This is a genomic window from Mycobacterium barrassiae, assembly GCF_025822765.1.
Taxonomy (GTDB): Bacteria; Actinomycetota; Actinomycetes; order Mycobacteriales; family Mycobacteriaceae; genus Mycobacterium; species Mycobacterium barrassiae.
In genome coordinates this window covers 57,231-107,098 of sequence record NZ_JACKUK010000020.1, presented here as the reverse complement: position 1 = coordinate 107,098, position 49,868 = coordinate 57,231, and the positions used below count along the sequence as shown (strand labels likewise).

45 protein-coding genes and 1 rRNA gene (1 of these 46 only partly in view) are annotated in these 49,868 nt (G+C 66.5%); 15 read left to right on the top strand and 31 right to left on the bottom strand.

Annotated elements, in window-relative coordinates; genetic code table 11:
* The 3 genes from H7J93_RS10190 to H7J93_RS10180 all read right to left on the bottom strand — a co-directional run.
* Positions 1 to 111, bottom strand: a 16S ribosomal RNA gene (locus tag H7J93_RS10190); the annotation flags it as partial.
* Positions 112 to 599: 488 nt separating this feature from the next.
* Positions 600 to 1,862, bottom strand: coding sequence for a tyrosine--tRNA ligase (gene tyrS, locus H7J93_RS10185; protein ID WP_267306178.1), 1,263 nt, complete (start codon positions 1,860 to 1,862; stop codon positions 600 to 602).
* A 38-nt stretch (positions 1,863 to 1,900) separates the two neighbouring features.
* Positions 1,901 to 2,512 (bottom strand): DNA-3-methyladenine glycosylase, encoded by a 612-nt coding sequence (locus tag H7J93_RS10180; RefSeq protein ID WP_267306169.1) that lies wholly within the window; start codon positions 2,510 to 2,512, stop codon positions 1,901 to 1,903.
* 82 nt (positions 2,513 to 2,594) lie between these two features.
* Between H7J93_RS10180 and H7J93_RS10175 the strand changes: the two genes are divergently transcribed.
* The 3 genes from H7J93_RS10175 to H7J93_RS10165 are packed head-to-tail and all read left to right on the top strand — an operon-like array spanning position 2,595 to position 4,740.
* The gene (locus H7J93_RS10175; RefSeq protein ID WP_267306168.1) at positions 2,595 to 3,368 is read left to right on the top strand and encodes an ABC transporter ATP-binding protein; all 774 of its coding nucleotides are present in this window, start codon (positions 2,595 to 2,597) and stop codon (positions 3,366 to 3,368) included.
* Positions 3,293 to 4,120: an ABC transporter permease gene (locus tag H7J93_RS10170; RefSeq protein WP_267306167.1), complete on the top strand. Its 828-nt coding sequence runs from the start codon at positions 3,293 to 3,295 to the stop codon at positions 4,118 to 4,120. Before H7J93_RS10175 ends, H7J93_RS10170 begins: the two co-directional genes overlap by 76 nt.
* Positions 4,121 to 4,125: 5 nt before the next feature.
* Positions 4,126 to 4,740 carry a TetR/AcrR family transcriptional regulator gene (locus H7J93_RS10165; RefSeq protein WP_267306166.1) on the top strand — a complete coding sequence of 205 codons (615 nt, stop codon included), beginning with the start codon at positions 4,126 to 4,128 and terminating at the stop codon, positions 4,738 to 4,740.
* Here H7J93_RS10165 and H7J93_RS10160 read toward each other — a convergent pair.
* The 3 genes from H7J93_RS10160 to H7J93_RS10150 form a co-directional block, all read right to left on the bottom strand.
* Complete coding sequence (locus tag H7J93_RS10160; RefSeq protein ID WP_267306165.1) at positions 4,723 to 4,938, bottom strand: Trm112 family protein; 216 nt, start codon at positions 4,936 to 4,938, stop codon at positions 4,723 to 4,725. The two genes, H7J93_RS10165 and H7J93_RS10160, sit on opposite strands and share 18 nt — an antisense overlap.
* 9 nt (positions 4,939 to 4,947) lie before the next feature.
* The gene (locus tag H7J93_RS10155; protein ID WP_267306164.1) at positions 4,948 to 5,550 is read right to left on the bottom strand and encodes a hypothetical protein; all 603 of its coding nucleotides are present in this window, start codon (positions 5,548 to 5,550) and stop codon (positions 4,948 to 4,950) included.
* Between the two features lie 101 nt (positions 5,551 to 5,651).
* Positions 5,652 to 8,615 carry an acyl-CoA synthetase gene (locus H7J93_RS10150; protein ID WP_267306163.1) on the bottom strand — a complete coding sequence of 988 codons (2,964 nt, stop codon included), beginning with the start codon at positions 8,613 to 8,615 and terminating at the stop codon, positions 5,652 to 5,654.
* Between the two features lie 142 nt (positions 8,616 to 8,757).
* Here H7J93_RS10150 and H7J93_RS10145 point away from each other — a divergent pair, with 142 nt between their 5' ends.
* The gene (locus tag H7J93_RS10145; protein WP_267306162.1) at positions 8,758 to 10,506 is read left to right on the top strand and encodes an ABC-F family ATP-binding cassette domain-containing protein; all 1,749 of its coding nucleotides are present in this window, start codon (positions 8,758 to 8,760) and stop codon (positions 10,504 to 10,506) included.
* 56 nt (positions 10,507 to 10,562) lie between these two features.
* Here H7J93_RS10145 and argH read toward each other — a convergent pair whose 3' ends face one another.
* The 12 genes from argH to H7J93_RS10085 all read right to left on the bottom strand — a co-directional run bounded on the left by argH (position 10,563) and on the right by H7J93_RS10085 (position 24,000).
* Complete coding sequence (gene argH, locus H7J93_RS10140; protein ID WP_267306161.1) at positions 10,563 to 11,975, bottom strand: argininosuccinate lyase; 1,413 nt, start codon at positions 11,973 to 11,975, stop codon at positions 10,563 to 10,565.
* A gap of 79 nt (positions 11,976 to 12,054) precedes the next feature.
* Positions 12,055 to 13,254, bottom strand: a complete 1,200-nt coding sequence (locus H7J93_RS10135; protein WP_267306160.1) for an argininosuccinate synthase — start codon at positions 13,252 to 13,254, stop codon at positions 12,055 to 12,057.
* Positions 13,255 to 13,749, bottom strand: a complete 495-nt coding sequence (locus tag H7J93_RS10130; protein ID WP_267306159.1) for an arginine repressor — start codon at positions 13,747 to 13,749, stop codon at positions 13,255 to 13,257.
* Positions 13,746 to 14,669 carry an ornithine carbamoyltransferase gene (gene argF / locus H7J93_RS10125; protein WP_267306158.1) on the bottom strand — a complete coding sequence of 308 codons (924 nt, stop codon included), beginning with the start codon at positions 14,667 to 14,669 and terminating at the stop codon, positions 13,746 to 13,748. Before argF ends, H7J93_RS10130 begins: the two co-directional genes overlap by 4 nt.
* The gene (locus H7J93_RS10120; protein WP_267306157.1) at positions 14,666 to 15,838 is read right to left on the bottom strand and encodes an acetylornithine transaminase; all 1,173 of its coding nucleotides are present in this window, start codon (positions 15,836 to 15,838) and stop codon (positions 14,666 to 14,668) included. The genes argF and H7J93_RS10120 overlap by 4 nt, the downstream gene beginning before the upstream one ends.
* On the bottom strand, positions 15,835 to 16,707 hold the full coding sequence (gene argB, locus H7J93_RS10115; protein WP_267306156.1) for an acetylglutamate kinase: 873 nt from the start codon (positions 16,705 to 16,707) through the stop codon (positions 15,835 to 15,837). The genes H7J93_RS10120 and argB overlap by 4 nt, the downstream gene beginning before the upstream one ends.
* Positions 16,704 to 17,927 carry a bifunctional glutamate N-acetyltransferase/amino-acid acetyltransferase ArgJ gene (argJ, locus tag H7J93_RS10110; protein WP_267306155.1) on the bottom strand — a complete coding sequence of 408 codons (1,224 nt, stop codon included), beginning with the start codon at positions 17,925 to 17,927 and terminating at the stop codon, positions 16,704 to 16,706. The genes argB and argJ overlap by 4 nt, the downstream gene beginning before the upstream one ends.
* On the bottom strand, positions 17,924 to 18,973 hold the full coding sequence (gene argC / locus H7J93_RS10105) for an N-acetyl-gamma-glutamyl-phosphate reductase (RefSeq protein WP_267306154.1): 1,050 nt from the start codon (positions 18,971 to 18,973) through the stop codon (positions 17,924 to 17,926). Before argC ends, argJ begins: the two co-directional genes overlap by 4 nt.
* A gap of 111 nt (positions 18,974 to 19,084) precedes the next feature.
* On the bottom strand, positions 19,085 to 19,453 hold the full coding sequence (locus H7J93_RS10100) for a SpoIIAA family protein (protein ID WP_267306153.1): 369 nt from the start codon (positions 19,451 to 19,453) through the stop codon (positions 19,085 to 19,087).
* Positions 19,454 to 19,556: 103 nt separating this feature from the next.
* Positions 19,557 to 22,043, bottom strand: coding sequence for a phenylalanine--tRNA ligase subunit beta (gene pheT / locus H7J93_RS10095; protein ID WP_267306152.1), 2,487 nt, complete (start codon positions 22,041 to 22,043; stop codon positions 19,557 to 19,559).
* Positions 22,043 to 23,086, bottom strand: a complete 1,044-nt coding sequence (gene pheS, locus H7J93_RS10090; RefSeq protein ID WP_267306151.1) for a phenylalanine--tRNA ligase subunit alpha — start codon at positions 23,084 to 23,086, stop codon at positions 22,043 to 22,045. The genes pheT and pheS overlap by 1 nt, the downstream gene beginning before the upstream one ends.
* A 41-nt stretch (positions 23,087 to 23,127) precedes the next feature.
* Positions 23,128 to 24,000: an adenylate/guanylate cyclase domain-containing protein gene (locus H7J93_RS10085; protein WP_267306150.1), complete on the bottom strand. Its 873-nt coding sequence runs from the start codon at positions 23,998 to 24,000 to the stop codon at positions 23,128 to 23,130.
* A 198-nt stretch (positions 24,001 to 24,198) separates the two neighbouring features.
* Between H7J93_RS10085 and H7J93_RS10080 the strand changes: the two genes are divergently transcribed.
* Both H7J93_RS10080 and H7J93_RS10075 read left to right on the top strand, forming a co-directional pair.
* A complete protein-coding gene (locus H7J93_RS10080) occupies positions 24,199 to 25,251 on the top strand; it encodes an oxygenase MpaB family protein (protein WP_267306149.1) in 1,053 nt (350 codons plus the stop codon).
* 5 nt (positions 25,252 to 25,256) lie between these two features.
* Positions 25,257 to 26,498 carry an acyl-CoA dehydrogenase family protein gene (locus H7J93_RS10075; protein WP_267306148.1) on the top strand — a complete coding sequence of 414 codons (1,242 nt, stop codon included), beginning with the start codon at positions 25,257 to 25,259 and terminating at the stop codon, positions 26,496 to 26,498.
* An 84-nt stretch (positions 26,499 to 26,582) separates the two neighbouring features.
* Here H7J93_RS10075 and H7J93_RS10070 read toward each other — a convergent pair whose 3' ends face one another.
* Genes H7J93_RS10070 through infC form a run of 4 tightly spaced genes read right to left on the bottom strand, consistent with a single transcriptional unit; the run spans position 26,583 to position 28,586 of the window.
* The gene (locus H7J93_RS10070; RefSeq protein ID WP_267306147.1) at positions 26,583 to 27,323 is read right to left on the bottom strand and encodes a TrmH family RNA methyltransferase; all 741 of its coding nucleotides are present in this window, start codon (positions 27,321 to 27,323) and stop codon (positions 26,583 to 26,585) included.
* A 23-nt stretch (positions 27,324 to 27,346) separates the two neighbouring features.
* Positions 27,347 to 27,736: a 50S ribosomal protein L20 gene (gene rplT / locus H7J93_RS10065; protein WP_083152839.1), complete on the bottom strand. Its 390-nt coding sequence runs from the start codon at positions 27,734 to 27,736 to the stop codon at positions 27,347 to 27,349.
* A gap of 43 nt (positions 27,737 to 27,779) precedes the next feature.
* Positions 27,780 to 27,974, bottom strand: coding sequence for a 50S ribosomal protein L35 (rpmI, locus tag H7J93_RS10060; protein WP_267306146.1), 195 nt, complete (start codon positions 27,972 to 27,974; stop codon positions 27,780 to 27,782).
* 6 nt (positions 27,975 to 27,980) lie between these two features.
* A complete protein-coding gene (gene infC / locus H7J93_RS10055; protein ID WP_267306177.1) occupies positions 27,981 to 28,586 on the bottom strand; it encodes a translation initiation factor IF-3 in 606 nt (201 codons plus the stop codon).
* Positions 28,587 to 28,809: 223 nt separating this feature from the next.
* Here infC and H7J93_RS10050 point away from each other — a divergent pair, with 223 nt between their 5' ends.
* Genes H7J93_RS10050 through H7J93_RS10040 form a run of 3 tightly spaced genes read left to right on the top strand, consistent with a single transcriptional unit; the run spans position 28,810 to position 33,956 of the window.
* Positions 28,810 to 29,172 (top strand): DUF1844 domain-containing protein, encoded by a 363-nt coding sequence (locus H7J93_RS10050; RefSeq protein WP_267306145.1) that lies wholly within the window; start codon positions 28,810 to 28,812, stop codon positions 29,170 to 29,172.
* Between the two features lie 45 nt (positions 29,173 to 29,217).
* A complete protein-coding gene (gene lysX, locus H7J93_RS10045; protein WP_267306144.1) occupies positions 29,218 to 32,550 on the top strand; it encodes a bifunctional lysylphosphatidylglycerol synthetase/lysine--tRNA ligase LysX in 3,333 nt (1,110 codons plus the stop codon).
* A 56-nt stretch (positions 32,551 to 32,606) separates the two neighbouring features.
* Complete coding sequence (locus H7J93_RS10040; RefSeq protein ID WP_267306143.1) at positions 32,607 to 33,956, top strand: alpha/beta hydrolase; 1,350 nt, start codon at positions 32,607 to 32,609, stop codon at positions 33,954 to 33,956.
* Positions 33,957 to 33,965: 9 nt separating this feature from the next.
* On the opposite strand, the gene H7J93_RS10035 is transcribed toward H7J93_RS10040, so the two are convergent.
* Complete coding sequence (locus tag H7J93_RS10035; protein WP_276021747.1) at positions 33,966 to 34,970, bottom strand: hypothetical protein; 1,005 nt, start codon at positions 34,968 to 34,970, stop codon at positions 33,966 to 33,968.
* A 124-nt stretch (positions 34,971 to 35,094) separates the two neighbouring features.
* On the opposite strand from H7J93_RS10035, the gene H7J93_RS10030 reads away from it, so the two are divergent.
* Complete coding sequence (locus H7J93_RS10030) at positions 35,095 to 35,403, top strand: hypothetical protein (RefSeq protein ID WP_267306142.1); 309 nt, start codon at positions 35,095 to 35,097, stop codon at positions 35,401 to 35,403.
* Here the strand turns inward: H7J93_RS10030 and H7J93_RS10025 are convergent.
* Positions 35,397 to 36,485 (bottom strand): hypothetical protein, encoded by a 1,089-nt coding sequence (locus tag H7J93_RS10025; RefSeq protein WP_267306141.1) that lies wholly within the window; start codon positions 36,483 to 36,485, stop codon positions 35,397 to 35,399. The two genes, H7J93_RS10030 and H7J93_RS10025, sit on opposite strands and share 7 nt — an antisense overlap.
* The gene (locus H7J93_RS10020) at positions 36,482 to 37,789 is read right to left on the bottom strand and encodes a hypothetical protein (protein WP_267306140.1); all 1,308 of its coding nucleotides are present in this window, start codon (positions 37,787 to 37,789) and stop codon (positions 36,482 to 36,484) included. The genes H7J93_RS10025 and H7J93_RS10020 overlap by 4 nt, the downstream gene beginning before the upstream one ends.
* A 72-nt stretch (positions 37,790 to 37,861) precedes the next feature.
* Here H7J93_RS10020 and H7J93_RS10015 point away from each other — a divergent pair, with 72 nt between their 5' ends.
* Positions 37,862 to 38,326 carry a hypothetical protein gene (locus tag H7J93_RS10015; RefSeq protein WP_267306139.1) on the top strand — a complete coding sequence of 155 codons (465 nt, stop codon included), beginning with the start codon at positions 37,862 to 37,864 and terminating at the stop codon, positions 38,324 to 38,326.
* On the opposite strand, the gene H7J93_RS10010 is transcribed toward H7J93_RS10015, so the two are convergent.
* The 3 genes from H7J93_RS10010 to H7J93_RS10000 form a co-directional block, all read right to left on the bottom strand.
* Complete coding sequence (locus H7J93_RS10010; RefSeq protein WP_267306138.1) at positions 38,327 to 39,556, bottom strand: CHAT domain-containing protein; 1,230 nt, start codon at positions 39,554 to 39,556, stop codon at positions 38,327 to 38,329.
* Entirely contained in the window at positions 39,538 to 41,160 is a 1,623-nt protein-coding gene (locus H7J93_RS10005; RefSeq protein ID WP_267306137.1) for a hypothetical protein, read from the bottom strand. The genes H7J93_RS10010 and H7J93_RS10005 overlap by 19 nt, the downstream gene beginning before the upstream one ends.
* A gap of 62 nt (positions 41,161 to 41,222) precedes the next feature.
* Positions 41,223 to 41,708, bottom strand: a complete 486-nt coding sequence (locus H7J93_RS10000) for a lipoprotein LpqH (protein ID WP_267306136.1) — start codon at positions 41,706 to 41,708, stop codon at positions 41,223 to 41,225.
* Positions 41,709 to 41,825: 117 nt separating this feature from the next.
* On the opposite strand from H7J93_RS10000, the gene H7J93_RS09995 reads away from it, so the two are divergent.
* Positions 41,826 to 43,151, top strand: a complete 1,326-nt coding sequence (locus H7J93_RS09995) for a winged helix DNA-binding domain-containing protein (protein ID WP_267306135.1) — start codon at positions 41,826 to 41,828, stop codon at positions 43,149 to 43,151.
* Between the two features lie 213 nt (positions 43,152 to 43,364).
* On the opposite strand, the gene uvrA is transcribed toward H7J93_RS09995, so the two are convergent.
* Positions 43,365 to 46,268 (bottom strand): excinuclease ABC subunit UvrA, encoded by a 2,904-nt coding sequence (gene uvrA / locus H7J93_RS09990; RefSeq protein WP_267306134.1) that lies wholly within the window; start codon positions 46,266 to 46,268, stop codon positions 43,365 to 43,367.
* Between the two features lie 110 nt (positions 46,269 to 46,378).
* Between uvrA and H7J93_RS09985 the strand changes: the two genes are divergently transcribed.
* Entirely contained in the window at positions 46,379 to 47,050 is a 672-nt protein-coding gene (locus tag H7J93_RS09985) for an MBL fold metallo-hydrolase (protein ID WP_267306133.1), read from the top strand.
* Between the two features lie 151 nt (positions 47,051 to 47,201).
* Here H7J93_RS09985 and H7J93_RS09980 read toward each other — a convergent pair whose 3' ends face one another.
* Together H7J93_RS09980 and H7J93_RS09975 are read right to left on the bottom strand one after the other, a co-directional pair.
* Positions 47,202 to 47,861 carry an RES family NAD+ phosphorylase gene (locus H7J93_RS09980; protein WP_267306132.1) on the bottom strand — a complete coding sequence of 220 codons (660 nt, stop codon included), beginning with the start codon at positions 47,859 to 47,861 and terminating at the stop codon, positions 47,202 to 47,204.
* Positions 47,858 to 48,253 carry an XRE family transcriptional regulator gene (locus tag H7J93_RS09975; RefSeq protein WP_267306131.1) on the bottom strand — a complete coding sequence of 132 codons (396 nt, stop codon included), beginning with the start codon at positions 48,251 to 48,253 and terminating at the stop codon, positions 47,858 to 47,860. The genes H7J93_RS09980 and H7J93_RS09975 overlap by 4 nt, the downstream gene beginning before the upstream one ends.
* A 344-nt stretch (positions 48,254 to 48,597) precedes the next feature.
* On the opposite strand from H7J93_RS09975, the gene H7J93_RS09970 reads away from it, so the two are divergent.
* Positions 48,598 to 49,482: a fructose bisphosphate aldolase gene (locus tag H7J93_RS09970; RefSeq protein WP_267306130.1), complete on the top strand. Its 885-nt coding sequence runs from the start codon at positions 48,598 to 48,600 to the stop codon at positions 49,480 to 49,482.
* Positions 49,470 to 49,868, top strand: partial view of an apolipoprotein N-acyltransferase gene (lnt, locus tag H7J93_RS09965; protein ID WP_267306175.1) — the beginning only. 1,053 nt of this gene lie beyond the right edge of the window; the window shows 399 of its 1,452 coding nt (coding positions 1-399); its start codon is at positions 49,470 to 49,472; its stop codon lies off the right edge, out of view. Before H7J93_RS09970 ends, lnt begins: the two co-directional genes overlap by 13 nt.

Genomic DNA, 49,868 nt, shown 5'->3' with positions numbered 1-49,868 from the left:
TACTCACCCGTTCGCCACTCGAGTACCCCCGAAAGGGCCTTTCCGTTCGACTTGCATGTGTTAAGCACGCCGCCAGCGTTCGTCCTGAGCCAGGATCAAACTCTCCAAACAAAAACAACCCAACAAACGTCAGGTGAATCCACAATCAGAGAAAATCTGACCAAGCAAGACACCAAAAACTGGCATCACAAAAAATCCACCCCTAAACGGGAAAAAAGAGGCGGACAAAAAACAACAAACAAAAACCACCAAACACACTATTGAGTTCTCAAACAACACACCCGCTCGGCCGCGCAACCAACCCGCGGCCTTTAAGCCACGGGCTCGTAGTGCGGACAATCAGAAACCCAACCGAAGTTGGGGCTTCCCTCTGGGAGCCGCCGCGCTCGTCGGGCTTGGCCCGTGTCGCAGCGACTCCGATAAGTTACGTGAGGGATAACTCTGAGTCAAATGGGCTGATGGGGCGTGTCTTTCGATCCGCGTCCATCGTGCGCACAGCAGTGCGTCGACTCGTTGTTCATGGGGTTCAACGCGCCTCCGGGACACTTTGTTCCCGAGAAGCGACACCAACTTTGGTCGGGCCTCGATGACCCGACGAACTAGCCAACGCGGTGGACGCCGGCGATATTCCGCTTGCCCCGACGCAGCACCAGCCAGCGACCGTGCAGGAAGTCCGACGGCTGCGGCACCCACTCCTCGCTCTCGATGCGGACATTGTTGACGTAAGCCCCGCCCTCGCCGATCGTGCGGCGGGCCGCTCCCTTACTCGCCGACAAACCACTGGCCACCAGCAGGTCAGCGATCGAATCGGGTTGTCCGGGCTGTAGCTCGGCGACCGACGCCTCCTGCAGCGCGGCGGCCAACGTCGGCTCATCCAACCGGGTGAGTTCACCGCGACCGAACAGTGCCTGACTGGCGTGCTCGACCGACTCCGTCGCCGCCTCGCCGTGCACCAGATTCGTCAGCTCCCGGGCCAGCCGGCGCTGACCGGCGCGCTCGTGTGGTCGTTCCGCAGTCGCCTGCTCCAGCTCCGCCAATTCATCCGGCGAAAGGTAGGTGAACCACCGCAGGTAGCGGACCACGTCGGCGTCGGCAGTGTTCACGAAGTACTGGTACCAGGCGTAGGGACTCGTCATCTCCGGGTCGAGCCACAGGCTGCCGCCACCGGTCGACTTCCCGAACTTCTGCCCTTCGGAGTCGGTGACCAGCGGGGTGGTCAGGGCGTGCACGGTGGCTCCGGTCTTCTGCCGGACGAGCCGGACTCCGGCGATGATGTTGCCCCACTGATCGGACCCGCCGATCTGCAGTGCGCATCCATAGCGCTGATGGAGCTCCACGAAATCGTTGGCCTGCAAGAGCATGTAGCTGAATTCGGTGTAGGAGATGCCTTCGCCCTCCAGGCGGCGGCGCACGGTGTCCCGGTCGAGCATCACATTCACCGAGAAGTGCTTTCCGACGTCGCGAAGGAACTCGATCGCATTCATCTGCGCGGTCCACGTGAGGTTGTTCTCCACCACGGCGCCGGTCGGCGAGTCATTGAATTCGACGAAGCGCTCCAGCTGGCCCCGGATGCGATCGGCCCACTGCGCGACTGTGTCAGCGCTGTTCAGCGTGCGCTCGCCGACGTCGCGCGGGTCGCCGATCATGCCCGTCGCACCACCGGCCAGGACGATCGGACGGTGTCCGGCCTGCTGAAACCGCCGCAGCGTCAGCAGCGGGATGAGATGTCCCGCGTGCAGGCTCGGCGCCGTCGGATCGAAACCCGAATAGACGGTCGTGGGCCCGGCGGCCAGCACCGCTGCCAGTGCGTCGCGATCGGTGGACTGCGCGATCAGTCCGCGCCACTCCAGCTCATCGAGGATGGATGCGCCCGTAGAAGTCACGCACCGATCTTCCCGTACTAGTCGCTTTCCCCGGGAGCCGGTGCCCGTGGGCTGCGGCGATAAAGCGACACCTCGGGCCGCCCGGCCAGCCACAACCGCCAGGGACGGTCGGCCGCCTTGCTGACACCGACGCGCGGGCCGGCCACACCCTCGCGCTTCTCGCCGAGCACCAACCGGATCGGGCTCTCGGCATCCAGCAGATCAATGCCGTTGTCCTCCATCGTGATTCCCATCGCCGAGCACAGATTGCCCGGGCCCCGCCCCAGCGCAGCGGGTCGCACCGACTCACCGCGGCGGGCTTGAGCGACATCGGCTCCGGACTCGATCGCCACTGCCCGCAGCAGCACCGCACCGGCGACGCGATCGGTGGCGCACACGACGTTCGCGCAGACGTGTATGCCGTGGCTGCGGTAGGTGTAGAGCCGTCCGGCGGGACCGAACATGACAGCGTTGCGGCCGCCCATGCCCCGATAGGAATGCGCGGCCGCGTCCGGCCAGGGCCCGTCCTCAGGACCGCCATATGCCTCGACCTCGACGATCATCGCGCTCACGCCACGCCCGATCAGAACGGCGCCGAGCAGCCGGCGCGCTGCACTAAGGGGATCCACGGACAACTGGCGCGCACTCACCGCAGCGATTCTGCCTGGCAAGGCGATGTCAGGGCACCGACGGGCATTGACATGCCCACCCACCCCGAGGATTATTCATCGTATGATGAGTTCATCGCGTGATGAATTGCTTCACCCCGACGTCGACATCGCCGTCGACGTGCGAGATCTGCGGGTCATCCGAGGTAAACGCGTCGCGCTCGACAACATTTCGGTGCGGATCGCACGGGGCACGATCACCGGCCTGCTCGGCCCTTCCGGATGCGGCAAGACGACGCTGATGCGCTGCGTCGTCGGCACCCAAATCGTCGCGGCGGGCACCGTGACGGTGTTGGGCCGCCCGGCCGGCTCGGCAGAGCTGCGGCACCGGGTCGGTTACGTCACGCAGAATCCGACCATTTATGACGATCTGCGGGTCATCGACAACGTCCGCTACTTCGCGGCGCTGACTGGTGCAGACCATGCCGACGCCGACAACGCGATCGCCGCCGTCGGGCTCGACGATCACCGAACCGCCCTGTGCGGCAATCTTTCCGGCGGCCAACGCACCCGCGCGTCGCTGGCCTGCGCTCTGGTGTCCCACCCCGACCTGTTGGTGCTCGATGAGCCCACCGTCGGACTGGACCCCGTGTTGCGGGTCGAGCTCTGGGAGCGGTTCCGCGAAATCGCCGACCTCGGCACGACGCTCATCGTGTCGAGCCATGTCATGGACGAAGCCGATCACTGCGGTGACCTGTTGCTGATGCGCGAGGGAACGCTGCTCGCGCACACCACACCCACGAAGTTACGAGAGGACACGAGATGTCAGTCACTGGAGGACGCGTTTCTGTCCGTCATCAGGCACAGCACCGCGACCCGACAACTCGAAGCCGGCTGAGCCCGCAGGCCTACCTGGCCACCACGACGCGGATCCTGCGCCAGCTCGCCGCCGACCACCGCAGCATCGCGATGATCCTCCTGGTACCGAGCCTCATCATGACGCTGATCTACTTCATGTTCCGGGACGCACCCCACCCACCGGGCGCGCCCACGCCGTTCAACAACGTCTGTTTGATCATGTTGGGCCTGTTCCCGCTCATCGTGATGTTCCTGATCACGTCGATAACCATGCAGCGAGAACGGGTTTCGGGCACGCTCGAACGGATCCTCACCACTCCCCTGCGCCGCCTGGATCTGCTCGCCGCCTACGGCACCGCCTTCTCGATCGCCGCCGCCGCGCAAGCCACCCTGGCCTGCGTCGTGTCGTTCTGGCTCCTCGGCTTCGACACGGCGGGCAGCCCCGCACTGGTTTTCCTCATCGCGATCATCAACGCCGTTCTCGGGGTCGGCCTCGGCCTGCTGTGTAGTGCGTTCGCCCGCACCGAGTTTCAAGCGGTGCAGTTCATGCCGCTGGTGATCGCCCCACAGCTGCTGTTGTGCGGAGTCGTCGTGCCGCGTGAGGCAATGCCCGAATGGCTGCAGTGGATAAGCAATGTGCTGCCTGCCAGCTACGCTCTTGAAGCGCTGCAACAGGTCGGTGCGTATCCCGATCCGACGTTCATCGCGGTACGAGACATCGCGGTGGTGGTCGGCTTCGCGATCGTGTCGATGGTCCTGGCCGCGGCCACGCTACGACGAAGGACACCGTAAGGGCATTGACCACCAACACTGAGCGCAGGCGTCCCGGGCGACCGCCCGGGACGTCCGATACGCGCGAACGCATCTTGACCAGTGCGCGGGAGTTGTTCGCCCGCAATGGGATCGACAGGACCTCGATCCGCGCCATCGCGACCGCCGCGGACGTCGACCCCGCGCTCGTCCATCACTACTACGGAACCAAGACCCAGCTGTTCGCCGCGGCGATCCACATCCCGATCGACCCGATGCAGATCATCAAACCGCTGCAGCAGATCCCCGTCGAGGAGATCGGCTACACGTTGCCGACGCTGCTGCTGCCGCTGTGGGACTCCGAAATGGGTAAGGGATTGCTCGCCACGATGCGATCCATCCTCGCCGGCAACGACACTTCGCTCATCCGGTCGTTCCTGCAGGAGATCATCGCGAAAGAAGTCGGCTCTCGCGTAGACAATCCGCCCGGAAGTGGGCCGATCCGTGTGCAATTCGTCGCTTCGCAGCTGGTCGGCGTCGTGATGGCCCGCTATATCCTCGAACTGGAACCGTTCAAATCGCTGCCGGTGGAGCAGATCGCCGAAACGATCGGCCCCAACCTCCAGCGCTACCTCACCGGGGACCTACCCGGATTCTCCTGACGCCCTCTCGAGCAACCGGGTGTGTTCGGCCTCGTCGGTGACCGTGACGGCCTCGTCGACCAGCAGGACCGGAACACCGTCGTCGATGCGGTACGCGCGCCGCAGCCGCGGGTTGTACAGACACTCGTCGTCCACCAGAAGGAGCGGACCACGGTCCTCGGGACAGACGAGGATGCTGAGAAGCTTTTCGTCGAGCACGGCCGCGCGTCAGCCCTGCGGAGGGAGCGGGCCGCCCTGTGCAGGCGGCATGCCCGGCATGCCCGGCATGCCGCCACCGCCGCCGGATTGACCCTGCTGCTGCTGCTGTGCAGCCATCATTTGCTGCTCCATGATCTTGCGCTGGTACTGAATGGCCGAACCCAGCGCCTCGATCAGCGGCTTCTGGTTGGGTCGGTCATCCAAGGCTTCCACCAGCGCTTGGGCGTTGGCGCTGGAGATCGGGAAACCCTGCCTGCGCAGATTCACGACGTCGTCGATCAGCTTCGAGATCTGACCGCCGGCCTCACCCTGGCCGTACTCGTCATAGATCGCCATCAGGACCTGGTCGCCGTTGATCTTCCTGGGCTTGTTCGCCGCATCGGAGCACTTCTTGTCGTCCGGCTCGCAACCCGCCGCGGCGGCCACGGCGGCCTCGGCATCTTTGGTGCAGTCGTCGCCGGTGCAGCTGCGCGGAGCCGGTGGGTTCGTGGGTTCTGCGGGCTGCGCGAACGCGGTCGACGCGCCGAATCCGGACATCAGGCCAACGGCGAGCACTCCGCCGACGAGAGCGCGGCGCCAGTCGACGCGAGCGTTACCGGTCTGCGATGTCATCAACCCTCCAGCGCGATAGACCACCAATTGCCCGACCCGACGACGGCCTGCCGCCAGCGGGAGCCTAACAGCGTGACGACCGCTCGGCACGGCCGCGACGATCACCCACCAACGATTTCGGCGCGCACCGCGACGGTCAATCGCTTGTACCGATTCGTATCGCGGTCCAGGTACCACGCGTTACGCGACGGTTTGGGGATCCCCGCTTCGCGCAGCGGCCCAACGAGCGGTCGGCACGACGCGCTGAGGGCCATCTCGGGCACCACGTGCACGAGGTCGGGTGGGCTGCCGACCGGCAGATCGGCGAGCGCCTCGGACAGGTCCGCCGAGGGAATGGTCCCTCCCGGCCGCAGGGCCAGGGCCGTCACTGCCAGACGCTGGTCACCGGCGTCGACGCCGTAGGTGACCGCGAGGTCCACCGCGTTCAGACGGCTGACGGCGTCGTTCACGGTCGCGGCGTAGACCACTCCGCGCGGTGAGTGGATCACCAGACCGCGGCTGTCGACGAGCCAGTAGTCGCCGTCGTCGTCGCGCCGGAACAGGTACTCCGTGGACACCCACGTGTCCGCGGGGGCGAAGACGCCGCGTTTGATCGACGCGGTCGGGTCGATCGGTCCGCGCGGGCGGGCCAGCAGGACGCCGACCTCGTTGGTTTCTGCGCGACGCACGAAGCCGCGCTCGTCCTCGAGGATGAGGTCGTCCTCGGGGTCGTAGGCGGCCAAGGCGATCTCGCCGCTGCCGGGCAGCGGCCGGCCCTTGCTGCCGACCTTGGCGCCCGAGACGTTGGCCAGCACCGCCTGCCCGTCCGAGGTCGCAAAGAATTCGAGGACGTGGGCGGGCTCGAACACGTCGACGACGCGTTTCCACAGGCCCGTCGGCATGCCGGAGCCGATGAACAGCCGGACCGGATGGCTACCTGCCAGCGAGAACGACGGGTCGTCGATCACGTCACGCAGCATCGCCCACGTGTAGGAGACGACGGTGACGCCGTATTGCCGGATCTCCTGGACGAACCGATCGGGGCGCAGACCCCTTGACAACGCGATACGCGACCCGCCGACGACCGCGCCGCCGAGTGCGACCAGCAGCCCGGATTGATGGTGCAGCGGCGTCAGGCAGTAAACCGTATCGCCGCGCCCCAGGTTGGCCGCCGATGCAGTGCCGAACGCCGACAGCGCCCACCGGAAGTTGGTGATCTGGCGGGGAACCAGTTCGCCGCCGATCGAGCTGAAGCCGATGAACGCGAGGTCGCGGGCCAGCGCGGGGTTGGGCCGGTACCAGCCCGGAAGATCGACGAGGTCGGGATCGATCTTCTCCATGTCGATGACGTCGGCGTCCTCGGGGAGGTCCAGGTCGCGCGCCTCGCCACCACCAAGCACGAGGACGCGCATATCGAGCTTGCGCGCCGCCTCGAGGTTGCTCGGGTCGGCGATGATGTCGGAGACCGCGCCGAGCCGGGCGGCGGCCACCAGATCGGCGTCGGGCGGCATCAGCACGGCCACCGCACCGAGGCGCGACAGCGCGGCGATGGCCACCAGCGCGCTGGGGCGCGTTTCCATCAGGACGCCGACGTGTGCGCCCTGGCGGACGCCGACGTCGATCAGGCCGCGGACGACGTTGTTGATGCGGCGATCCACCGCCTCATAGGTGTGCACGCGACCGTCGAACAGCAGGGCCTCGCCGTTGGGCATGTCGCGGGCCTGTTCGGTCATGATCCGGCCCAACGAGATTCGGGTGTGGTCGTTGATCTGACCCAGCCGCGCGAGGCGGGGCAGGGTGCGGTATGTCTCGACCACAATTGCGCGCGCGGACTTGTTGGCCGCGACCACCGCATCGGCGGCCGACCGCGCGAGGGTGAACACCATCTCGGTCGCCGCGGAAGTGCCGTGCGCCAAGCGTGAACTGAGCGAGACGCCGCTCTCTTTGGGCTCCTCGGGCTGCAGGGGCATCGGGTTGACGCCCTCGGGCATCTTGCCGTCGGAGTCGATCCACTTGACCCACTGGGCGACCGTCGGCCAGGTTTGCGTCGATGCCTTGCTGCCGACCACAAGTCCGAAATGTCCGGCGCGGATGATGAATTCGTAGACGTCCGCCTTCGGCGCGGCACGCTTGATGCCGCGCACCGACGCCGGTTGACCGATGTCGTCGACCTCACCGATGACCGCAAGCACGGGGCAGTCGATGTCCGACAGCGTGACGAGGTCGCCGTGAATCGAGAAGCCGCCACTCATCATTCGGTTGTGCGCGATGAACTGCTTGAGCAGTTCGGCGATCGCAGGGCCCGACCACGCGATCCAGCCTTCGGACTGCAGGAAGCGGCGCTGCTGCTCGCGGGGCAGCAAGGCCTCGCGGTCGTGCAGCTGACGCAGGAAGTCGATGCGCGACTGCGCCGTCTTGATCGGATCGAGCATCTGGAATCCGGTGCGCGCCAGCCAGCCGGGGATGTCCATGCGGCTGAACACATGGTCGGCCATGAAGTCCGCCGCGGCGGGGGCGATGCTGGCGGGCATGTTCATCGGCAGGCCGGCGAGCGTGTCGACCGGCGAGCCGAACGCGATGATGCTCGCCAGATCTTTCGACCTGCGGTAGGCAGCGGCCTGATAGGCGAACATGCCGCCCTGCGAGTAGCCGGCCAGGTGCACGTCGCGGCCGGTTACCTCTTTCACGGTGTCGATGGCTTCGCTCAGCGCGACGACGTGGTCGGCGAGGTTGCGGTCCATGCCGCCCTCGACCTTGTCGGGCGAACCGAAGTCGATGACCCAGGGGTCGAGTCCGGCCTTGTGCAGAATGCCGACGGCGCCTTCCTCGCGGGTGACGTCCCACATGTCGGCCGACATCATCATCGGATGCACCATCAGCACCGGCGGCCCTGGCGGCTTCGCTCCCGGCCTGTTGTCGGGCGGGAAGTACCGCCGCAGCCGGTACATCGGCACACTCTGGATGATCTGGAACGGCGACGGCACCGCGCCTGTCTCCAGGCCGCCGTAGCGCAGAACTTCCAGCCCGTTCTGCGCGGTGGCGACCAACCGTTCCACTGGTCTGGTCAGTCCTGATAGGTCCACCAACGCACGCTCCCCTAGCTGCAAATCCCCCGATTTCCGCCTTCGATCATGGCATAGCCGCGGGAGGCGACAGCCGGGATTGCCGGGGTGCCGGTCAGCTAACCGGAAACAGGCCTTGGCAGCGGCCTACCTATCATCGGGCGCGATGGCGAATCTGATCAACGTGGAGCGGGCGAGCGTCGGGTATGGCACCCGCACGCTGCTCAACGGCGTCAGCCTCGGGATCGACGAGGGCGACGCGATCGGGGTCGTCGGGCGCAACGGTGACGGTAAGACCACCCTTTTGCAGGTGCTGACAGGCACTCGGGAGCCCGATTCCGGGCGGGTGACCCATACGTCGGGGCTGTCGGTGGGGTATCTGAGGCAGAGCGACGAGTTCGGCGGCGCGACCGTCAGGGACGTCATCGTCGGTGGACGGCCCGACCACGTCTGGGCGGCCGAACCCGGCACCCGAGACGTCGTGTCGCATCTGCTCTCCGGTGTCGAGCTCGACAGCGAGGTGGGTCGGCTGTCCGGGGGTGAGCGCCGCCGGGTGGCGCTGGCGACCGAGTTGATTGCGGGGCATGACGTGCTCGTGCTCGACGAGCCCACGAACCATCTGGACGTCGAGGTGATCGGTTGGCTGGCGGCCCATCTGAACGCCCGGCGCGCCACGGCGCTGGTGGTGGTGAGCCACGACCGGTGGTTCCTCGACGCGGTCTGCACCACGACGTGGGAGGTGCACGACGGCGTCGTCGACGCCTACGACGGCGGATATGCGGCGTACGTCCTGGCGCGTGCCGAGCGTGCGCGGTTGGCCGCGGGCGTCGAGGCGCGACGTCAGAACCTGATGCGCAAGGAGCTGGCCTGGCTGCGGCGCGGTCCGCCCGCGCGGACGTCGAAGCCGAAGTTCCGCATCCAGGCGGCCAACGATCTGATCGCGAACGAACCACCACCGCGGGATTCGCTTGGGCTGCAGAGCTTTGCGATCACGCGGCTGGGCAAGGACGTGTTCGATCTGCATCGCGTGCGATTGGAGGTCGGGCCGAACGTCGTGCTGGATGGCATCGACTGGTCGATCGGGCCCGGGGCCCGCATCGGACTCGTCGGGGTCAACGGCACCGGCAAGACGTCGGTGCTGCGGCTGCTTGCCGGTGAGCTGCAACCGGCGTCGGGCACGGTCAAGCGGGGCAAGACGCTCAGGATCGGCTATCTGAGCCAGGCGCTCGCCGAACTCGACGGTTCCGAGCGCGTGATCGATGCCGTCGAAAACCGGCGCCGCATCACTCAATTGGCAGGCGGGCGGGAGATCTCGGCCGACACGCTGTTGAAGGACTTCGGCTTCACCGGCGACAAGCTGACCGCGCGACTGGCCGAGTTGTCCGGGGGTGAGCGCCGACGACTGCAGTTTCTGCGACTGCTCCTCGACGAACCCAACGTGCTGCTGCTCGACGAGCCCACAAACGATCTCGACATCGACACCCTGACGGTCATCGAGGACTACCTCGACGGGTGGCCCGGCACGTTGATCGTCGTGACACACGACAGGTACTTCCTCGAACGGGTCTCCGACGTCACGTATGCGCTCACCGGAGGTGGGCGGTGTGATCTGTTGCCGGGTGGCATCGAGCAGTATTTGGCGGATCGCGCGGCCGCGGCACCAGATGCCCCCGCTCGCGTCGACGCGCCACGCGGCGAGTCGGCGTCGGCGCGGGAACGTCGCGCGGGCAAGGAGATGGCCCGCATCGAAGGGCAGCTGGAGAAACTCGAGAAGCGGATCGCCGAACTGCACGAATCGATGGCCGAGGCGGCCGCCGATCACGTGCGGGCCGGCGAGCTCAACGCCGAACTTCAGGACATGCTGAGGCGTAAGGAGTCTCTCGAAGAGGCGTGGCTGGCAGCCGCCGAAGAATAGCTGCGATTTGTGTGCGTTCGCGAGCGCTCAGCGCTCCTAAACGCACACAAATCGCCCTAGCGGCGCAGGCGCAGTCGCAGCTTGTCGGCGGTGTCGCGCACGACGCCGAGCTGCTTGGCGACTTGAATCGGGGCGGTGCCGCCCCTGGCGTCGCGGGAGTTCACCGAACCGTCGATGGTGAGCACCTCGCGTACCTGTGGCGTCAGTTCCGGGTGGATGCCGGCGAGCTCGGCGTCCGCGAGATCCTCGAGCCCGACGCCGCGTGCCTCCGCGGCGCGCACCGCAGCACCGGCGGCCTCGTGCGCGACTCGGAACGGCACGCCCCTTTGCACCAGCCACTCGGCGACGTCGGTGGCCAGCGTGTAACCGAGCGGTGCCAGCGCCGCCATCCGGTCGACGTCGAAACGCAGCGTGCCGACCAGCCCCGCCATCGCGGGCAACAGCAGCTCCAGCTGCAGCACCGAGTCGAACAAGGGTTCCTTGTCCTCCTGCAGATCCCGGTTGTACGCCAGCGGTTGCGCTTTCAGCGTCGCGAGCAGACCGGTGAGGTTGCCGATCAGCCGGCCCGATTTCCCGCGCGCCAACTCCGCGATGTCGGGGTTCTTCTTCTGCGGCATGATCGAGCTTCCGGTCGACCACGAGTCGTGCAGTGTCACATAGCCGAACTCGGTCGTGCTCCAGAGGATGATGTCCTCGGCGAGGCGGGACAGATCGACGCCGATCATCGAGAAGACGAACGCCGCCTCGGCGGCGAAGTCACGCGATGCGGTGGCGTCGACCGAATTGTCAGCCGCCGAACCGAACCCGAGCTCCTCGGCGATCGCATCGGGGTCCAGGCCGAGCGACGACCCCGCCAGCGCACCAGATCCGTACGGCGACACTGCCGCTCGCTTGTCGAAGTCGACCAGCCGGTCGACGTCGCGAAGCAACGGGTGCGCATGCGCGAGCAGGTGATGCGCCAGCAGGATCGGCTGAGCGGACTGCAGATGCGTCTTGCCGGGCATGATGGCCGTCGGATGGGCCGCGGCCTGAGTGGTCAGCGCCGAGACGACTTCGAGCGTGCCGTCGGCGACCCGCCTGATCGCATCCCGCAGCCACAGCCGAAACAGCGTGGCCACCTGATCATTTCGCGACCGGCCCGCCCTGAGGCGACCGCCGAGGTCCTCCCCGACGCGGTCGATCAGTCCACGTTCGAGCGCACCGTGCACGTCCTCGTCGGTGACCAGCGGCCGGAAGCTGCCGTCGGCGACATCGGAGGCCAGATTCTCCAGCCCGACCAAGAGGCCGTCGCGTTGCTCAGCGGTCAGCAGGCCGGCGCGGAAGAGCACACGCGTGTGCGCCTTCGACGCGGCGATGTCGTAAGGCGCCAGCACCCAGTCGAAGTGCGTCGACTTGCTCAGCGCGGCCAACGCGTCCGACGGCCCGTCGCTGAACCGGCCGCCCCACAGCGAACCCTCGTTGGTGCCCATCAGCCCGCCTTCCCCTGGCGAACAGACGCAAACTCCCCTATTTCTGCGTGGAATTGGGGCGTTTCGCGTCTGCTCGGCATCATTTGGCGAGGTCCCGCTGCGCGGAGATCTTCGACGACAGGCCGTGCACGTGCACAAAGCCCTTGGCCGCAGACTGGTCGAAGGTGTCGCCCTCGTCATAGGTGGCGAGGTTGAAGTCGTACAACGACTCCGAACTGCGCCGGCCATTGACCGCAATATGCCCGCCGTGCAGCACCATCCGGATCTCCCCCGACACGTGCTCCTGGGTCTTGGCCACGAACGACTCCAGCGCGGTCTTCAGCGGTGAATACCAGAGTCCGTCGTAAACCAGCTCGCCCCACTTCTGGTCGGTGGTGCGCTTGAACCGGCCGAGCTCACGCTCGAGCGTGACGTGCTCGAGTTCGGTGTGCGCGGTGATGAGCACCATCGCGCCGGGAGCCTCGTAGATCTCGCGGCTCTTGATGCCGACCAGACGGTCCTCGACGACGTCGAGCCGGCCGACGCCCTGCTCGCCGGCGCGGCGGTTGAGTTCCTCGATGGCCTGCAGCACGGTGACGTCGCGCCCGTCGATCGAAACCGGAACGCCGCGTTCGAATCCGACGATGACCTCGTCGGGGGTGTTCCAGTTGACGGTCGGATCCTCGGTGTAGTCGTAGACGTCCTTGGTCGGCGCGTTCCACAGGTGCTCCAGGAACCCGGTCTCGACGGCGCGGCCCCACACGTTCTGGTCGATGGAGAACGGCGACCGCTTGGTGACGTTGATCGGGATTGCGTTCTCCTCGGCGAACGCGATCGCCTTCTCTCGGGTCCAGGCGTAGTCGCGGACCGGTGCGAGCACCTCCAGATCCGGTGCCAGCGAAGCGAATCCGACCTCGAAGCGGACCTGGTCGTTGCCCTTACCGGTGCAACCGTGCGCCACAATGCCGCCGCCATGCTCCCGCGCGGCCGCCACCAGGTGCTTGACGATCAGCGGCCGGCTCAGCGCCGACACCAACGGATACCGGTCCATGTACAGGGCATTGGACTGGATGGCGGGCAGGCAGTACTCGTCGGCGAACTCGTCTTTGGCGTCGACGACGACGGCTTCGACTGCACCGCAGTCGATCGCCCGCTGCCGCACGACCTCCATGTCCTCGCCGCCCTGACCGAGATCGATGGCCACCGCCACGACCTCACGGCCGGTCTCCTTACCAATCCAGCTGATCGCGACCGAGGTGTCCAGACCACCGGAGTACGCGAGGATGACACGCTCGGACATTTACCTGATCTCCTTTTGTTGAATGCTCTCGAGTTTCGCTGCCAGCTCGGCGCCGGTCATCGGCTCACGTGCGATCACCAGGATGGTGTCGTCGCCGGCGACGGTGCCGACCACGTAGGGCAGCGCAGCGCGGTCCATGGCGCTGGCAAGGTAGTGCGCGGCTCCCGGCGGTGTCCGCAATACCGCGAGATTGCCGCTGGAGTCGGTGGACACCAGAAGCTCGGCCAGCAGCCGTGACATCCTTTCGGTACCACCGGAAACACCCCGTACGGGGCTGCCGTCTTCGGGGACGACGTAGACGCCGACGCCGCCGTCGGCGCCGCGTAGCTTGACCGCGCCGAGCTCCTCGAGATCACGCGACAACGTGGCCTGGGTTACGTCGATGCCCTCGTCGGCGAGCAGCGTCGCCAGCTCGCTCTGGCTGTGAATCGACTTCGACGACAGGATCGACACGATCCGCGCCTGCCGCCCCGCCCGGGTCGTTGCGGAGGTCATGCCCTCTCCAAGAGCCATGCCAACAGCGCCTTTTGGGCGTGCAACCGGTTCTCCGCTTCGTCCCACACGGCGCTCTGCGGGCCGTCCATCACCTCGTCGGTGATCTCGTACCCCCGGTGCGCCGGAAGACAGTGCAGGACTATGGCGTTCGGGTCGGCACGGCTCAGCAGATCGGAATTGATCTGGAACGGCTTGAACGGTCCCACCCGATCCAGCCCGTCGTTCTCCTGACCCATCGACGTCCAGGTGTCGGTGACGAGGACATCAGCACCGTCGGCCGCCGCCGCAGCGTCGGACGTCACGGTGACGGTCGCCCCGGTCTGGGCGGCCCGATTTTCGGCGGCGGCAACGAATTCCGGATGCGGCTCGAAATTGGCCGGCGCAGCGACGGTCACGCTGATTCCCGCGGTCACTCCGCCGAGCATGAGCGAATGCGCCATGTTGTTGGCGCCGTCACCAAAATATGACATCCGCAGACCCTTGAGTTCACCCTTGCGCTCGGCCAGCGTCTGCAGGTCAGCGAGCACCTGGCACGGGTGAAACTCGTCGGACAGCGCGTTGACGATCGGCACGCTCGCGCCGGAAGCCATTGCGGTCAACCGATCCTGGGCGAACGTCCGCCACACGATCGCCTCGACGTAGCGCGACAGGACCCTGCCGGTGTCCTCGAGGGTTTCATCGCGACCGAGTTGGGTGCTGCGGCCGTCGACCACGACGGCGTGGCCGCCGAGCTGGGCGATGCCGAGCTCGAACGAGAACCGTGTGCGGGTCGAGTTTTTATCGAAGATGACCGCCACGCCGCGAGGGCCTTCGAGCGGGCGACGGCTGAACGGCGCGTCTTTCAGCTCCGCCGCGAGCGCCAGCACCTCGGCCTGTTCCTCGGGGGTGAGGTCGTCGTCGCGCAGAAAGTGACGTGTCATGACTTGGCTCCGGTGTCGAGCACGCCGGGCAGCGCGCTGAGGAAGTCGTCGACCTGGGCATCGCTGAGGATCAGCGGCGGGACCAATCGAATCACGTTCGGGGCGGCCGCGTTCACGAGGAACCCGGCGTCCCTGGCCGCCACCTCGACCGGCTTGGCCACCTCGGAGGTGAGGACGACGCCGCACATGAGCCCGCGCCCGCGGACATGATCGATGACGGGATGGTTCAGCGCCTCGATGCCGTGGTGCAACGTCTTGCCCAGCACACCGGCGTGGCCGACGAGGTCGTTGTCGGCCAGCACCTGCAACACCGCGAGCGCCGCCGCCGTGCAGACGGGATTGCCGCCGAAGGTGCTGCCGTGCAGTCCGGGAGTCAGCAGGCCGGCAGTCTCGCCGGTCGCGATGCAGGCGCCGATGGGCAATCCGCCGCCGAGCCCCTTGGCCAGGGTCACGATGTCGGGAGTGATGCCGTCGTGCTGATGAGCGAAAAAGGCTCCGGTACGGCCCATTCCGGTCTGCACTTCGTCGAGCACCAGGAGTGCGCCGTGCTCAGCGGTGATCTCCCGGGCGGCCACCAGATACCCGGCGGGCGGCACCACGACACCGCCCTCGCCCATGATCGGTTCCAGGAACACTGCCGCGGTCTCGTCGTCGACTGCGGCCCTGAGCGCCTCCACATCGCCGTACGGCACGTGGGTGACGTCACCGGGTAGCGGCGCGAACGGGGCCTGCTTCGACGGCTGACCGGTCAGCGCCAGCGAACCCATGGTGCGGCCATGGAAGGCGCCTTCGGCAGCAACGAGTTTCGTGCGGCCGGTGAGCCGGGTGATTTTGAACGCGACCTCGTTGGCCTCGGTGCCGGAGTTGCAGAAGAAGACCCGCGCATCCTCGGCGCCCAGCAGGCCGACCAACGCCTCCGCCAGCGCGATGCCCGGCTCGGTCGCGTAAAGGTTGGACGTGTGACCCAGCGTGTTGAGCTGCCCGGTGACGGCCTCGATGACAGCGGGGTGACGATGCCCGAGAACGTTGACCGCGATACCGCCGACCAGATCGACATAGGACTTGCCGTCGGCGTCGGTCACCACCGCGCCGTCACCGCTGACCAGGGCGAGAGGCGGGGTGCCGTAGTTGTTCATCATCACGGCTTCCCACCGCTGTGTGAGATTCACGAGCTCACCACCTTCGTCCCCGTCCCCTCGTCTGTGAACAATTCGACCAGTACGCAATGTTCGACGCGGCCATCGATGACGTGGGCGCTGGGCACGCCCCCCGATACGGCGCGCAGGCAGGCTTCGATCTTGGGCACCATGCCCGTCTCCAACTTGGGCAGCAGCTGCGTCAGTGCGGCGGTGTCGATCTCGCTGACCAGTGAGCCGCGGTCCGGCCAGTCGGTGTAGAGGCCCTCCACGTCGGTCAGCATCAACAGCTTCTCCGCGCCGAGCGCCTCGGCCAGCGCGGCCGCCGCGGTGTCGGCGTTGATGTTGTGCACGACCCCGTCAGCGTCGGGCGCGATGGTCGACACCACCGGGATGCGGCCGGCGCCAATGAGATCGAGCAGCGAATCCGCTTCCACTTTCTCGACGTCACCGACCAGACCGATGTCGGTGGCCACCCCGTCGACGGTCACCTCGCGCCGCACCGCGGTGAACAGGTGCGCGTCCTCCCCCGTCACGCCGACGGCGTACGGCCCGTGCGCGTTGATCAGGTTGACCAGTTCGCGGCCGACCTGCCCGAACAGCACCATCCGCGCGACGTCGAGCACCTCGGGCGTGGTGACGCGGAAGCCACCCTTGAAATCGCCTTCGATACCAAGCTTTTTCAGCATCGCGGTGATCTGCGGGCCACCGCCGTGGACGACGACGGGATGGATGCCGCAGTTGCGCAGGAACACCATGTCGGCGGCGAACGCGGCCTTGAGGGTGTCGTCCGTCATCGCGTTGCCGCCGTACTTCACCACGACGATCTTGTCGTGCAACTGTTTCAGCCACGGCAGGGCCGCGGCGAGTACTTGCGCCTTGACCGGCGTCGCCAGTGTCATGAGCTGTAGGCCGAGTTCTCTTCGACGTAGGCGTGCGAGAGGTCCGTGGTGCGGATCGAAGCCTGGCCGCTGCCGACACCCAGGTTGATCGTGACAACGATGTCCTCGCCGGACAGATCGACGTCGCGGGCACCCGGCAGACCGGTGAGGTTCGCGCACACCGGGAATCCGTTGAAGGACACCGTGATCTTGTCGGTGTCGAGAGCGAACGGCACCATCCCGACGGCGGCGAGCACACGGCCCCAGTTCGGGTCCGAACCGAACAGCGCGGTCTTGACCAGGCTGTCGCGGGCCACCACCCGGGCCGCGGTGAGCGCATCGTCGTCGGACGCCGCTCCCGTCACGGTGACGACGATGCGCTTGGTCACGCCTTCGGCGTCGGCCTGCAGTTGCGCGCACAGATCGTCGCAGACCCGCAGAACAGCGTCGTCGAGATCGCTTTGACTGGGCTCGATCTCGCTCGCGCCGGAGGTCAGTATCAGCACGGTGTCGTTGGTGGAGCAGCTGCCGTCGATGTCGAGCCGGTCGAATGTCTTCGCCGCCGCGTTGCGTAGCGCCTGATCGAGTGCATCCGAATTGGCGACAGCGTCGGTGGTGATGACGCACAGCATGGTCGCCAGGGACGGCGCCAGCATGCCCGCACCCTTGGCCATGCCGCCGACCGTCCACTTGTCACTGTGGTGCAGCGCAACCTGTTTGGGCACAGTGTCGGTGGTCATGATGGCCCGTGCGGCCTCTTCCCCACCGGTCAGGCCGCCGTGCATTTCGTGCACGATCTCGGTGACGCCGGCCAGCACCTTGTCCATCGGCAGCCGGTCGCCGATGAGCCCGGTGGAACAAACGGCGACCTCGATTGGGCCGGTCTCGGTTCCCCAGTCGGACAGCGCGGCGGCGACGGCCTCCGCGGTGGCGTGAGTGTCCTGGAAGCCCAGCGACCCGGTGCAGGCGTTCGCCCCACCGGAGTTGAGGATGACCGCGCGCAGTCGGCCGGTTGTCAGTACTTGCTGCGTCCACAGCACCGGCGCTGCCTTCACCTGGTTGCGGGTGAACACGCCCGCGGCGGCGTAATCGGGGCCCTCGTTGAACACCAGCGCCAGGTCGGGCGCGCCGGATGCCTTGATGCCCGCTGCGATTCCCGTCGCACGGAAACCCTCGGGCGCCGTAACACCCTGCGTGCGGAGGAGTCGCGTCGTATCGGTCGGCGCGTCAGATTTGGTCACGGCGCAACTCCCACGATCGAAAGCCCTTCTGTCTCAGGCCAGCCCAGCGCGAGGTTCATCGACTGCACCGCCGCGCCGCCGGTGCCTTTGACGAGGTTGTCGATGGCGGCGATGCCGATGAAGGTCGACGCATCCTCGTCGACGGCGACCGCGAGCTGGGCGGCGTTGCTACCGATCACCGCACCGGTCTTGGGCAGCTGGTCTTCGGGCAGCAGATGGATGAAAGGTTCTGCGTCGTAAGCCTTCTCGTACGCCGCGCGAATCTGCGACAGCGGTGCGGTGGTCTTGGCGGTGCAGGTGGCCAGGATGCCGCGCGATGTCGGGATGAGCACCGGGGTGAACGACACGGTGACGTCCTTGTCGGTGACGGCCTTGAGCCCCTGGGCGATCTCGGGGGTGTGCCGGTGCTTGCCGCCGACGTTGTAGGCCCGCGCCGAGCCGATGACCTCTGAGCCGAGCAGGTCGGTCTTCGCGGCGCGTCCCGCGCCAGATGTGCCACTGACGGCGACGACCGTGACGGCGGGCTCGATGAGGTCCTCGGCGATCGCCGGCCACAGCGCCAGCAGCGCCGCGGTCGGATAACAGCCGGGGACGGCGATGCGGGTGGCTCCGCGCAGCCGGTCGCGGGCGCCGGGCAGTTCGGGCAACCCGTAGGGCCAGCTGCCCGCGTGGGTCGAGCCGTAGAAGCGCTCCCACGCGCCGGCGTCGGTCAGGCGGAAGTCGGCGCCGCAGTCGACGATGATGGTGTCGGCGCCCAACTGGTCGGCGAGCGCGGCCGAATGGCCGTGAGGAAGCGCGAGGAACACCACGTCGTGGCCGCTCAGCGTCTCGGCATCGGTGGCTTCCAGTGGCCGGTTGGCCAGGGGTAACAGGTGCGGGTGATGCTCTCCCAGCATGGTGCCCGCGCTGGCGGCGGCGGTGAGCGCACCGATCGTCAGGCGGCCGTCAGCGTAGGCGGGATGCCCGAGGAGAAGGCGCAGGATCTCGCCGCCGGCATATCCGCTGGCACCGGCGACCGCGACAGAAGTCATGCAGAGATTCTGCATTTTTATGCAGCACTATGCAAATTCATTATCGCCCGGGCCTGGCGAGCAGACACAAAGGTCCGCGACACGCCGGAAATAGCGGACCCCTTGCGTCTGCTCGGCGGCGAGAGGTCAGCCGGCCGCCCACTGTTTGGCCTTCTCCAGCTCGTCGAGGCCGAACACTTCGACGTCGCCGGGCACCAGCCAGCCCAGCGCGTGCACGGTGTGAGTGACCCACTCCTTGTCGGTGACGACCGCGGTGCGCTTGAAGCCCCCATGGTGCTTGATCAGGGTGCCGAAGCTCTGCTTGAGATCTTCGACCAGACCTCCGCGCCCGAAACCCTCGTAGTCCGACGCGATGACCTCGACGAACCTGAGTTCACCGGATTCGAACAGCTTCTCCAGCTCGGGCATGAACGCGCTGATGTCGTCCCCGGTGACCTTCCCCGATATACGAATGCCTGCAACACCGGCGGGCATGTCTTGAAGTACCTCGATCATGCCTACCGTCCTACTCCGATTCCCGTCGCCGAGCGTGCGCTCACGGTGAGAATCTGCCACGAATTTCGCAGTGGCCGCACAGTCGGCGCCACGCGGCTGGAATTCAGCGGCGCTGCTCGGCTCCGACCCGCTGCGCCGCCGCCTGGACCGCCGCGTCACGGGCCGCGCTCGCCTCGTCCTCGGTGAGCGTGCGATCGGCGGCGCGGAACCGCAGCGCCAGGGCAAGTGATTTGCGGCCCTCGCCGATCTGCGGCCCGGTGTAGACGTCGAACAGCCGGACGTCCTCCAGCAGCTCGCCGGCACCGTCGCGGACGGCGTCGATCACGTCCTGGGCGGCGACGTCTTCGCCGACGATCAGCGCGACGTCCTGGAACACCGCGGGGAACGGTGACACCGCGGGCGCCGGAAGCGATTCGGTGAGCGGGACGGCGTCGAGGTCCAGTTCGACGGCGCAGGTGCCCGCGGGCAGACCCGACCGCTCGATGACGGCCGGGTGAAGCTGTCCCGCGTATCCGACGACGGTGTCGCCGACGACGACCTCCGCACAGCGGCCGGGATGCCACGGCAGGTGCTGGGCGGCCCGCAGGGTCAGCTCGACGCCGGCCGCGCGGCCGATGACACGGACCGCCTCGAACGCGTCGCTGGCCTCGACGGGCCTGCCCTTACCCCACGGTCCGGCTGGTTCACGCAGTCCGGCAAGGACGACGCCGACGTGCTGCGGCTGATGCGGCAGCGACGCGTCGAGCATCGCGATCTCGCCCGGTGTGGGGCGACGATCGGTCGGAATGCGCTCCACCGCACGGGTTTCCGCCGTCGGCTCGACAACCTGCGCGATCGCGAACAGCGCGGTATCGGCGGCCCCTCGGGACACGTTGCGCACCAACGCCTCCAACAGTCCCGGCAGCAGCGTGGTGGCCAGCTCGGGGCGGTCGGCCTCCAGCGGATTGACCACCGACGTGGTGGACCGTCGCGGATCGTCGGCGGGCAGACCCCACTGGTCGAACACTCCCGCCGGTAGGAACGGGGTGGGCAGGATCTCCACGTAGCCGTTGAGCGCCAGCGACTTTCCGATGGCGCGGCGCCGCTTCTGCGTCGGGCTGAGTCCGCGACCCGCAGGCGCGGCCGGCAGCACCGAGGGGATGATCTCGAGGCCCTCGAGCCGCAACACCTCTTCGACGAGGTCCGCGGGCTGGCGAAGGTCGGGGCGCCAGCTCGGCGGCGTCGCGGTCACTCGGCCGTCGTTCACGACAACCTCGGCGCCGATCTGGGTGAGACGCTTCTCGGTGGTGCCCTTGGCGTACTCGACTCCGGCCACTCGGTCGGGCAGGTCGACCGACATGCTGACCGGCTCATGCGACCAGTTGTCGCGCGGCGGGTCACCTCGCCAGTCGGTGAGCTTGGGTTCAATTGTGCCACCGGCGATCTCGGCCAGCAGGGTGCTGCAACGATCGAGCGCGGCGACGGAGATCGCGGGGTCGACGGTGCGTTCGTAGCGACGGCCGGCCTCGCTGTAGAGATGCAGGCGCCGCTGCGTGCGTGAAACGGCGGCGGGATCCCAGACCGCGGCCTCGAGCAGCACGTCGGTGGTGCTGTCACGGACCTCGGTGGTGCCCGCACCCATCACGCCACCGATCGCGGCGGTGGCGACGTCGTCGACGATGAGCACATCGGCGGGATCGAGGCGGCGCTCGATGTCGTCGAGCGTGACGACCGTCTCCCCCGGCTTGGCGAACCGCACCCTGAAGCCACCGGTGATCAGGCTACGGTCGTGGGCGTGCATCGGATGGCCGAGTTCGAGCATCACGTAGTTGGTCACGTCCACCGCCGGTGAGATGGCCCGGATGCCCGACAGCAAAAGTCGGCGCTGCATCCACCACGGCGACACCGCTTTTGGATCGATGCCGGTCACCGGTCGGAGCCCGAACCGCAGCACACCGGTGCCCGAGTCGATCGTCACCGGCAGGGCCTCACCCTCGGCAGGCAACTGCGGGACATCGGCCGGATCGACGTAATCGAGGTCGTAGGCGTTGGCGATCTCGCGCGCCATACCTCGCACCGACAGGCAGTAGCCGCGATCCGGGGTGATCGCCAGGTGGAACACCGTGTCGTCGAGGCCCAGCACGTCGGCGGCGGGCGTTCCCGGTTCCGCGGTGCCTGCGGGCAGCACCAGGATGCCCGAATGGTCGGCGCCGAGATTGAGTTCGGTGGCAGAGCAGATCATGCCGTCGCTGATGCGGCCGTACGTCTTGCGGCTGGCGATGGCGAAGTCGCCGGGCAGCACGCAACCGGGCAGGGCTACGACGACGAGGTCACCGACGGCGAAGTTCGTTGCCCCGCAGACAATGTCACGCAGCTCGGGTTCGCCGACATCGACCTTGACCGCGCGGATCGGCTTCTTGAACTCCGTCAGTTCCTCGATCTCGGCGACTCTGCCGACGGTGAGAGGACCGGTGACGGGTCCGACCGGGATGACCTCTTCGACTTCATGGCCGATGCGGATCAGGGTCTGCTCGAGTTCGTCCGGCGACACGTCCCAGCCGGGTGCACCGGCTTGTACGACCTCGCGCAGCCAGCTGTAGGGCAGGCGCATCAGGCTCCAACCCCGAACGGCAACGAGAACCGGACGTCGCCCTCGACCATGTCACGCATGTCGGGAATGCCGTTGCGGAACTGCAGGGTGCGTTCCAGTCCCATGCCGAAGGCAAACCCGGAGTAGACCTCCGGGTCGATACCGCAGGCCCGCAACACATTCGGATTTACCATGCCGCAGCCACCCCATTCGACCCAACCGGGTCCGCCCTTCTTGTTCGCGAACCAGATGTCCACCTCGGCCGAGGGTTCGGTGAAAGGGAAGAAGTGCGGACGGAACCGGGTACGCCCCTCGGGCCCGAACTCGGAGCGTGCGAACGCGTCGAGCGTCCCGCGCAGATGAGCCATGGTCAGTCCCTTGTCCACGGCCAATCCCTCCACCTGGTGGAAGACCGGCGTGTGGGTGGCATCCAGCTCGTCGGTGCGGAATGTGCGACCGATCGAGATGATGTACACCGGCAGATCGCGTTCCAGTAGCGCGCGGATCTGCACCGGAGAGGTGTGGGTACGCAGCACCTGACGTGAGCCTTCGGGGGCGATATAGAAGGTGTCCTGCTCGCTGCGCGCCGGATGGTCGGGCGGGAAGTTGAGGGCGTCGAAGTTGAACTGCTCGGTCTCGACTTCGGGTCCCTCGGCGAGTTCCCAGCCCATCGCCACGAACGTGTCGGCCACGTGCTCGGCCAGGATGGTGATCGGGTGACGCGCGCCGACCGGCTGACGGGTCGACGGCAGCGTCACGTCGATGCGCTCGGCGACCAGTACGGCGGCGTCGCGCTCAGCCCGCAGCACCGTCAGTCGCTCGTCGTAAGCCTGCTGGGCCTGGGTGCGCGCCACGTTGACCCGCTTGCCGGCGTCGGCACGCTCGGTCTTCGGCAGGGACCCGAGCGCCTGGCGCGCGAGCGCAATCGGCGAGCGATCACCGAGGTACTCGGTCTTGGCGCGGGCGAGCGCGTCGAGGTCGGTAGCCGCGTCGAAGGCATGCCGGGCCGCGCTGACAGCCTCGGTCAGCGCTTCTTCCGACAGGTCTATTGGCTGATCAGCCACCCGGCGATCATAAGGTGTGGCCCAACGCCCGGATCGAGCGGCTACAGGCGCGATCCGCCGCTGTCGTGGTCGACGTCACCGGATGACGGCCTGCGTGACTTCAGCCGATACATGACGAGATCGGCGGGCACGCCGTCCTGCCTCCCCGCGAAGACCTGCTTGCGAAGCCGTTTGGCCTCCACACCGAGCATTTCGAAGTCCTCGTCGGCGATACCGTCCAGCGTCGCCTGCGACACCACCAGCTCGCCCCGGGTGGCTCGCTCCATCACGCGCGCCGCGATGTTCACGTCGATGCCCAGCCAGTCCGAGCCGATGCGCTGCGGCCTGCCGGTGTGGATGCCGACCCGCATCCGAGGCGTGTAGCCGTCCACGTCAAGGGATTTCACGCCTTCGCGGGCCTTGATCGCGGCGGCGACCGCGGTCGTCGGACGGGTGAACACCGCCATGATGCCGTCGCCCATGCGCTTGACGATCTGGCCGCCCGCCTCCAGTAGCGGTGGTTCGACGACCTGCGAGACGCGACGAAGGAGCTTCAGCGTCGCGTCGTCACCCGAACTCAGCGACCACGACGAGAAGCCCACCAGGTCGGTGAACACGATCGTCAATTCGCGGTAGGCGGGCTTGCCGGACACCCGCTCCGTCAGCGCCTGCCACACCTGAAGCGCGCCCAGGCTGACTTCACGGGAGGCGGCCTCACGTTCCAGCAGCCGATCGGCGGCGCGGGCCGCTGCGCGCGGTCCGCCGACGCCGGACGTCGACAGCGGGTCGCCGAACTCCGGGTCACCTGGGAGCGCGCGACGGGCTCGGCGCAGGAAGGCGATTACGGACGGGCTGTGGTTGGTGTTCTTCAACCACCCGAGCGGACCGGATGACTGTCTGCCAGATACTTCGTCGATCGGCTCGACATCATCCACGCCCGCCAGCCTAGTAGAGCGGAGACCGGCGGATAAAGCACCTGGTCACAGCCGAGCGGCAGCGGTGTGGAGGCTGAATAACACTGTGCCGCCACGGCCCCAAAATCGTAGACAACGTGTGTTGTCACGCTTATCGTGAGGCTTGACACCGGGTTGGGAATCACGCGGCGCACGCGAGGAGCGGGAAGTGCGAGACCGATGACCCTGAAATCGACATCCCCCACGACCGACGCACGGCGGCCCTGCGACCGGAACGTCGACCCGCTCGGTCCTGACTCGTTGACGTGGAAGTACTTCGGCGATCTGCGGACCGGCATGCTCGGCGTCTGGATCGGCGCGATCCAGAACATGTACCCCGAACTCGGTGCCGGCGTCGAAGACCATTCGATCCTGCTGCGTGAGCCCCTGCAGCGCGTCGCCCGCTCCGTCTATCCGATCATGGGCGTCGTCTACGACGGCGAGCGCGCCGCTCAGACCGGAGAGCAGATCAAGAGCTACCACCACACGATCAAGGGCGTCGATCCCGAGGGTCGGCGCTACCACGCGCTCAATCCCGAGACCTTCTACTGGGCACACGCGACGTTCTTCATGTTGATCATCAAGACCGCCGAGTACTTCTGCGGTGGACTGACCGAAGCCGAGAAGCGCCAGCTGTTCGACGAGCACGTGCAGTGGTACCGGATGTACGGCATGAGCATGCGGCCGGTTCCGAAGAGCTGGGAAGACTTCCTCGAGTACTGGGACGCGAAGTGCCGCGACGAGTTGGAGATCAACCGCGCGACACTCGATATCTTCTCGATCCGCATCCCCAAGCCGTGGTTCGTGCTGATGCCGACGCCGATTTGGGATCAGTTGTTCAAGCCGATGGTCGGCGCGCAGCGGTGGATCGCCGCGGGCGTGTTCGATCCGGCGGTGCGGGAGAAGGCCGGCATGCGATGGACGCCAGGCGACGAGGTCCTGCTCCGGATCTTCGGGAAACTCGTCGAGTTGGCGTTCGTCGCGGTGCCTGACGAGATCCGGCTGCATCCTCGCGCCTTGGCGGCCTACCGCCGGGCCCAGGGCAAGCTGCCCGAAAACGCACCCCTGGTCGAGGCGCCCGCGTTCATGGCGCCGCCCCGCGACCGACACGGCCTTCCCATGCATTACGTGCCGCCGCGCAAGTCGCTGCTGGACCGAGCTGGGTCTTTGGTGCACACCACGTTCTCGTTGGCGGGCCTCCGTCCCGCGCGTGGGCGCGGTAAGGCAGCCTAGAGCGCATGCTGGAATGGTCTGACGTTGATCTCGCCGTGCGCGACGCCGTGCGGGAGTTCGTGGATAAAGAGATTCGCCCCCATGTCGACGCGCTGGAAAGCGGCGAGATGGAGCCCTACCCGATCATCCGCAAGCTGTTCGCGACGTTCGGTATCGCCGACATGGCTCGCGAGTCGCTCAACAAGCGGCTGGCAAGGCTTCGCGAGGGCGGTGAGTCGGCCGGCAAGTCGTCGGGTGGCGGCGGGATGTTCGGCGGCGGTTCGGGCGGTATGGGCTTCGTCGTCGTCAGCGAGCTGTGCAAGGTGTCGATGGGAATCGTCACCGGTATGGGGGTCAGCCTCGGCCTGACCGTGCCGACGATCCAGAGCCGGGGCACGCTGGCGCAACAGGAGCGCTGGCTGCCCGACCTCGTGACCTACGACAAGATCGGCGCCTGGGCGATCACCGAACCCGACTCGGGCTCGGATGCGTTCGGAGGCATGAAGTCCTACGTCGTGCGTGACGGCGACGACTACATCCTCAACGGCCAGAAGACGTTCATCACGAACGGTCCCGACGCCGACGTGGTCGTGGTGTACGCGAAACTCGACGAGGGCGACGGCGCCGACAAGCGTAACCGCAAGGTGCTGACGTTCGTGCTCGACAAGGGCATGGAAGGCTTCGTTCAGTCAAAACCGTTCCGCAAGATGGGGATTCACAGCTCGCGCACCGGCGAACTGTTCTTCAACAACGTCCGGTTGGGTCGCGACAGGTTGCTCGGTGAAACCGAGGACAGTTCCTCGGGTGACGGCCGCGCGAGCGCACGGTCGAACTTCTCGGCCGAGCGGATCGGCGTCGCGGCGATGTCGCTGGGCGTCATCGAGGAATGCCTGCGGCTCTGCGTCGACTACGCCAAGACCCGCAAGCTGTGGGGCCAGGAGATCGGACAGTTCCAGCTGATCCAGCTGAAGCTCGCGAATATGGAAGTCGCGCGAATGAACGTGCGCAACATCCTGTTCCGGGTGATCGAGTCTGCGGAGAAGGGTCAGCCGATCTCGCTTCCGGAGGCGTCGGCGATCAAGTGGTACTGCTCCCAGGCCGCCACCGATGTGGCGATGGATGCGGTTCAGCTGTTCGGCGGCAACGGATACATGACCGAATACCGGGTGGAGCAGTTGGCCCGCGACGCCAAGTCGCTGATGATCTACGCCGGCAGTAACGAGGTGCAGATCACCCATGTGGCACGGGGTCTGCTGAGCGACGACTAACTTCTTCCGCCGAGCAGACGCGTACACCCCCAATTCGGGGTCAATTTGGGGGTTTTCGCGTCTGCTCGCGGCAAAAGGTGCGCGCTAGGAAAGTGCGCGTGAACTCTGGTATAGGCAGATGGCCGCAGCCGACGCCACGTTGAGGCTCTCCGCCTTGCCCGGCATGGGGATTCGCACGCGATGCGTCGCAGCATCGGACAATTCGACCGGCAGGCCGTGCGCCTCCGGACCGAACAGCCACGCCGTCGGCGCAGTCAGATCGGCGTCGTCCAGCGATAGTTCGCCGTCGAGCGTGGTAGCAAGCACCTGAAGGCCCGCAGCCTTGATCGCCGACACCGCGGCGGCGGCATCCTGCTCGGGCACAACGGGAATCGAAAAGATACTTCCCGCCGATGCGCGCAGGCATTTGCCGTTGTACGGGTCGACACTGTGGCCGGCGAACACGACGGCATCGGCGCCCATCGCGTCGGCGACGCGGATCAACGTGCCCGCGTTGCCCGGCTCGGAAATCTGCGCCGCCACCGCGAGCAGCCGAGGCGAATCGGCGAGCACCGCATCCAGCGAGGTCTCGGGCACCGAGCACACCGCGACAAGGCCGACCGGAGTGACCGTCTCGGACAAGGCTTTTGCCGCCCGCTCGGTCACCAGGTGCACCTGGGTACCGCTCAGCAGATCGCCGAATCTGGCCATCGCGTCCTCGGTCGCAAAGACCTCGGAGACGAGTCCGCGCCGCAACGCGGCCTCGACGAGATTAGGACCCTCGGCGAGAAAGCGTGCGGCGCGGCGTCGTCCGACGTGGCGGTGCAGCTTGACCGCTGCCGCCACGCGGGCAGAGCGTTCGGTGAGCGTCAGGCAGCCTCGCCCGACGGTGCATTCACATCGGCGGGCAACGCACCCTTGGCCACCTCGACCAGCGCGGTGAACGCAGCCGGATCGCTGACGGCGATCTCGGCGAGGTTCTTGCGGTCGACCTCGACCCCCGCGGCCTTCAGGCCCTGGATCAGGCGGTTGTACGTGATGTCGTTGGCGCGGGCCGCCGCGTTGATCCGGGAGATCCACAGCTTGCGGAACTCGCCCTTGCGGGCACGCCGATCACGGTAGGCATACGTCAACGAATGCAGCTGCTGCTCTTTGGCTTTGCGATACAGCCGCGACCGCTGACCGCGATAGCCCTTGGAGGCCTTGAGTATTGTCCGCCGCTTCTTCTGGGCGTTGACTGCGCGCTTTACGCGTGCCATGGGAGTGTTCCTATTCGTTCAAGTAGTACAGGGGTTAACGCGGTCAGCCGTTCAGCAGCTTCTTGACGCGCTTGACGTCGTTGCCTGACACCTCGGTGCGGCCTTCCAGCCGACGGGTGCGGCGGCTCGACTTGTGCTCGAGCAAGTGTCGCCTATTGGCCTTCTGGCGCACGATCTTTCCGCTTCCGGTGACCCGGAACCGCTTCGAAGCGCCGCTGTGGGTCTTCGCCTTGGGCATATGTCCTCAGTTCTGTGATGTATCGGTCGGTGCGCTCTCGGGCTGTGCGCGTTGCGCTGCCGGAGCGTCGGCATCATGCGCCGCCTTGGCGCGAGTCTTCGCGCCGCGGTGCGGTGCCAGCACCATCGTCATGTTGCGGCCGTCCTGTTTGGCTGACGTCTCGACGAAGCCGTAGTCGGCCACGTCGGCGCCTAGGCGCTGCAGGAGTCGGTAGCCCAGTTCGGGCCTCGACTGCTCACGTCCGCGGAACATGATCGTCACCTTGACCTTCGACCCCGCTTGGAGGAAGCGGACTACGTGGCCCTTCTTGGTCTCGTAGTCGTGCGGGTCGATCTTGGGTCGGAGCTTCTGTTCCTTGACGACGGTCTGCTGCTGGTTCTTGCGAGACTCGCGCGCCTTCTGTGCCGTCTCGTATTTGTACTTGCCGTAGTCCATGATCTTGCAAACCGGCGGTTTGGCATCTGGGGCTACTTCAACAAGGTCGAGATCGGCATCCGCGGCGACGCGGAGAGCGTCTTCGATGCGCACAATGCCTACCTGCTCGCCGCCTGGTCCGATCAGTCGGACTTCGGGCACGCGAATGCGCTCGTTGACGCGGGTCTCAGTGCTGATGGGGCCTCCTATGTTGTCCTGTGTTACTCGTGGAGCCCACACCATCAGCACTCTGTTCATTGAACAGAAAAGCCCTGCTCAAAGCAGGGCCCATAGCCGACCAGGACAGGCATCGGATGCCTGTGACCGGACCACTGAACCGGTATGGTCAGCGGTGGGAGCGGGACTCCACTTGCTGTCCCTGGCGTAAGCCGGGACGGTCGCACATGGCAGTCTACCAGCCATGACCGAGGATCCCGCATCGCCCGACCAGGCAGCCGAGCCGCCCACCCGCGAGCTGGCCGATATCCCTGCCGTCGAGGTGATCACCCGGTCGGCGGTCATGCTCATGAGCGCCGCGGCCGAGAAGCTCGGACTGGCCGCCGAGGATCCCGATGAAAGCCCGCACCGCGATCTCGACGAGGCGCGCCGACTGATCACCGCGCTGGCCGGCCTCGTGACGTCCTCCGCCGAATACCTCGGCCCCCACGCCGGGCCGGTGCGCGACGGGCTGAAGAGCCTGCAACTGGCGTTCCGGGAGGCAAGTGCCGCTCCCGACGAACCGGGCCAAGGTCCAGGCGAGAAGTACACCGGCCCGGTCTGGTAGCCAGTAACACCAAATTCGCGGTAATAGCGAATATCCTCGCGCGATATGACGGTGACTAGCCAGTCGAGCCCGGCGAACAAGGCCAACGCGCGCCGAACCTCTGCGTTCCGGTGGGTGCCCGCCGCGGCCGGCTGGACCGTCGGCGTCATCGCCACTCTGTCGCTCCTTGCGAGTGTGTCGCCGTTGGTCCGGTCCCTGATCAAGGTGCCGCGCGAGTTCGTCAACGACTACATCTTCAACTTCCCCGACACCAGCTTCGCGTGGGCGTTCGTGCTGGCGCTGCTGGCGGCAGCGCTGGCGGCCCGCAAGAGCATCGCGTGGTGGATCCTCGTCGGCTACATGGTCGCGGCCATCGGCTGGAACATCGGCGACCTCGTCTCCGGCGACGAAACGTGGCTCGAGGAAAGTGGCGAGATCATCGGGCTGGGCTTCCATCTCGCCGCGATCGCGTTCCTGGTGCTGGCGCGCAAGGAGTTCTGGGCCAAGGTGCGCCGCGGCGCGCTGTTCAAAGCCGCGGCGACACTCATCGCCGGCTTGATCGTCGGCACCCTGATCGGATGGGGCCTGCTAGAGCTGTTCCCGGGAACACTGGCTCGCGAGGACCGCTTCTTCTACGCACTGAACCGGGTGGGCGCGTTTGCAGGCGCCAGTGCCGACGCGTTCACCGGTCACCCGCACGTCTTCGTCAATGCGCTACTCGGCCTCTTCGGGGCCCTGGCGCTGATGGTGGCGGCGATCGTGTTGTTCCAGTCCCAACGTGCGGAGAACGCGCTCACCGGAGAAGACGAGTCGGCGATCCGCGGTCTGCTCGAGTTGTACGGCAAGAACGACTCGTTGGGCTACTTCGCGACGCGCCGCGACAAGTCGGTCGTGTTCGCATCAAACGGCCGCGCCGCAGTCACCTACCGCGTGGAGGTCGGCGTCTGCCTTGCCAGCGGCGACCCGGTCGGCGACCCCAAGGCGTGGCCGCAGGCGATCGAGGCGTGGCTGTCGCTGTGCCAGGCCTACGGCTGGGCGCCCGGGGTGATGGGTGCGAGTTCCGCTGGAGCCGAGGCATTCCGGGCCGCCGGTCTCAACGCGTTGCAACTCGGCGACGAGGCGATCCTCTACCCGGACAACTTCCGGCTGTCGGGGCCGGACATGCGCGCCGTGCGCCAGGCGGTGACCCGCGCGCGACGTGCGGGAGCCTCGGTGCGGATTCGACGACACCGCGATCTCGACGCCGACGAGATGGCCCGTGTGATCGAGCGGGCCGATGCCTGGCGCGACACAGACGACGAGCGAGGGTTCTCCATGGCGCTGGGCCGACTCGGCGACCCGGCCGACGGCGACTGTCTGCTCGTCGAGGCCGTTCAACCCGGCGCAGACGGCGGCCAGGTCGTCGCGATGCTGTCTCTGGTGCCGTGGGGCGCCAACGGAGTGTCGCTCGACCTCATGCGCCGGTCACCCCAGTCCCCCAACGGCACCATCGAACTCATGGTCAGCGAGCTCTGCCAACAGGCCGAAGGCATTGGCGTCAGCCGCATTTCGCTGAACTTCGCGATGTTCCGATCGGCCTTCGAACAGGGCGCCCAGCTCGGCGCCGGACCGATCGCGCGGCTGTGGCGGGCCCTGCTGGTGTTCTTCTCGCGCTGGTGGCAGCTGGAGACGCTGTACCGCTCGAACATGAAGTATCAGCCCGAGTGGGTGCCGCGCTACGCGTGCTACGAGGACGCACGCCTGGTCCCCCGCGTCGGCGTGGCGTCGGTGATCGCCGAAGGCTTCTTGGTGCTGCCGTTCTCGCGCCGGCACGAACAGCCCCACACCGGCCACCACACGGCGGTGCCACAGAGCATCGTCGACCGGGGCCTGCTGCACCATGACGGCTCCGCACCCGATGCCGACGAGCTCCAAGTCGGCTTGGATGAGGACGAGCAGTCGCGGCTGCCCGAACAGGTCCGGGTCCGGATGGCCAAACTGAAGGCGTTGCAGGACAGCGGAATCGACGCATATCCCGTCGGCGAAGAACCCAGCCACACCATCCAGGGGGCGGTCGAATCCGAGGGCGCGGGCACTGTGACGGTGGCGGGACGAGTGCTCCGCATCCGCGACTACGGTGGTGTGCTCTTCGCGCAGCTACGCGACTGGTCCGGTGAAGTGCAACTGCTGCTTGACAATTCACAGCTCGAAGAGGGCACGACGGCCGACTTCACCCACGCCATCGATCTGGGCGACCTGATTCAGGTGACGGGCACGATGGGCTACAGCAAGAAGGGCACGCGGTCGCTGATCGTGCTCAACTGGCGCTTGATCGGCAAGTGCCTGCGCCCCTTGCCCGACAAGTGGAAGGGGCTGACCGATCAGGAGGCACGGGTACGCGCCCGGTACGTCGACCTGGCCATCAACACCGAGGCCCGCGATCTGATCCGTGCGCGCAGCGCTGTTTTGCACGCGATCCGCGAAACCCTGGTCGGTAAGGGGTTTTTGGAGGTCGAGACGCCGATTCTCCAGCAGATACACGGCGGCGCAAACGCCAGGCCCTTCCTGACCCATATCAATGCCTACGACCTCGACCTGTACCTGCGGATCGCGCCCGAGCTTTACCTCAAGCGGCTGTGCGTGGGCGGCGTCGAGCGAGTCTTCGAACTGGGCAGGGCATTTCGTAACGAGGGCGTCGACTTCAGCCACAATCCCGAGTTCACGCTGCTGGAGGCCTACCAAGCGCACGCGGACTACAACGTGTGGATCGACGGTTGCCGCGAGTTGATCCAGAACGCCGCGCAGGCCGCCAACGGAGCCCACGTGTTCATGCGACCACGCGACGACGGCGCGTTGGAGCCCGTTGACATTTCGGGCGAGTGGACGGTCAAGACCGTGCACGACGCGGTGTCGGAGGCCTTGGGAGAGCAGATCGGGCCCGAAACGGATCTCACGACGCTGCGCAAGCTGTGCGACAGCGCGAAGATCCCCTACCTGACCCACTGGGACGCCGGCGCCGTGGTGCTCGAACTGTACGAGCACCTCGTCGAGGACCGCACCGAGGCGCCGACCTTCTACAAGGACTTCCCCACCTCGGTCTCACCGCTGACGCGGCCACACCGCAGCATCCCCGGCGTCGCCGAGCGCTGGGATCTGGTGGCGTGGGGCGTCGAACTGGGCACCGCCTACAGCGAGCTGACCGATCCCGTCGAGCAGCGTCGGCGACTGCAGGAACAGTCTCTGCTGGCCGCGGGCGGCGATCCGGAGGCCATGGAGCTCGACGAGGACTTCCTGCAGGCCATGGAGTACGCGATGCCGCCGACGGGTGGTCTCGGCATGGGTGTCGACCGGGTCGTCATGTTGATCACCGGCCGCAGCATCCGCGAGACGCTCCCCTTCCCGCTGGCCAAGCCGCGCTAGCGCGTTCGCAGGAGATCCACAGGGGGACCCAAGGTTCGGCAGTCACTCTTGTGGCCGTGACGTTACGCGATCTGCTGCGCCACCATTTGTCATTGCTGCACGGCTGGATTCCCATCACGGTCCAGGTGTTGGCCGCGGTCGCACTGGTGGCGGCCATCGTCTGGGGCATCCGGCGGTGGCGCTACCTGTGGGTGCCGTGGGCGGCGATGTGCGGTGTCGCGCTCACGACGTCCGCGTACTGGTACATCGCAGCGGAAGGGCTCGCGGGAAATCCCGCACCGCGCAGACTCTGGTTATGGATCGCACTGTCGGGCACCGCCGCCGGGATTCTCATCGCCGCCTGGCGCGGGTCACCGTGGTGGCGGCGCGGCGTGGCGGCGTCGGCGCTGCCGCTGTGCCTACTGTCCGCCGCGCTCGCGGTCAATCTGTGGACCGGCTATTTCCCCACCGTGCAGACGGCGTGGAACCAGTTCACCGCAGGCCCACTACCTGACCAGACGGATCGAGTGACCGTCATGGCGCTGCTACGCGACCATCAGATTCCCACCAAGGGGACGGTGGTGCCGGTGCAGATCAGCGATTCGGCGTCCGGTTTCAATCACCGTGGCGAACTGGTCTATCTGCCGCCCGCCTGGTATGCGACAGACCCGCCGCCGCCCCTGCCGACAGTGATGATGATCGGCGGCGAGTTCAACACACCTGCGGACTGGGTGCGTATCGGCAACGCGGTGACCACTGCCGACGCCTTCGCGGCCGCCCACGGCGGAAACGCGCCGGTGCTCGTGTTCGTCGATGCCGGCGGCACCTTCAACAACGACACCGAATGCGTCAACGGCAGTCGCGGCAACGCCGCCGACCATCTCACCAAAGACGTTGTCCCCTACATGGTTTCGAATTTCGGTGTGAGCGCGCACCGGGAGAACTGGGGCATCGTGGGTTGGTCGATGGGCGGCACATGTGCGGTCGACCTCGCCGTGATGCATCCCGATATGTTCAGCGCATTCGAGGACATCGCGGGCGACATCGCGCCCAATTCGGGCACCAAGGAGCAGACCATCTCACGGCTGTTCGGCGGCAACGCGGCGGCCTATGCATCCTTCGACCCCACCACGGTCATCACGCAGCACGGCGCATACAGCGGGGTCACCGGTTGGTTCGCCATCAACAGCCAGGCGGCCGTGGAGCAGAGTTCGGCCGCGAACACGCTGTGCGGGTTGGGCAACGCGCACGGGATCACCTGCGCCGTCGTGCCCCAACCCGGCGGGCATGATTGGCCGTACGCATCACAGGCCTTTGCGACCGCGCTGCCCTGGATGGCCAGTCAGCTGCACACCCCAGGGGTGCCGACAGTGCCGCTGCCCACACCGCCGCCACCGCCACCGATCATCCAGGTGGCCGCGAAGTAGGTCAGATGGTCAGCGCCCGCGCGCCAGGGCGAACACTCCCGTCGCTGCGTCCAGGAGTTCGGGCGTGAGCAGTCCTCCGGCGTATTCGACCCAGCACCAACTCCGCACCGGCTGCTTGCCCGACGAGCTCGCGGTCAAGGGTCCGAAGAAGTGCAACGGACTGCCCGTGGAGTCGAAAGTGAAGGTGTACGAATCGGTTCCGATGGTGGTATCCAAGGTCGCCATCTTGCCGGTTTCGGTGAACGTCGGTGTCGCGACGATGTCTTTGTGCACCGTGGTGACACCGTCCTTGAGCTGATAACCGGGACCGAACGTGACGTGTTCCTTGCCCTGCCAAAAACTTCCGCCGCCGAGTTCTCCGTCGGCGAACTCGTGAAGCCATGACACCCACATGCCTTGCAGATGGCGCGCGATCGGCAGTTCGGTATATATCTTCCCTGGCGGACCGTAGGCGAAATCCTGATGTCCGTACCCAGACACCTCGGTGCCGTCGATGGTGCCGGTGAGGTACATCAGCTCGTGGCGGTAGTAGACGTCGTCTTCGACACCCTGCTGTACGGGCACGTGGGTGAGGACGATATCGCTGACTGTCCGACCGTGGAGTTCCCAGCGGTTGCTGGCGTCATGCCAGTGAAACCCGTCGGCGTCGCGTTCGATTCGTCCGCTCGGAAACGTCAGCTGGATCGCCTCGCCGCTGTCGAGATACTGCATGGGCTCAAACCAGTCGAGCGTGGAGTACTCGGCGAACAGATGCGAGGCGTCGCCGTCGAGCCCCTTGGGAAGCGAACGAAATCCGCACACCGGCGACACGACGTGGGTCATTCCGGTGAGGAAGTCCTCGCAGCCGCGCACTCCCCAGTAGCTCTGACCAGAGGCATCGCTGACCACCGCGCCGATCCAGATACCGGCCAGACCCAGACCTTCGCGCGGTATCCACTCACGCCGGTAATGCTCCAGCTCAGGCACTTGGCGGATGACTTCGAAGTCCACGTGGTCGAACACGGATGTCCCCATCCCCGCGCTTTACAGATTTCAGACGATCTGCAAAGCATAACGTGATGTCGTCCTGCACAGGCGGGCGATCAAAAGTTCGTCGCTAAGCGCCGGCGCGAGATTCACCGCAGGTAGCGTTGGCGGTATGCCGGACGAACCCGCCAAGGAACCGGAAGCCACCGCGGATCCCGCGGTCGTCGAATCTGTTGTCGAGCCGCCGCCACCGCCCGCTGAGCCCGTCGACACCGGCTACACCCCGACAGGTGTGCCGACGTTCGAGTCGGTGCGCGAGAAGATCGAAACCCGCTACGGCACCGCGGTCGGCGCTGCGGAACTCGACGCCGATACCCCGGAGGGCCGCACCATCGAGGAGCAGTACGAGGCCAGGCAGCGTGCCGCCGCCGAACGGCTAGCGCAGATCCGCGAATCGATGCGCAAACCCGAGTCTCAGTAGTCGGATTCGGCGGCCAGGATCTCGGCCAGGAAGGCGTCGGCGCCCGGTGCGGCCAGCCGCGACCTCGCGAAGTCCCGGACCCGCTCACGGGTCTCCACAGACTCCCCCACATCCGCGCCGATGACCACCGACGTATGGCGCCAATCATGGCCCCAGGCCGCCGATTCCGACAACGGCTGCCCCTCGGCGTCCACGAGCGGAAACTCCGCCCGCCCGTCGGCCCCCAGCTCGCCCTCGCCTTCGAACGGGCCGGAACGCAGCCGGACGGCGATGCCGTTGGGCGAGCCCAGACCCGCGAGTTCGACTCGCACGCTCGCCGTCGCCGCGTCGTCCGCGGCTTCGATACTCCAGTCGACGGTGTCCTCGGCCGCATCGAATATTCCGGCCGGCACGGCCGACCACTGGACCGATCCGGCGCCCGACGCGACCGTCGTCGATGCGGTGCCGCCGGTTTCGCCGCCCGCGGCGAGCGCGTAGTCGTCCCGTCGCGACGGTTGGGCGACGGTGTCGAACGCGATGCCCACCTCGTCGGCCAGGTCAGCGCACTTCTCCACCAACTCGACGATGCGCGGATCACCCTCGTGCACATGGGCGCCCAGCGCCGCGACGTGCGGCCGCAAGATCTCGGCGACGTCGGAGTCGAACGTGTCATCGGTGAAGAAGTCCTCCGCACCCGCCGTCAGGATCGCGATCTCCGCGTCCAGCAGCGCTGCGTCCAGGGCCGCGATCCCGTCGCGGTGACTCGTCGGCCACCAACGCCGCAGCCAATGGCCGAATGCCAACCGGCGCAGCGGATCCAGCGATCCGGGCAGCACATGCACCCCGGTGAGGTCGACTGATTGTGCGTCGTCCGGTGAGGAGTGACCGACGGCAGAGGCGACGGCGTGATGGCCGCTCTCACCGAGCACCTGCCACAGCCAGTCCGCACGGGACAAATCGGTGAACGTGATCTGTGGATCGGCGGCGGGCTCGTCCACCGTCCACGACAGGACCGCCCCACTGATCTCGAGCACGGCCTGCAGCGGAGAGGGCGCCACCACGGGTCCCGTACTCCACAGGCCGGAATCTGACATCAACTTCATCCGGCCACCTGCAGTTCCAACATCGTCTTGATCCGCTGCCGGTGATCGAGGCTCACCGAGCGCGCGACGCCCTCCAGTAGCGCGCGGACGTCGTCGACGTCATCGCATGGCTCCTGCCACACGTCACGGCCGTGCAACCGGGCCCAAAGCCGGTTCAGGTAGGGCCGGGCGAAGGCCGCGAGGTCGTCGATCACCTGCTGCTGACGCGGATGGATCGGTCCGCCTCCGGCGAGGTAGCGGCGTGCGTGCAGCACGTACGCCTCCTTGCGCAGCCGCGCCTGGATCTGGCCGGCGAGGTCGTAGCGCGTCGTCGCGGATTCCGACAGCGGGGCAAGGTCGACGGCGACCTCGATCCCGGCCACCAGGGTCGCCTGCTTGTCCTCCGCCAACAGGCCCCACGGTGCGCAGCAGCGGTCGACCTCTTCCTCGCACAGCATCGGAATATCGGGCAGCTCTTCGCGATCCATCGCGCGGCGAAGCGTCGCCCGCACCCGGTCGATCACGGAGCGATTGAGGGGTCGCTCGCTATCCGAGCCACCGATGACCGCCGGGGGACGTTGGGGTTCAGCGGAACTGAGCCCGAGTGCCACGATCGACCACGGCAGCTGTTTCGCGTCCTCGTGCGCTGCGGCACCGAGGTTGTACGGTGTCGCGTCCGCGATCAGCGCCTGCCAAACCCGTTGCCGCGCTGCGGCGGCGCTGTGGGTGTCGGCCGCGCCGAGCACAGTGGTCAGTCCGGACAGGAATGGACGCGTGATCTCGGTACCGGCGCGCACATCGTTCCAGCTGGAGCGCAGCTGATCCGACAGCTCGCTGATGACCAGGTGGTCGGACGAGTAGATGTTCAGCGCTTCGATCGCGGTGCGGTCCCGCTCGGCATGGATATCCCGCAGAACGGTTTCGGCGGCACCGGAATCATCCTGGGCGGGCGGACCTTTCGTCACGGCCAGCTCGAAACACACCGGGAAGTACAGTTCCTGGGCGTTGCCGCTGGTGATCCTCAGCCGGCGGCGTTCGCGTTTGAGAAGCTCGAACCAGGCCGCCGCCGCGCGCAATTGGGCGGCTTGGCCGACGATCGCGTCGTGCATGGCTTCAGCCACGTCGGCCGCCACGAACGGCGCCGAGAACTGAGTGTTGGAGCGCAGGCGCAATACCAGCGGGTCGATGATCCGCTTCACGGTGCGCCGCAGCGGGCCGCCGTCGTCGCCGCTGAGCACTTCCACCCCGGGCCCGATCGCACGCCACGCCCGGTCGATCACCGCCCGGCGCGGGTGCGCGACGGCGACGGCCGTGTCTGTGCTCATTCCATCAGGATAAGAGCGGGCACCACGCAAAAGTTGGGTTCGGTAGCCGACGCGGTGTCCGAACCTAGGGACATGTCCAGCGCGTTTTCGATTGCGTTCTTCATGCTTCTGCTCGTCGGCACTGCCCTGTGCTACCTGATCCCCGACCGTGACGTCCCCGACGCCGCCCAAGACCCGGGCGAAGCCGACGAACGTCTCGCCACCACCGAGGACATCCTGGCCATCCGGGCCGAGTTCGACCGGATGCTGGTCGGCAAGGGACTGGTCACCGACGGTCAGCTCGCCCTGATTCGACACGGCACCAAGTCCCGCGCCGTCGTCACGGGAATGCGGACGACCGGGCACACCTGCGAGGACTTCCGCGAGGTCGAACTCGACGTGATCGTGAATCGGCCGGAAGGCGGACAGTTTCCGGCTCACGAGAGGGCGCTGATCCCTGCGTCGGCCATCACGAAGGTCTCTCCCGGCAGCATCATCGAGACGTACTACCGCTCCGGCGACGAGTCCGCGGTCGCCGTTTGCGTGTCGCCGCGCTGATCACCTGGCGCCGTCGACGGCGAAGGTCGCCAATGCCGCCCAGTAGAGCGGACTCGCCGCGAGATCGCCTTCGCTCCACCGCCGCAGCTGTTTCCGCTGCCAGTCGTTGACCGCGCGCCCGGCTTCAGGGGCTTCGTGTGCGCGATCGACGGCGAGGATCGCCTCGCTCATCGGGTCGGCGTCGGCGCGGTCCTGCGCGAACAGCCGATAGCCCGCAGCGGTCGGCAATGACCACAGGGTGGCCGTCACCAACTCGGCTCCGCCCAGAATCATCGCCGCGACCAGCCCGGTGGCCTCGTCGAAGCGGTAATCCCCGCCGGAGGCACATGCCAGCAGGCCGACGCGGGGCGGGATCGGCAGCTTGAGCGCCATGAGATCCGATGCGGTGAGCGGATGTTCGTCGGCGAGATGGAGCGCGGCCCGATCGGCATGGCCGACGTCGCCGTCGGCCGCGGTCGCGTGACCCACGTACAGCAGCCGACTCGGCGCCTGCGCCAGTAGCTCCTTCAGCCAGTCGCGGTTCGCGTCGGAACGGCGGAACAAGTCGACGGACGCCGCGACGTCGGGCAACACCTCTCGCTGGTGCATCACCTCGGCGAAGTACCTGGCCAAGGGCGTTTCGGGCGACGGGCGTCCGAGTACGGAGCCCAGCGGAGAGTCCGGTCGCTGACCGGGCACGCGGGGATCGAGGACCAGCAGCGGCGGATTGGCCTTTCTGCCGCCCCAGCCGGTGGGTTCACGCGGTGAATGAACGATGTTCGGTGGAGCCGCCATCAGCACGTCGACGAGGTCGATGAGTCGGCGGTCGTCGTCGGGCATCGCAAGGAGTCCCCATGGGACGCGGGCCAGCCGCGCGCTGGGTGACACGAACAGCGCCGCTTTGGAGGTCGCGACACAGTCCAGCAGCAATTGCCACGCATCGGGCACCAACAGATGCGTACCCATGGTGCGTGCGATGGCGAATTCCATTGTGGGCGAGGAGAAGGAACCTTTGGTGATCGCACGTTCGAGTGCGTCGCGCCGGGTCTCGTCGCCGAGCGGATCCGGTAACGCACCGCTCAGCTCGTCGACCGCGGCCTGGAGTGCCGCCTCCTCCAGCACCCACGCCACCGTCCTGGCGGGCTCGCCGACGACACGCAGACTGACATATGTGGCGACACCGACATCTGCGAATCGCAGGACGAGAGTCGCGTTTTCGGGCTCTGTCTCAGTCACGGCCACGTCGCCCACATCGGACCCGGCGCAGTCACGGCACGGCCGTACCGTTCGGCCGCCAGTTCCCGATAGCGGGTCAGTATTGCTCCGGTCCTGGGGTCCATCTGCAGCGGCGGCAACGGACCGAGCCGCGTCAGCGCCGCGCGTCTGCCCGGCACCGACTCGCCCGCGGCTACCAACGCGTAGTCATCGACGGTCTCGAGCGGCACCGCGACGGTCGCGGTGCGCGTCCAGTCGGCGGTCTCCCGGTCGGGCTCCGCGCTGAAAGTTCCTCGAGCACTGTGATACTCGACCAACTCGCTGAGGAGTTCGGTGTTGCCCCATTCCCAGGCAACGGCGAACGCGCCGGCGAGCATGCGGGCCGAGACGTGAGTGGCCCAGCGCATCCTGGCGTCGGCGTCGTCGATGGCATGCCGTACCGAGTCGACGGCAAGCGCCGCGGGCACTTTCAGCTCGGCGGCCCGCTCGAGTTTGTATGCCCTGTTCGCCGGGTCGGCCAATGCGTCGGCGCGCCAGATGCTGCCGATGTGGTAGTGCAGGCGGGCGTACTGCAGCCAGCTGTGTCGCGGCCAGGAATCGAGCAGTTCGCGCGCTTCTTCGGTGCGTCGGCGGGCGGCGTCGAAGTCGCCGCGGAAGATGTCAACCCAACTGCGCTGCAACAGGATGCGATGGATGTGTAGCGGCTTCTCGATCTCGCGCCAGTGCCGCTCGGCGTTCTCAAAGCGCTCGTCGGCGTCGTCGAGCTTCTGGATGGAGAGCGAGATCAACCCGAAGTACAACCAGCACCGCGACACATCGTGTGCGCGCAGGCCTTCGGCGATCGCCGGATACGACTCGTGCGCCAGGTCCTGAGCCAGCGCGCGATCACCCACAGCCCATGCCGCGGTGGCCCGTTCGAACTTCGCTCGTGCTGCACCCAGCGCCCAGCCGCGCGCCTCGGCGCGTGCACCGGCCCGCCGCAACCACGGTTGCGCTTGCGGCAGCCGACCCGTCTCGATGCAGAACCTGCCGTATGAGGTGGCACCGAAAACCAGCAGATAGTCGTCGAACTCGTCGTCGAGGTGCGAGCCGTCGATCGCATCGATCACCTTCTCCCACAGGTGAACCGACTGCACGTGTAGATCGTCATCGCAGAGCGCGTTGGCGCACAGGATCTGCGCGAAGGTGATGAATTGGCGGTGCTCGTCGGCGAGATCCGGATAGTCGGTGGTGTCCTCCGTGAGGACCAGCAGGGCGGCCTCCGCGGCTTCGTGTTCGCCGTGTGCGGCGGCCAGGCCCGTCTCGAGGAACTGCGCGCGGCGTGAGTACCGACAGATCATGTGGTCGATTTCGGCGTCCGACATCGTCACCTGCGGAACCAGATCGGGCCGGGCGCCCGCCCGGATCGCCGCATGTGTGGCAAGGCATTCGCGGATGCGCCGCGCGCACTCCTCGGTGCCCTCGTATGCGGTGCGAACGAGGTAGAGCTGACCCAGTTGCGCATAGACCTCGAGCAGCCAGTCGTCGCGATCGGCCGCTTCGATGGCGGGGACGAGTGACAGCAGCAGATCCTTTGCCGCGAACTCGTCTGCGGCCAATATCAAGTGACGTGCCCGTTCGAGGTCGGCCACGATGGTCATTTCTGAATCATAGGAAGCGGCGGACGTGGAGGGTACGTCCGCCGCTTCCGGCAACCTGCCGATCAGGTGCAGGTCACCTTGATCGTGAACGGCTTGGTGATCATGCCGGCCATCGGATTCGCCAGATCGGCGCCTGCGGCCTCACCGGTGATGGTGTAGGTGCTGCCATCGACCTTCACCTCGGCGGAGCCCGTCTTCGCGCCCATCATGTTGGTGACGGCGAGGGCGTTGCCGTCCACCGTCATGCCCAGCGATTCGACGGTCGGTGTCGCCTCATCCGTCATCACGACGGCAAGACCGGCCTGGCCGTTGATCGCAGCGCTCGCAACGTTGATCTTGCCGCCCTGCTTCACGCAGGTCACCGTGTTCAGATCCAGCCCGGCCAGGTCGCTGCCACCAACCTTGACCTCGGTCGAACCGCTCGTGCTCACCGAAGTGTCTCCGGTAGCCGGGCTCGGCGCGGCCTCTGGCTTCTTATCGTCCGAGCAGCCCACCAGGACGGCCGTACCGAGAGCCAGCCCGACCACACCCGCGACAACTCGATTCATCGATCTTCCCTTCGTCATACGCCGCCCCACTGGCGTCGTCGTGCTGCCAAGTCAAGGCGGAGCCGACCGCTACCGATCCCAAATTTTGTCGGTATCCGCAGGTAGCGTTCGCAGGCGATGCGGTCTTTCACGATTGCCGAACGGCGGGCCCGGCTCGCGCGGCGGCACTTTCTCAACGCGCCTGCCCAGAGTCCGGTCGACGTCGCAGGCACTGTCGTCGGATTGCACGCCACCGATCCGGCCACGCCGTACCTGTCGTTGTGGGCGCGGTTGCCCGGCTTCGCGGTCGCCGATCTGGACGCCGCGCTGTACGACAGTCGGCGCCTGGTGAAGCACCTGGCGATGCGGCGCACGCTGTGGGTGGTTCGCGCCGCGGATCTGCCGCTGATTCAATCGGCGGCCAGCGATCGGGTCGCGGACAACGAACGCCGAAAGGTCATGGCCGATGCGCAGAAGGCCGGGGTCTGCGACGACGGCGACGCCTGGCTGGCGGCCGCGTCCGCCGCAGTTTTGGGGCATCTCGCTGAACACGGACCAACCAGCGCCAAGGACCTGCGGGCGGCGCTCCCGGAGTTGGCGGGCAAACACGACCCAGCGCCGGGCAAGCGGTGGGGCGGCGAAACACCGCTGGCGCCAAGGATTCTGACGGTGTTGTCGGTGCGCGGCGACATCGTCCGGGGACCGAACGACGGAGCGTGGACGGTCTCGCGGCCACGCTGGGCGTCGATGGCCGACTGGCTAGACTCGACGCCCGCGACCGCAGCGCCGGAGGTCGCGCGGACCAAGTTGATTCGCAGGTGGTTATGGGCGTTCGGCCCGGCCACGGTCACCGATATCAAGTGGTGGTTCGGCAACACGCTGACGTGGGCGCGCCAGGCACTGGCCGATCTCGAGGCCGTCGAGGTGGACCTGGACGGGACCCCCGGGTTCGCGCTACCCGACGATCTGGAGGAAGAGCCGGCGGCCGAGCCGTGGTGTGCGCTGCTGCCCGGCCTCGACGTCACGACCATGGGATGGTTCGACCGCGACTGGTATCTCGGCGGGCACCGCGGCCAGGTGTTCGACACGAACGGTAACGGCGGTCCGACGGCGTGGTGCGACGGTCGCATCGTCGGCGGCTGGGGTCAGGATGCCGACGGCAGAGTCGAGGTGCGATTGCTCGAGGATGTCGGGCGTGCGGCGACGAAGGCGTTGCAGCGGCGTGCTGATGAGCTGACCGAGTGGCTGGACGGAGTGCGAATCAGTCCGCGCTTCCCCACCGCGGCCCAGAACTCCCCGCGAACCGACTCCGACACCCGCGGCCAACCAGGCTCCCGAAACCCCATCGAACAACACCTCCGAACCCGTCAGGTGTTGCAGCGACCACTTGAGTCTGAGCGCGGAAACGCGATCTGCCCGCAGTCTCGGCGAAGGTGTTGCGTCACAGGTCCTTGTCCCGGCTGAACGCCCATGCCTCGCATTGACGCTGACCCCATTCGACGCCGAATGCGGTGACGACTGCGGTGATCGACGTTGCGATGAAGATTGTCATGACGACCCCCTTGGACCCTTTGGCGACTGTGTGACCAGCCTCACGCAGCGTCGATCCAATGTCGTCAGGGCTAGCGGCCAACGCGACGACCGTCAGCCCCAGTCTCGATTACCGGCTAGCCGGTATCAGGCGCTGACCTTGCTCCGCTTGCGCTTCTTCGGCGTCGGCCGCGGCACACCCAGCGCCTCGGCCAGGAAGTGGCCCGTGTAGCTGTCGGGATTGGCGGCGACGTCCTCCGGTGTGCCCGCGGCGACCACCGAACCACCGCCGGCTCCCCCCTCGGGTCCCATGTCGACGATCCAGTCGGACGTCTTGATCACGTCGAGGTTGTGCTCGATGACGATGACCGTATTGCCCTTGTCGACAAGGCCATTGATGACCGCGAGCAGCTTGCGGATGTCCTCGAAATGCAGACCCGTCGTCGGCTCGTCGAGGATGTACACGGTGCGCCCGGTCGACCGCTTCTGCAGTTCGGACGCCAGCTTCACGCGCTGCGCCTCGCCGCCGGACAGCGTCGGCGCGGGCTGTCCCAGCCGGACATACCCGAGCCCGACGTCGACCAGCGTCGCCAGGTACCGGTGGATCGAGGTGATCGGCTTGAAGAACTCCGCCGCGTCCTCGATCGACATGTCGAGCACCTCGGCGATGGTCTTCCCCTTGTAATGCACCTCGAGCGTCTCGCGGTTGTACCGCGCGCCCTGGCACACCTCGCACGGCACGTACACGTCGGGCAGGAAGTTCATCTCGATCTTGATGGTGCCGTCACCCGAACACGCCTCGCAGCGGCCACCTTTGACGTTGAACGAGAACCGGCCCGGCTGATAGCCGCGCACCTTCGCCTCGGTGGTGGCCGCGAACAGTGTGCGGATCTTGTCGAACACACCGGTGTAGGTGGCCGGGTTGGACCGTGGCGTGCGACCGATCGGCGACTGGTCGACGCGGACGAGCTTGTCCAGCTTGTCCAGACCCGTCACACGCGTGTGCCGGCCCGGCACCTGCCGCGCACCGTTGAGCTTGTTGGCCAGCACCGACGCCAGGATGTCGTTGACCAATGTCGACTTGCCGGATCCCGACACCCCGGTGACCGAGGTCAGCACGCCCAGCGGGAAGGACACATCGATCTCGCGCAGGTTGTGCTCGCGGGCCCCGACCACGGTCAGCTGTCGCTTACGGTCGGTGGGCCGCCGGATGGCGGGGATCTCGATCTCTTCCTTGCCCGAAAGATACGCTCCGGTAATCGAATTCGGGTTGCTCAGCAGTTCCTCGTAGGGGCCGCTGTGCACGATCTGCCCGCCGTGCTCACCTGCCGCGGGACCGATATCGACGACCCAGTCGGCGTGCGCGATGGTGTCGAGGTCGTGCTCGACGACGATCAGGGTGTTGCCGAGGTCCCGCAGCCGGATCAGCGTCTCGATCAGCCGCCTGTTGTCGCGCTGATGCAGGCCGATGGACGGCTCGTCGAGCACGTACAGCACGCCGACGAGCCCGGACCCGATCTGGGTCGCCAACCGGATGCGTTGTGCCTCACCGCCGGACAGCGTGGCCGCCGCCCGCGACAGCGACAGGTAGTCGAGTCCGACGTCGAGTAGGAACCCGAGTCGCGACTGGATCTCCTTGAGCACCTGACCGGCGATGGCCTGCTCCCGTGCGCCGAGCGTCAACGCGTTGAGGAACTCCGCGCACTCGGCGATCGACAGCTCGGACACCTCGGCGATGGACTTGGCGCCGAAGCCCTCGGCCGTCATCGTGACCGCCAGGATCTCCGGCTTGAGGCGCGTACCCTCGCACTCGGGGCACGGCACGTCGCGCATGAAGCCCTCGTAGCGCTCCTTCATCTGCTCGGAGTCGGTCTGCTCCATGCGGCGTTGCAGGAACGCCATCACACCTTCGAAATCGGCGTAGTACGAACGAGTTCGGCCGTACCGGTTCTTGTACCGGACGTGCACCTGCTCGTCGCAGCCCTCCAGAATCGCCCTGCGCGCCTTGGCGGGAAGCTTCTTCCATGGGGTGTCGACGTCGAACCCGAGCTGGTCACCGAGCCCCGACAGCATCCGGGTGAAGTACTCGGCGGTCTGCCCCATCGACCACGGCGCGATGGCCCCCTCGGCGAGGGTGAGGTCCGGGTCTGGGACGACGAGTTCCGGGTCGACCTCCTTGCGGATGCCCAGACCGGTGCATTCCGGGCAGGCGCCGTACGGCGAGTTGAACGAGAAGGACCGCGGTTCGAGGTCGTCGACGGCGAGCGGGTGCCCGTTGGGACATGCCAGCTTCTCGGAGAAGCGCTGCTCGCGGTGCGGGTGGTCGTCCTCCCGGTCGACGAACTCCAGCACCACGATGCCGTCGGCGAGGTTCAGCGCCGTCTCCACCGAGTCGGTCAGCCGCTGCTTGGCGGTCGCCTTGACCGTGAGCCGGTCGACGACCACCTCGATGTCGTGCTTTTCCTGCTTCTTCAGCGTCGGCGGCTCGGTGAGCGAATACACCACCCCGTCGACGCGGACGCGGCTGTAGCCCTGGGAGTTCAGCTTGTCGAACAGATCGACGAACTCACCCTTGCGGGTGCGCACCACCGGTGCGAGCACCTGGAACCGCAGGCCTTCGTCCATCGCGAGCACCTGATCGACGATCTGCTGCGGCGTCTGGCGTGCGATGCGCTCACCGCACACCGGGCAGTGCGGGGTGCCGGCGCGCGCGTACAGCAGACGCAGGTAGTCGTAGACCTCGGTGATGGTGCCGACGGTCGACCGCGGGTTGCGGTTGGTGGACTTCTGGTCGATGGACACCGCGGGTGACAGACCCTCGATGAAGTCGACGTCGGGCTTGTCCATCTGACCCAGGAACTGACGGGCGTAGGCCGACAGCGACTCGACATAGCGGCGCTGCCCCTCGGCGAAGATGGTGTCGAACGCCAGAGACGACTTCCCCGAACCGGACAGTCCGGTGAACACGATGAGCGCGTCACGCGGCAGATCAAGATCAACGCTTTGCAGGTTGTGTTCGCGCGCACCTTTGACAATCAGGCGATCAGCCACACGCATTCTCTTTCAAGAAGAAGTCCTCCAAGACATAGTTGAAGCCCATGCTATGTGCCCCCACCGACAAGTTCTGGGCCAGTGTGCGCCGGGCCGGATACCGTGAGGACATGACCGTCGTCAGCGACAACTACACCGGCCATGTTGACCCACAGACCGCAGCCAAACAAACGCTTCCGGGTGCCTCGATCGTCAAGGTTTCGGTCGGCCCGATGGACAACAACGCGTACCTGGTGACGTGTTCCCAGACGGGCGCGACGCTACTCATCGACGCGGCCAACGACCCCGAGATCCTGCTCGAACTCATCGAGCGCTTCGCGCCGAAACTGAGCCTGATCGTCACCAGCCATCAGCACTTCGATCACTGGCAGGCGCTGGAGAAGGTCGCCAAGGCCACCGGTGCGCCGACCGCGGCACATCAACTCGACGCCGAGCCCTTACCCGTCAAACCCGATCGAATCCTGGCCCACGGGGACACCGTGAAGATCGGCGAGCTGTCGTTCGACGTCATCCACCTGCAGGGCCACACCCCCGGATCGGTGGCACTGGCGCTCGACGGGGCCGACGAGGCGACGCACCTGTTCACCGGTGACTGCCTGTTTCCGGGCGGGGTCGGCAAGACCTGGCAGGAGGGCGACTTCGAGAAGCTGCTCGACCACGTGACCAGCCGGGTGTTCAACGTCTACGGCGACTCAACGGTCGTTTATCCCGGCCACGGCGACGACACGACGCTCGGCACTGAGCGGCCCCACCTCGGGGAGTGGAAAGAACGCGGTTGGTGATCCCTCCGAAGGCTATGAGCGGTAGTCCACCACGGAAGGAAACTCGCAAGACCAGCACCGAGTAACACTCAACCTGGCCAATCGAGCCAATGTCAGCCGCTGGTAACGCACCGCATAACGTCTGAACGTCCTGCGAGAGCGCGGCTTTGAACTAGGCAGGACATTCCTCCAGGTCCAGATTCCACTCAGTCGTGACAGTAAGAAGCGGACCGGGAGCGGGGTCCGTCAGTGGAATGATCTCGCCCACGGGGTCCGCATCTCCGTGACCCTCAAATAGGGCCACACAAGGTTGAGCGTCAAGCCGAGACAAAAACCTCACGGCAGCCACGCCGCAGTCGTAGAGGTCACCAGCAATCGTCTGGGTGACTACGCGACGACTTGTCGTGATTTCGTGCAGATCAAGGTGTTCCATGCCGTTTTCGACCAGAAGCGACGCATGCCTGTCTTCAACCTGTTGGCGCACCGCGCCGTCGGTTAGGTCAATCATTGGGCCGTCAAGTCTTAGTAGCGCCGGAACTAGTACGTGCTGGCGGCGCCAGCTTGCAGTCACCGGCTCGGAGGCGAAATCTTCAGCCGCCTCGGGCCCGTATCGCTCGATGTGCCTGAGCTTGGCACCGAGATTTGGCCGGAGATCTGCCAGCACTTCACGAAGGCAGGTTTCGGGCACTTCGGCCAGATAAAGGGTTCGGAAGCGGTGGTGAATGTCGTCGAAGCGATGGTTAAAGCTGTATAGCTCGAGCGGTGTGAAATCAAGTGGACTTGCGTGATAGCCAACTCGCCACAACAGCAGCTCGGAGCCGACTTTGGTCACGCCTGAAAGCTAGCGACCTGTCTGGCCGCTTGCACAACCATCGCGAAATCAGCCGTGTCAGACGCGTCGCCGAGAACCTCGACTGGCGCACGATCGTCGAGACGTGTGTTTGTGCCAAACAACCAGGCCCGGGCGGTCGTGTCGTCGTACGCATCAACGAGCATTCGGACAACTTTGTAGCCCTCACGCAGCCTGCGTTCGGTTACATCGTGTGGCTCCGGGCCGCCTGGCCGCGCGTACCTGCCGATCTGTTTTGCATCGGCAAGACCTGCGAGAGCTGCGGTGATTCGTTGACCGACCGTTTTCTGCAGGTAGCCGGCAATCTCACGAATTGAGCGGGTTGTTGCCTCGAAATCGAGTCGCTCAGCGGCACTAGCTGTTAGAACAGACATTCTGTAACCTCCGGACCGGCTGTATCCACCCGCAAGATTACCACTAGACTCACCGCAAACAACACCGGAAACAACACCTGAGTCTCGCTGCCAGGAGTTTACGTGGATGAGGACCTTCGTCATCGACGTTGTTCCCGTCCTATGCAGCGTTCGGTGCATCGTGATGTCTCGCCGGCCTGCCGACTTCTGACCGCGTTTGATGTATGTCGACCGTTGGCGACATCGGGTTCCCCGGCGACGTCCCTGGGCTTCGAGGGCCACATGCAATGGGCCGCGGCAATGCCGTGAACGCGCTGTCCTAGGCTGATGCGCAGGACTCGTCGAGGAGATACCCAGGAGAAATGGTGAATCAGGATCAGTTGAACAAGGCGCAGAGCGGCGCCGGTTTCATCGCAGCACTCGACCAGAGCGGTGGCAGCACCCCCAAGGCGCTCAAGCTCTACGGCATTTCCGAGGACGCCTACTCGGGCGATGACCAGATGTTCGATCTGGTCCACGAGATGCGCACCCGCATCATCACCAGCCCCGCCTTCGACGGCGATCGGATCATGGGCGCGATCCTCTTCGAGATGACGATGGACCGCCAGATCGAGGGCCGTCCCACCGCCGACTACCTGTGGAACGTCAAGAACATCGTTCCGTTCCTCAAGATCGACAAGGGTCTGAACGAGGAGAAGGACGGCGCCCAGACCATGAAGCCGATGCCCGGGCTGGACGAGCTGCTCGACCGGGCGGTGGCCAACGGCGTCTTCGGCACCAAGGAGCGCTCCGTCATCAAGCTGCCCGGCGCCGGCCTGGACGCCGTGGTCGCCCAGCAATTCGAGGTCGGCCAGCAGGTGCTCGCCAAGGGCCTGGTTCCGATCATCGAGCCCGAGGTCGACATCAAGAGCCCCAAGAAAGCCGAGGCCGAGGAGCAGCTCAAGGCCGCGTTGCTCGCCGGGGTGAACGCCCTGGGCGCCAACCAGACGGTCATGCTCAAGCTGACGCTGCCCGACACCGACAACCTCTACAAGGAGCTCGTCGAGCACCCCAACGTGCTGCGCGTGGTCGCCCTGTCCGGCGGCTACAGCCGTGACGAGGCCTGCGAGCGGCTGGCCCGCAACAACGGCGTCATCGCGAGCTTCTCGCGCGCCCTGACCGAGGGCCTCACCGCGCAGCAGAGCGACGAGGAGTTCAACACCACCCTCGACGCGGCGATCGGGAGCATCGCCAAGGCATCCGCTACCTGACATCGATTCGGGGCTACACGGCGGCACCGATCGCCGGTGCCCTGCTTGCGCTGGCCTTCCCCGCGCCGTCGTGGTGGTGGCTGGCATGGATCGGGCTGGCGCCCCTGCTGCTCCTCGTCCGGGCGGCACCCACCGCCGCACAGGGTGGTGGACGGGCCTGGTGCGGTATGGCCGGATTCGTACTGGCGAACCAATACTGGCTGGGGCCGAGCGCCGGCCCTCTCCTGGTTGTCTTTGCAGCCGCGATCGGCGTGCTCTGGTTTCCGTGGGGCTGGGCCGCGCATCGACTGCTTTCCGGCGACGTCACGATGCGACAGCTGCTCACCGCGGTGGCGGTACTCCCCTCCGCCTGGGTACTCGCCGAGGCCGTCCGTTCGTGGCACCGC

Bases quoted from the DNA above. Each gene is read 5' to 3' on its own strand.
- H7J93_RS10175 (WP_267306168.1), top strand. From the start codon at position 2,595: ATGATGAGTTCATCGCGTGATGAATTGCTTCACCCCGACGTCGACATC.
- H7J93_RS10170 (WP_267306167.1), top strand. From the start codon at position 3,293: ATGTCAGTCACTGGAGGACGCGTTTCTGTCCGTCATCAGGCACAGCAC.
- H7J93_RS10155 (WP_267306164.1), bottom strand. From the start codon at position 5,550: ATGACATCGCAGACCGGTAACGCTCGCGTCGACTGGCGCCGCGCTCTC.
- H7J93_RS10145 (WP_267306162.1), top strand. From the start codon at position 8,758: ATGGCGAATCTGATCAACGTGGAGCGGGCGAGCGTCGGGTATGGCACC.
- argH (WP_267306161.1), bottom strand. From the start codon at position 11,975: ATGGGCACCAACGAGGGTTCGCTGTGGGGCGGCCGGTTCAGCGACGGG.
- H7J93_RS10135 (WP_267306160.1), bottom strand. From the start codon at position 13,254: ATGTCCGAGCGTGTCATCCTCGCGTACTCCGGTGGTCTGGACACCTCG.
- H7J93_RS10130 (WP_267306159.1), bottom strand. From the start codon at position 13,749: ATGACCTCCGCAACGACCCGGGCGGGGCGGCAGGCGCGGATCGTGTCG.
- argF (WP_267306158.1), bottom strand. From the start codon at position 14,669: ATGACACGTCACTTTCTGCGCGACGACGACCTCACCCCCGAGGAACAG.
- argB (WP_267306156.1), bottom strand. From the start codon at position 16,707: ATGACACTGGCGACGCCGGTCAAGGCGCAAGTACTCGCCGCGGCCCTG.
- argC (WP_267306154.1), bottom strand. From the start codon at position 18,973: ATGCAGAATCTCTGCATGACTTCTGTCGCGGTCGCCGGTGCCAGCGGA.
- H7J93_RS10100 (WP_267306153.1), bottom strand. From the start codon at position 19,453: ATGATCGAGGTACTTCAAGACATGCCCGCCGGTGTTGCAGGCATTCGT.
- pheT (WP_267306152.1), bottom strand. From the start codon at position 22,043: ATGCGCCTGCCCTACAGCTGGCTGCGCGAGGTCGTACAAGCCGGTGCA.
- H7J93_RS10080 (WP_267306149.1), top strand. From the start codon at position 24,199: ATGACCCTGAAATCGACATCCCCCACGACCGACGCACGGCGGCCCTGC.
- H7J93_RS10075 (WP_267306148.1), top strand. From the start codon at position 25,257: ATGCTGGAATGGTCTGACGTTGATCTCGCCGTGCGCGACGCCGTGCGG.
- rplT (WP_083152839.1), bottom strand. From the start codon at position 27,736: ATGGCACGCGTAAAGCGCGCAGTCAACGCCCAGAAGAAGCGGCGGACA.
- rpmI (WP_267306146.1), bottom strand. From the start codon at position 27,974: ATGCCCAAGGCGAAGACCCACAGCGGCGCTTCGAAGCGGTTCCGGGTC.
- H7J93_RS10050 (WP_267306145.1), top strand. From the start codon at position 28,810: ATGACCGAGGATCCCGCATCGCCCGACCAGGCAGCCGAGCCGCCCACC.
- lysX (WP_267306144.1), top strand. From the start codon at position 29,218: ATGACGGTGACTAGCCAGTCGAGCCCGGCGAACAAGGCCAACGCGCGC.
- H7J93_RS10035 (WP_276021747.1), bottom strand. From the start codon at position 34,970: ATGGGGACATCCGTGTTCGACCACGTGGACTTCGAAGTCATCCGCCAA.
- H7J93_RS10030 (WP_267306142.1), top strand. From the start codon at position 35,095: ATGCCGGACGAACCCGCCAAGGAACCGGAAGCCACCGCGGATCCCGCG.
- H7J93_RS10025 (WP_267306141.1), bottom strand. From the start codon at position 36,485: ATGAAGTTGATGTCAGATTCCGGCCTGTGGAGTACGGGACCCGTGGTG.
- H7J93_RS10020 (WP_267306140.1), bottom strand. From the start codon at position 37,789: ATGAGCACAGACACGGCCGTCGCCGTCGCGCACCCGCGCCGGGCGGTG.
- H7J93_RS10015 (WP_267306139.1), top strand. From the start codon at position 37,862: ATGTCCAGCGCGTTTTCGATTGCGTTCTTCATGCTTCTGCTCGTCGGC.
- H7J93_RS10005 (WP_267306137.1), bottom strand. From the start codon at position 41,160: ATGACCATCGTGGCCGACCTCGAACGGGCACGTCACTTGATATTGGCC.
- H7J93_RS10000 (WP_267306136.1), bottom strand. From the start codon at position 41,708: ATGAATCGAGTTGTCGCGGGTGTGGTCGGGCTGGCTCTCGGTACGGCC.
- H7J93_RS09995 (WP_267306135.1), top strand. From the start codon at position 41,826: ATGCGGTCTTTCACGATTGCCGAACGGCGGGCCCGGCTCGCGCGGCGG.
- H7J93_RS09985 (WP_267306133.1), top strand. From the start codon at position 46,379: ATGACCGTCGTCAGCGACAACTACACCGGCCATGTTGACCCACAGACC.
- H7J93_RS09975 (WP_267306131.1), bottom strand. From the start codon at position 48,253: ATGTCTGTTCTAACAGCTAGTGCCGCTGAGCGACTCGATTTCGAGGCA.